This window comes from Bacteroides fluxus YIT 12057, assembly GCF_000195635.1.
Lineage (GTDB): Bacteria > Bacteroidota > Bacteroidia > Bacteroidales > Bacteroidaceae > Bacteroides > Bacteroides fluxus.
The window spans coordinates 5,909-47,648 of sequence record NZ_GL882676.1; the positions used below are offsets into that span (position 1 = coordinate 5,909).

The 41,740-nt window shown below is 44.8% G+C and carries 37 protein-coding genes and 1 tRNA gene; 26 read left to right on the forward strand and 12 right to left on the reverse strand.

Annotation, left to right across the window (positions count from 1 at the left end):
- From HMPREF9446_RS18915 to HMPREF9446_RS12735, 21 genes are all read left to right on the forward strand, one after another.
- Positions 1–549, forward strand: a 549-nt coding sequence (locus HMPREF9446_RS18915; protein WP_009126072.1) for a hypothetical protein, incomplete at its 5' end; no start/stop codon positions are given.
- Between the two features lie 39 nt (positions 550–588).
- Positions 589–1,914, forward strand: coding sequence for a hypothetical protein (locus tag HMPREF9446_RS12640; protein ID WP_009126073.1), 1,326 nt, complete (start codon positions 589–591; stop codon positions 1,912–1,914).
- 10 nt (positions 1,915–1,924) lie between these two features.
- The gene (locus HMPREF9446_RS12645; protein ID WP_009126074.1) at positions 1,925–3,166 is read left to right on the forward strand and encodes a glycosyltransferase family 4 protein; all 1,242 of its coding nucleotides are present in this window, start codon (positions 1,925–1,927) and stop codon (positions 3,164–3,166) included.
- Between the two features lie 9 nt (positions 3,167–3,175).
- Positions 3,176–4,306, forward strand: coding sequence for a UDP-galactopyranose mutase (glf, locus tag HMPREF9446_RS12650; RefSeq protein WP_009126075.1), 1,131 nt, complete (start codon positions 3,176–3,178; stop codon positions 4,304–4,306).
- Complete coding sequence (locus tag HMPREF9446_RS12655) at positions 4,303–5,214, forward strand: phosphotransferase (protein WP_009126076.1); 912 nt, start codon at positions 4,303–4,305, stop codon at positions 5,212–5,214. Before glf ends, HMPREF9446_RS12655 begins: the two co-directional genes overlap by 4 nt.
- Position 5,215: 1 nt before the next feature.
- Complete coding sequence (locus HMPREF9446_RS12660; RefSeq protein WP_009126077.1) at positions 5,216–6,325, forward strand: glycosyltransferase; 1,110 nt, start codon at positions 5,216–5,218, stop codon at positions 6,323–6,325.
- Positions 6,326–6,403: 78 nt separating this feature from the next.
- Positions 6,404–7,078 carry a hypothetical protein gene (locus tag HMPREF9446_RS12665; RefSeq protein WP_009126078.1) on the forward strand — a complete coding sequence of 225 codons (675 nt, stop codon included), beginning with the start codon at positions 6,404–6,406 and terminating at the stop codon, positions 7,076–7,078.
- A gap of 8 nt (positions 7,079–7,086) precedes the next feature.
- Positions 7,087–7,647 (forward strand): hypothetical protein, encoded by a 561-nt coding sequence (locus tag HMPREF9446_RS12670; protein WP_009126079.1) that lies wholly within the window; start codon positions 7,087–7,089, stop codon positions 7,645–7,647.
- The gene (locus HMPREF9446_RS17935) at positions 7,640–8,044 is read left to right on the forward strand and encodes a hypothetical protein (protein ID WP_009126080.1); all 405 of its coding nucleotides are present in this window, start codon (positions 7,640–7,642) and stop codon (positions 8,042–8,044) included. The genes HMPREF9446_RS12670 and HMPREF9446_RS17935 overlap by 8 nt, the downstream gene beginning before the upstream one ends.
- A 161-nt stretch (positions 8,045–8,205) precedes the next feature.
- Entirely contained in the window at positions 8,206–9,033 is an 828-nt protein-coding gene (locus tag HMPREF9446_RS12680) for a putative phage abortive infection protein (RefSeq protein ID WP_009126081.1), read from the forward strand.
- A 149-nt stretch (positions 9,034–9,182) separates the two neighbouring features.
- Positions 9,183–9,566, forward strand: coding sequence for a hypothetical protein (locus HMPREF9446_RS12685; RefSeq protein WP_216593946.1), 384 nt, complete (start codon positions 9,183–9,185; stop codon positions 9,564–9,566).
- A gap of 331 nt (positions 9,567–9,897) precedes the next feature.
- The gene (locus HMPREF9446_RS12690) at positions 9,898–10,614 is read left to right on the forward strand and encodes a WecB/TagA/CpsF family glycosyltransferase (protein ID WP_009126083.1); all 717 of its coding nucleotides are present in this window, start codon (positions 9,898–9,900) and stop codon (positions 10,612–10,614) included.
- Complete coding sequence (locus HMPREF9446_RS12695; RefSeq protein WP_009126084.1) at positions 10,611–11,312, forward strand: YjbH domain-containing protein; 702 nt, start codon at positions 10,611–10,613, stop codon at positions 11,310–11,312. The genes HMPREF9446_RS12690 and HMPREF9446_RS12695 overlap by 4 nt, the downstream gene beginning before the upstream one ends.
- An 86-nt stretch (positions 11,313–11,398) precedes the next feature.
- Positions 11,399–12,589: a YjbH domain-containing protein gene (locus HMPREF9446_RS12700; RefSeq protein WP_050797300.1), complete on the forward strand. Its 1,191-nt coding sequence runs from the start codon at positions 11,399–11,401 to the stop codon at positions 12,587–12,589.
- 40 nt (positions 12,590–12,629) lie between these two features.
- On the forward strand, positions 12,630–13,916 hold the full coding sequence (locus tag HMPREF9446_RS12705) for a carboxypeptidase-like regulatory domain-containing protein (RefSeq protein WP_148345824.1): 1,287 nt from the start codon (positions 12,630–12,632) through the stop codon (positions 13,914–13,916).
- Positions 13,917–13,938: 22 nt separating this feature from the next.
- Positions 13,939–15,021, forward strand: coding sequence for a GDP-mannose 4,6-dehydratase (gene gmd / locus HMPREF9446_RS12710; protein ID WP_009126087.1), 1,083 nt, complete (start codon positions 13,939–13,941; stop codon positions 15,019–15,021).
- 24 nt (positions 15,022–15,045) lie between these two features.
- Positions 15,046–15,630 (forward strand): hypothetical protein, encoded by a 585-nt coding sequence (locus tag HMPREF9446_RS12715; protein WP_009126088.1) that lies wholly within the window; start codon positions 15,046–15,048, stop codon positions 15,628–15,630.
- A gap of 84 nt (positions 15,631–15,714) precedes the next feature.
- Positions 15,715–16,248 carry a type IX secretion system motor protein PorL/GldL gene (gene porL, locus HMPREF9446_RS12720; protein ID WP_039969461.1) on the forward strand — a complete coding sequence of 178 codons (534 nt, stop codon included), beginning with the start codon at positions 15,715–15,717 and terminating at the stop codon, positions 16,246–16,248.
- A gap of 9 nt (positions 16,249–16,257) precedes the next feature.
- Positions 16,258–17,577: a type IX secretion system motor protein PorM/GldM gene (porM, locus tag HMPREF9446_RS12725; protein ID WP_009126090.1), complete on the forward strand. Its 1,320-nt coding sequence runs from the start codon at positions 16,258–16,260 to the stop codon at positions 17,575–17,577.
- Between the two features lie 16 nt (positions 17,578–17,593).
- Complete coding sequence (locus tag HMPREF9446_RS12730; RefSeq protein ID WP_009126091.1) at positions 17,594–18,679, forward strand: OmpA family protein; 1,086 nt, start codon at positions 17,594–17,596, stop codon at positions 18,677–18,679.
- 13 nt (positions 18,680–18,692) lie between these two features.
- Positions 18,693–19,175, forward strand: coding sequence for a BT0820 family HAD-type phosphatase (locus HMPREF9446_RS12735; RefSeq protein WP_009126092.1), 483 nt, complete (start codon positions 18,693–18,695; stop codon positions 19,173–19,175).
- 160 nt (positions 19,176–19,335) lie between these two features.
- Here HMPREF9446_RS12735 and HMPREF9446_RS12740 read toward each other — a convergent pair whose 3' ends face one another.
- From HMPREF9446_RS12740 to HMPREF9446_RS12760, 5 genes are all read right to left on the reverse strand, one after another.
- A complete protein-coding gene (locus HMPREF9446_RS12740; protein ID WP_009126093.1) occupies positions 19,336–20,214 on the reverse strand; it encodes a helix-turn-helix domain-containing protein in 879 nt (292 codons plus the stop codon).
- Between the two features lie 73 nt (positions 20,215–20,287).
- Positions 20,288–22,612, reverse strand: a complete 2,325-nt coding sequence (locus tag HMPREF9446_RS12745) for a TonB-dependent receptor (protein ID WP_009126094.1) — start codon at positions 22,610–22,612, stop codon at positions 20,288–20,290.
- Positions 22,613–22,735: 123 nt separating this feature from the next.
- Complete coding sequence (locus HMPREF9446_RS12750) at positions 22,736–23,074, reverse strand: hypothetical protein (protein WP_039969479.1); 339 nt, start codon at positions 23,072–23,074, stop codon at positions 22,736–22,738.
- A gap of 45 nt (positions 23,075–23,119) precedes the next feature.
- Positions 23,120–24,865: a bifunctional metallophosphatase/5'-nucleotidase gene (locus tag HMPREF9446_RS12755; RefSeq protein WP_039969482.1), complete on the reverse strand. Its 1,746-nt coding sequence runs from the start codon at positions 24,863–24,865 to the stop codon at positions 23,120–23,122.
- A gap of 13 nt (positions 24,866–24,878) precedes the next feature.
- Positions 24,879–26,795 (reverse strand): sensor histidine kinase, encoded by a 1,917-nt coding sequence (locus tag HMPREF9446_RS12760; RefSeq protein WP_009126097.1) that lies wholly within the window; start codon positions 26,793–26,795, stop codon positions 24,879–24,881.
- Between the two features lie 101 nt (positions 26,796–26,896).
- On the opposite strand from HMPREF9446_RS12760, the gene HMPREF9446_RS12765 reads away from it, so the two are divergent.
- Complete coding sequence (locus tag HMPREF9446_RS12765) at positions 26,897–29,032, forward strand: Tex family protein (protein WP_009126098.1); 2,136 nt, start codon at positions 26,897–26,899, stop codon at positions 29,030–29,032.
- A gap of 197 nt (positions 29,033–29,229) precedes the next feature.
- Here the strand turns inward: HMPREF9446_RS12765 and HMPREF9446_RS12770 are convergent, their stop codons facing one another.
- Positions 29,230–30,132 carry a CPBP family intramembrane glutamic endopeptidase gene (locus HMPREF9446_RS12770; RefSeq protein ID WP_039969484.1) on the reverse strand — a complete coding sequence of 301 codons (903 nt, stop codon included), beginning with the start codon at positions 30,130–30,132 and terminating at the stop codon, positions 29,230–29,232.
- Between the two features lie 112 nt (positions 30,133–30,244).
- Between HMPREF9446_RS12770 and HMPREF9446_RS12775 the strand changes: the two genes are divergently transcribed.
- A complete protein-coding gene (locus tag HMPREF9446_RS12775; protein ID WP_009126101.1) occupies positions 30,245–31,297 on the forward strand; it encodes a leucine-rich repeat protein in 1,053 nt (350 codons plus the stop codon).
- Between the two features lie 85 nt (positions 31,298–31,382).
- Here HMPREF9446_RS12775 and HMPREF9446_RS12780 read toward each other — a convergent pair whose 3' ends face one another.
- Positions 31,383–32,999 carry an ABC-F family ATP-binding cassette domain-containing protein gene (locus HMPREF9446_RS12780; protein ID WP_009126102.1) on the reverse strand — a complete coding sequence of 539 codons (1,617 nt, stop codon included), beginning with the start codon at positions 32,997–32,999 and terminating at the stop codon, positions 31,383–31,385.
- 244 nt (positions 33,000–33,243) lie between these two features.
- Between HMPREF9446_RS12780 and HMPREF9446_RS12785 the strand changes: the two genes are divergently transcribed.
- Together HMPREF9446_RS12785 and dnaJ are read left to right on the forward strand one after the other, a co-directional pair.
- Positions 33,244–33,876 carry a nucleotide exchange factor GrpE gene (locus HMPREF9446_RS12785; RefSeq protein ID WP_009126104.1) on the forward strand — a complete coding sequence of 211 codons (633 nt, stop codon included), beginning with the start codon at positions 33,244–33,246 and terminating at the stop codon, positions 33,874–33,876.
- Between the two features lie 11 nt (positions 33,877–33,887).
- Positions 33,888–35,057 (forward strand): molecular chaperone DnaJ, encoded by a 1,170-nt coding sequence (dnaJ, locus tag HMPREF9446_RS12790; protein WP_009126105.1) that lies wholly within the window; start codon positions 33,888–33,890, stop codon positions 35,055–35,057.
- Between the two features lie 66 nt (positions 35,058–35,123).
- Here the strand turns inward: dnaJ and HMPREF9446_RS12795 are convergent, their stop codons facing one another.
- The 5 genes from HMPREF9446_RS12795 to HMPREF9446_RS12815 all read right to left on the reverse strand — a co-directional run bounded on the left by HMPREF9446_RS12795 (position 35,124) and on the right by HMPREF9446_RS12815 (position 41,373).
- Positions 35,124–35,582 carry a WbuC family cupin fold metalloprotein gene (locus HMPREF9446_RS12795; RefSeq protein WP_039969486.1) on the reverse strand — a complete coding sequence of 153 codons (459 nt, stop codon included), beginning with the start codon at positions 35,580–35,582 and terminating at the stop codon, positions 35,124–35,126.
- Between the two features lie 2 nt (positions 35,583–35,584).
- On the reverse strand, positions 35,585–35,929 hold the full coding sequence (locus tag HMPREF9446_RS12800; RefSeq protein ID WP_009126107.1) for a UpxY family transcription antiterminator: 345 nt from the start codon (positions 35,927–35,929) through the stop codon (positions 35,585–35,587).
- Positions 35,908–37,017 (reverse strand): Wzz/FepE/Etk N-terminal domain-containing protein, encoded by a 1,110-nt coding sequence (locus tag HMPREF9446_RS12805; RefSeq protein WP_009126108.1) that lies wholly within the window; start codon positions 37,015–37,017, stop codon positions 35,908–35,910. Before HMPREF9446_RS12805 ends, HMPREF9446_RS12800 begins: the two co-directional genes overlap by 22 nt.
- 8 nt (positions 37,018–37,025) lie before the next feature.
- The gene (locus HMPREF9446_RS12810; protein ID WP_009126109.1) at positions 37,026–39,548 is read right to left on the reverse strand and encodes a polysaccharide biosynthesis/export family protein; all 2,523 of its coding nucleotides are present in this window, start codon (positions 39,546–39,548) and stop codon (positions 37,026–37,028) included.
- 121 nt (positions 39,549–39,669) lie between these two features.
- Positions 39,670–41,373 (reverse strand): SDR family NAD(P)-dependent oxidoreductase, encoded by a 1,704-nt coding sequence (locus HMPREF9446_RS12815; RefSeq protein WP_009126111.1) that lies wholly within the window; start codon positions 41,371–41,373, stop codon positions 39,670–39,672.
- Between the two features lie 203 nt (positions 41,374–41,576).
- Between HMPREF9446_RS12815 and HMPREF9446_RS12820 the strand changes: the two genes are divergently transcribed.
- A tRNA-Thr gene (locus HMPREF9446_RS12820) sits at positions 41,577–41,649 on the forward strand.
- Positions 41,650–41,740: the final 91 nt, after the last annotated feature.

Genomic DNA, 41,740 nt, shown 5'->3' on the forward strand with positions numbered 1-41,740 from the left:
GGGGGGGGGGGGGGGGTAATTGTAATGATTATTTCCACCACAGGGTACTATTGGAATGAATTGTCCCCCTACAGACTACCACTCTTTACAGACACCGCATTGACCAGTGTCGGTTTTGTCTATACAGGGCATTTGATAAAGATTTTTTTTGAGAACATAAAGTTCAAAACTTGTATTGCCACATTTATTATTGCACTAATCATGTTTGTATTAATGCATAGCCTTTATGGAGGAACATGGTCTATGCAAAGCAACAGCTATGGCATGAATATTCTGGCAGGGTATGGACAAGCCATTCTTGGTTCAACTGCACTTATAGCTCTATGCAGAATGTTTACTTTCTCAATTCCTTTGATAAATTTTGTGGGCAAAAATTCTTTAATAGTGCTGTGCTGGCACATGTATCTATTGATGGGAATGGGTCTTGTAGTAAAAACAATGAAAATAGACTTAACTATGGGAGCTATATTTATATTTGTAATGATATCAATACTCTTTTATCCTCTCATTTTTGTAATTAAAAAAGTATTCAAATTCATTTATAATTAGCTGATATACAATAAAACAACTTGTAAAAATAATAAAGCAATGATAACCAAACAGCAATTTCTTACCACCTTTTTTGACCAACTGAATGAAATAGGCGTGGACTATTTTGTGTACGGGGAGTACAGACAACTCCCAGTGGATACAGGGGGGAGCGACATAGATATGGTAGTGAACGGTAAGGACTTTGACAAAACAACAGCTTTGCTATTATCGCTCGCCCAAAAAAGCAAAGTGATTATAGCATCTAAATATGCCAATGCCAATGCCCATTTTTACAGATGCCTCTCACTTGATTGGGGTGTACAGGTGGACATATTACGAGACGGTCTTCACTTTAAGGGGGTATCCTATTACCCCCTCGCAAAACTCTGTAAACACGTCATAAGACATAATGGGATAAAAGTAGTAAATTGCGAATATGGTTTTTTTGTAGATTACTTCAAAGAAATCATCCACAAAGGAAAAGCTAAAGAGAAATATCGCACAGCCGTAATGGAAGCATTACAAAACCATGAAGAAGAATTAGATGAGGAGATAAAAGAAATATATGGTGACAAAGCGTTACAATTGATAAAATCTAACTTCACCATGGATGGGCTGAACCACATAGGTATTTCTCTACAACAAATCATACATAGAAATATCCTAAAAGGGAAAACCATTACCCAACTGCAAACAAAGCTAGTGCTTGCCCAGAGGTTATTTAGCAAAAAACCGGGATATGTAATTGCAGTTTTAGGAACGGACGGAAGCGGCAAAAGTACCATCATCAATGCCATCACGCCTTGGTTAAACCAAGGATTCCACCATGGAGTAATATACAACCACCTCCGTCCCAACGTCATACCTGATCTTGGAGTAATGTTTGGCAAAAAAAAGGCTATCGGCAAGGGTGAAGTTCCAACGGTATGCAGTGACCCACACGGACAGAAACCTTCAGGCTTTGTCGGTTCATTGGTAAGATGGGGCTATTACCTGTTGGACTACACATTCGGATATATGAAGAGTGTTTGGAAAACGATACACATTCATTCTAAGGTATTTATCTTTGATCGCTACTACTACGACTATTACATAGACCAACGCCGAAGCCGCACCTCACTGCCCCGTTGGATATTACGACTAGGAGAATGTATGGTGCCTACGCCAGACCTCATACTTTGCTTAGGCGGAGATCCACAAAAGATATATAACCGCAAGCCGGAGACAAGCCTTGAAGAAGTAACCCGACAAACACACGTACTGCAAGATTTCTGCCGTAACCGTAACAAAGCGGTGTGGATAGACACCACTACCACTCCACAAGAAAGCATCCGAGCGGCTCAATCAGCTATATTGAAAATGTTGTCTGTGAGATTTAATTAAAATAAAAGAAATGAATATATTAATATCTGCTTACGCATGTCAACCACTCAAAGGCAGCGAACCGGGGGTGGGTTGGAATCTTTCTTTAGCCCTGTCCCGGAAACATCATGTAACCGTAGTGACCAGACTGAAGAATAAGGAAGGCATCGAGAGTTACCTCAATAATCATCCTGAAATAAACATGGAATTCATTTACCATGACTTGCCCCAATGGATATTGAATCTGAAAGAAAAGATGGGTACGCAGCTATACTACATATTATGGAATCTTACACTGAAAAATAAAATAAAGAAATGGGTAAAAAAACACCCAATAGACATCATCCATCATCTTACCTTCAACCAGTATAGAACGCCATCTTTCGGTTTTTTGATTAACAAACCGTTTGTTTTTGGCCCCATTGGAGGAGCGGAACTCATCGATACGGCATTCGACCGAGATTTAGAACCCGCAACTTTGAAACGCGAAAATTATCGCAGAAGTGGAAAGGACTTTAAATTGCTGAGCTGGCTTACCAGACGTACTAAACAAAAAAAGATGATTCTTTTCTCAGCAACCGAAAACAAAACTCGTATGGGACAAGTGCTGCAATCGAAAACGACAATCTTAAAAGTGTTGCCATCCATCGCCATCTCACCCTCAGACTTTGACCTGCCCACTTCTCCAGAGGTCGAAGATGAATTTAATATGATATATGCCGGAAGAGCCATTGACTGGAAAGGCTTACTTTTCTTCCTTAGAGCATTTGGCGCCGCCAAAAAACAATTGTACAATGCAAAGCTCACATTGATTGGAATACGCAGCGAAGAAGAGCGAGCAACTGTAATGAATTGGATAGCCGAATGTGGACTAACTGACAAGGTGGAACTAATTAATTTTATGCCTCGCCCCGAACTGCTGAAAATGTTGACTCATGCCAATCTATTTATCTACCCCGCTTTCCGCGATTCGGGAAGTATGGCTGTACTAGAGGCTTGTGCGCTAGGATGTCCATCCATCTGCTTCGATGCCGGCGGACAGGACGCTTTTCCGGACAACACAATTGTGAAAGTAAAAGTAATACACGGTGACTATAGTCGTACGCTTACTGGCTTCAGTGAAAAATTGGTATGGGCTTACAATCATCAAGAAAAATTAAAAGAATACGGTACAAGAGCCAAACTGTTTGCACATAGAGAAATGGTGTGGGATAAAAAAGCGGAAGCAATTTCAGCTTGCTACGAAGAATTGATGAATGACTTAAAAATATAATAACAAGATATGAAACAATATGACTATCTGCTTGTAGGAGCAGGGCTATTCAACGCCGTCCTCGCCTACAGAGCCATGAAAATGGGGAAAAAGTGTATCGTGATAGACAAACGCAATCATTTAGGCGGCAATATCTACTGTGAGAATGTGGAAGGCATCCATGTGCACAAATATGGTGCTCATATCTTCCATACCAGTAACAAAACAGTTTGGAACTTTGTTAATTCTATCGTTGAGTTCAATCGTTATACTAACTCTCCAGTGGCTAATTATAAAGGGAAACTATATAACCTACCTTTCAATATGAATACCTTTTATCAGATATGGGGAGTAACTACTCCTGCGGAAGCCGCAGCCAAGATAGAAGAACAAAGACAAGAAGCTGCCGAAAAGATGAGAGCTGACGGTATAATAGAGCCACGTAATCTGGAAGAGCAAGCTCTATTGCTGATAGGAAAAGATATTTATCATAAACTAATAAAGGGATATACAGAAAAACAATGGGGACGCAAATGTACTGACTTGCCTGCTTTTATCATTAATCGATTGCCTGTACGATGGGTATTCGATAATAATTATTTCAATGACACTTACCAAGGAATTCCAATCGGAGGATATAATGTGCTAATAGATCGCCTCTTTGAAGGTGTCGACATACGGTTAGAGTGTAACTATTTCAACAGCAAAGAGAAACTAAACGAATTAGCCGATAAAGTGATTTACACCGGGCCTATAGATGAATATTATAACTACAAATTCGGGAAACTGGAATATCGTACCGTAACCTTTGAAACCGAAATAAAAGAGTGTGCTAACTGGCAAGGAAATGCGGTAGTGAATTATACAGAAGCCGAAGTACCTTACACCCGCATCATTGAGCACAAACATTTTGAAATGTTTGGCTCTGAAATAGAAAAATGCCCTAAAACAATTATCAGTCGGGAATACAGCAGCGAATGGAAAGAGGGCTGCGAACCTTATTATCCAGTAAACGACGAAAAGAACGTAAATTTGTATCAAAAATACCAATCGTTAGCTGAGACAGAAGCAAATGTAATATTTGGTGGCAGGCTAGCTGAATACAAGTATTACGATATGGATGACGTAGTTGACAAAGCATTAAAAGTAATAATATCATGACATATTACCGTTTCAAAACATTCACAACTTCCTACTATTTCCCAAAACTCAATACGGATCAACAATACATGTATGGTTTATATAGTGCCTACGGTGGAAAACTATCTAAACTTTACTGGAGTTGGTTCAAAAAATATAGCATAGTGAGAGCGTTAACAGCAGTAAATGAAGATAAACTCCCTTTCCACTACCAACAAATAAAAGAAGCAGACGGAACGGACTGTCTAATGTCTTTTAATATGGGTTCACCAGGAGTAGAACAAAAAATATCCATATTGGGATACGACAATCAAAATCATACTCCATTCTTTGCTAAGTTTTCACAAAAACCGATAGCTAAAAAACTGACAACAAATGAAATTGACATATACAAAACACTAAAAAGCACACAACTCACTCCAAAACTTCTGGACTATAAAATAAATGAGAACTATGTCTATTTAAAAGCTGAATATATAAAAGGAGAAAGACCTAAAAGCAAAAAAGTAACATCAGAGATTTTGACACTATGTCTAAAGCTAAAGAATTATCATTTGACAACAAAAAAAAATGATGAGAACGGTTTGCTGCTTGCACTATCACACGGAGATTTTTGTCCTTGGAATATATTAATGTACAAAAACCAGATGAAACTCATAGACTGGGAATTAGCAAAAGATCGTCCGTTAGGATTTGACCTATTTACTTATATCTGCCAAGTATCCCTATTATTTAATCCAGAATGCGAACTACTGCAAGTCATAAATGAGCACAATATACTAATAGAGCAATACTTCACAGACTGTGGAGTAAAAGATTATCTACCATACCTAAAAAGCTTTGCCACAGAAAAAGCAAACTATGAAAAAAATAAAGGTAACAGCAAAGCTTTTGAAAAATATCACCGACTAAAAAACATACTATCATAACATGTCCTCAAAACTAAATATTCTTTTCATAATGCATATGCCTCCACCTATACACGGTGCAGCTATGATGGGAAAATATATCTATGACAGTGAACTAATCAATACGACTTTTAACTGTCATTGTATTAATCTAACCACTGCTAAAAGGCTACAAGATATTGGCAAGGGGGGAATCGGTAAACTTTGGAAATTCATTTGCTTGCTAATCACAATTATCAAAGAAGTTAAAAGAATAAAACCACAATTAGTGTATGTCACACCCAACTCGTGCGGAGGTGCTTTCTATAAAGATTTTGTAGTAGTTCAGCTTCTGAAGATAATGAAGCAAAAAACAGTAATTCACTATCATAATAAAGGCGTAGCCATCTATCAAAACAAATGGTTGGATAATCTATTGTATCAGCATTTTTTTAAAGGAATAAAAGTTATATTACTTGCTGATGCCTTATACAAAGATATTGAAAAGTATGTAAGCAAGCAGAATGTTTATATCTGCCCTAATGGAATTCCCCAAACACTCTACACAAAATCAATAGCAGCAAAAAACAATCAAATTCCTCATCTGCTATTTCTTTCCAATCTTTTAATCAACAAAGGAGTATTTGTACTGCTGGATGCTTGCAAAATACTGAAAGAAAAAGGTTATTCTTTCATTTGTAAGTTTGTAGGAGGAGAAACGGCGGAGATAAATGCTGCATGCTTCAAAGAAGAAGTAAAAAAACGCAATTTAAGTAAAAATGTAATATATGAAGGGAAAAAATATGAAAAAGAAAAGCAAGACTATTTCGAAAAAGCAGATATTTTCATATTTCCTACACTCTATGAAACTTTTGGTCTAGTTCTATTGGAGGCTATGGAGTACTCACTTCCCTGTATTGGTACTAACGAAGGAGGAATACCCGCCATCATAGAGGATGGAAAGACCGGATATATTGTAGAAAAGCACTCACCGGAAGAGATTGCTAAAAAAATAGAATATCTGATAGACCATCCGGAAAAACGTATAGCCATGGGAAAAGCCGGAAAAGAGAAATTTTTGAAGGAGTTTACTTTAGACAAGTTCGAGAATCGAATGAAAGATATATTGGAAGATTGTATCTCTTCAAGATAAATATATGAAAAAACATAAAGCAGATTAGGATATCTACAAGAGAATTTGTTCCTTTGTAAGATTATAAATGAGAATAAGATGAAAGCAATAGAGATTCCACATAAGCAACGGGAACATTTCAAGAAGTCATTCCTGCACAACGTTTCATTAATGCTATATTTAGATAAAAACTTAAATATAGAGGCTTCTATGGAATTTATGAAAGATAGAAAATGGGAGTTATTGCCCCTGAAAGAACAGAGGATGAATATATTGCACAAGGAAAATCGTTCCATATCCATAATGTTTATGGGAAATATAGTTGTCATAGCAATTTCAGCACCTTCATACACAAGCTTTGATGACATAAACAATATTGCAACAGACATAACCACCATTTTAAAATCTGATAACATCAAAGTCATCAATAATATACACATATTGAAAGAAAATAGATATAGATTGAAACACGAGCAGAATAAGGGAAAAGAATGGTTAATAGAAACTCTCTTTTCGAAAGAGTTTGCCCAATCATATCCTGCAAATGATGAATCTTTAAGTTTCAACACACATGAATACATGAATACTATTCTTCTAAAACAAGACCAAGAGAATGACGGTATTGATTCATTGACTTTTAGAATTATGACATCGAACTATGAAGATGTGAATACAGAACATTGGCATGAAAAGATTAAAATGATGAATGAAAATCTTTATGATGTGTGGAGATGGGCTATTTCGGATAATGTAATAAAAATGATGACTAAATAGAAATTGTTATGAATAATGATATATTTTTCCCGGATACAAATAGCAACAATGTGATTCTTGACTGTCTCTCTGCTTTTTCCCATTGTTTCAGCAAAGAATTTGCCATGGCTTTAATTACCATATTACTATTCTGTCAACCAGTTAAAGCAGAACAAAGTACCTTTGAATACACAAATTTCCCAGTCATAGTAATGACCAGCAACGGAGATATGACTACTGTAAGCGAAAACAACGGACTGAGAATGTGGGACAGAATCAATGAATTATCGCAACTGAAAGCCGGATGGGACGGGGAAGGAAGTGAACCCATGAAAAAAGGAATAACTGATTTACTGCAAAATGTAATCTCAAAATGTGACGATAGTCTATTAAACAATTGGGTGTTATTTCCTGATTACCGAGGCTTTTTATACTTAGATTACACCAATAACAAAGATATTGCCGGAATAACTGTTACAGAAAATTCTTTCGTTTACTTTATAAAAAAGAATGGGAGATTAGAAAAAAAAGATGATAACATTTTAACAGAAGAGGCACTGATAAATATTCTGAAAAAAGTAAATGACTGATAAAAAGAAATCATTGGATTTTATTTTAGATGCAGAAAAGGTGGCCCGAATATTATTCTCCCCATCACACATTGCAGAAGGAAGGGTATCACCCAAAGCTTTCAGACTGGAAATACTACGGGGAGGTGCAGAAGACTACATTTCCGTACTGAGAGATGAAGAAGAGAAACTACAACAGGTTTCTGTCAACTTCAAACCACGTACGCAAGGGGATAAAATATATGGTTACACATTGCTGAAAGCGAACGAAATAAGAGAACTGGACACAGAATTGGAAAACAGGACTGTAACACTAACTCCCAAACCGAGCAAAAATCTACCATTACATGCAGGTATATCATTATATATAAATAATAAAAAAATCACAGCTAAAGATGTCTCTTCTGATATCGACTGATTTTTCAGTGAAATTGTTAAAGGGCGTAGAGATTATGAACATTTGTTACCCTTGACTATCGGACTGGAGCAATAACAAATATTAAAAATCAGGATCTTTTTTGACGTTAACTATATGAAGATAAAAAATCATAAGTCATTGATTCAAACGGTAAATAAACTATGAACAACAAAAAGAATTACACAGGAGCCATATTTGCTGCCAGTGTACTCATCATCGTCTTTATACTTCCTCCCCTGTTAACCAGAAACTGGTTCTTGGGAAACCTCTTTCATTTCGACACAACAGGACCTATAGGGGACACAATAGGAGGAATAATCAACCCTTTTATTGCCATCATCGCAGCATGGCTTACATACAAAGCTTTCATAATGCAGTATGACGCGAATCAAGAGTTAAGAAAAGATGCGGAGATCAATCGATTTGAAAACATTTTCTTCCAATTGCTGAATATGCAGCAGGGAATTATCAATGAACTCGTACTACGTGCAGAAGTGATAAATAAAGATGGCAAAGAGAACTTTCCAACCCAAAAAATCACTCTGCACGGAAGAGAGACATTCAGACATATTTATGAAGAAGGGACTTCATGCAAAATCCAATTAAAAGACGGATATGTAGTTTACGGTGGAATCAAACATAATATAAAAAATTTGGGATATAATTATATGGCTAAAAATGAAGATTTATCATTTTTAGACCACTACTTCAGACACTTATATAGAATCATAAAATACGTAGATGAATCGCCTGTCTTGAATAAAAAAGAGAAATACTCTTATATCTGTATATTAAGAGCACAACTATCCGAATATGAATTAGGACTTATCTTCTATTACTGTTTGTCCACTAATGGGAATGGGAACTTCAAACGCTTGACAGAAACCTATGCATTATTTAATGATATCAGAGACTATGTATTAAATGATCCCATAAAAGACAAAAAACGATATAAGGCAGGAGCATTCAATACAAAATACCCTGAGTGACATCACGAAGCAGGATAAATAAAAATCTATTATTAAATGACGATGGAGATATTGACCGAACGAAATATTCGGATCATCTTCCGTTGAAATTTTGTGTAAACATCTAAAGCAATATAGCTATGTGTAAAAATTTGTGGCCAGAAATAAAAATGGACTTTGAAGATTCACCGAAAGGAATCTTACTAAAGCAAATTGAATATTTAAACAACAATACTCAAGAACGAATCTGGGGAGAATTGGTCTTAACTAACGGCACAGATTATGAAACTAAAAAATCATTGAAAAATGATATTATTCCAAGCGTAGAAGATGTATGTTACAAATTGTACATTACAGCAAGAGCCAAAGGAAATGTCAGATTTCTGTTAGTCAGTGTACTACAAGAGCCTACAAAAACATATCCATGTCATTTGAAGGATGAAATCAATGACATTGAATACAAAGACATTGAGAATTCAACTGATTTTATTAAAAATTTGGAAACAGCCTTGAGAAGCGGAAAAGTTACAACATTATTAGCAAACCTCATATAGCAAATTACAGCAATATGATAAAAAAATTATATCTAAATAATTTCACATGCTTTGAAGAGTGCAGCCTCGCCTTCTGCAACGGTCAAATGTCAAAATAAGCACCAAAAGGAATGAACTGAGAACACGCCTTACATGGCTAACTTCAGACGTACAGATTTTGGATACACAAATTGATACATTTTTTAGTTTTTCCTTGGTTATTATATACAGAATCTTTACATTTGCCGCAGTTTTTACACACATCTTGATAGTCTGCTCAAAACACCTTTCCTTGTGGCAGGCGACAGCGTAGCGTACTCTGTAGAGACTTTATATTACTCCTTAATTATACATGTTGAAATTAAAAACCGTTTCACTTCTGGGACACAGAAGTGAACTTGACACGTTGCCGGAAGGCAAGCTGCTGGTCAATACAATCAATGCGCACTCCTACAACACGGCATTAAAGGATCCGCTTTTTGCCGAAGCCTTGCTGAAAGGAGACGCACTGATTCCGGACGGAGCAAGCATTGTACTGGCATTCAAATTCCTGAGAAACGAAAAGATAGAACGCATTGCCGGATGGGACTTATTCCTGCACGAAATGAACAAGCTGAACCGGAAAGGTGGAACCTGCTTCTTCTTGGGGAGCAACGAGGACACCTTGAGGAAAATAAAGGTGAAAGCCGTACGCTTATATCCCAACATCCGTGTGGAGACCTATTCCCCACCCTATAAACCCGAATTCACCCAAGAGGACAACCATGCCATGATAACCGCCGTGAACCGGGTACAGCCGGATGTGCTATGGATAGGAATGACTGCACCCAAACAGGAAAAATGGGCTTATAAGCATTTGGAGGAATTAGACGTGAACGGCCCTATAGGCACCATCGGGGCTGTGTTCGATTTCTTTGCCGAAAACATAGAACGGGCTCCCGTATGGTGGCAGGAACATGGGCTGGAATGGCTGTACCGGCTGATAAAGGAACCGAAAAGAATGTGGAGAAGATACATCATCGGAAATACGCTTTTCCTGTGGAACATCCTAAAAGAAAAATTCGCATGAGACTGAGAAAATGGTTTATCGCCTGCTGCCTGCTGTGCTGTGCCACCGGAATGCAAGCCCAATATTCCATGGGAAATACCGGACTGCTGAACATACCGACAGCGGATATGCAGGAAACGGGTACCTTCATGGGCGGGGGAAATTATCTTCCAGACGGCATGACACCGTTCAACTTCAATACCGGGAATTACTTCGTTAATGTAACATTTCTATCTATCCTGGAATTGAGTTACCGGTGCACGCTGCTGAAAACGACACGGTATGACGGGAAGAAGGGTTACTTCCAGCAAGACCGTTCCATGTCGGCACGCATACGCCCACTGAAAGAAGGAAGGTATTTTCCGGCAATAGTAATAGGTACCAATGACCCCTTTAAAGACACCGGTACCAATTACTTTGCCACCGTATATGGGGTACTGACCAAAGGTTTCAAGATAGCCGGAAACGACCGGCTGGCACTGACTGCCGGTTACTACATCCCGATGAACAGCCATAGCATACAGAAAGGACCGTTCGGAGGTATCAGCTACTCTCCTGCTTTCTGCAGGGAGGTAGCTTTCATGGCAGAATATGACTCGGAAGGGTTCAACGTGGGAGCCGCCGCCAGACTGTGGAAACATGTGTCCATACACGTGTTCACCAGGGAATTCAACTGCATATCGGGAGGAATACGGTATGAATGCAGACTGATGCACTGACGTAATTTATTAATTAGGAATGATGGAGTATGAACAGTGAATGGAGAGGAAAGGCAGGAACGGCGATAGCGGCATGTCTGTGGGTGATGTGCGGAACCGTGAACGCACAAGTGACGGAAGGCCTGAAGGCAATCGGCATGGAGAACATACAATGTGCGCAGACACCGGAAACAACCACCGTAAGTTTCGAGAACAATGTATATAGAAGTACATACAACGGTGTGGGCAAAGCCGTGGATGCCTGCCTGAAAAGCCATACGGAAGGAAACCTGCAGTTAGTGGTACTGGAAAACCGGATGCCGAGGCTTTGCGTCAGTCTGCCGGACACCTTGACAGAGGCATACCGGAACGGTGAAATCGGCCTGCAACAGGTCTATGAGAGAATGGGAATCAGTGTGGATACGGACAAGGCCATGGAGGCGTTGAAGGATGCCGGGAAGGAAGAGGCGTCGTCTGCCTGGAAAATGGATCTTGTGGTATATCCCGGCCTGTTTTTAGAGAACAATACGTTTGCGGAGTTGTACACGTATGCCGTCAACCTGAATCCTGCCGTGGAAATGGACTTATGGAAAGGCGGGAAGGTAACCGCTCAAGTGGTCTTTCCCATAGCAACCAACCTGGGCGGGGAAATGAAAAAGATAAGACCGGGCATCATCGCCTTGTCGCAGGATGTGCGTTTCAGGCATAACCTTTTCGGAAAAGTGACTGTAGGCAATTTTACCAATAACCGGATAGGCGCACAAGTGGAGATGAAATACCGGAGCGACAACGGACGCCTGGAATTAGGGGCTCTGCTGGGATCGACCGGATTCTCGGCTGTGACCGCAGAGGACGGGTGGTACATAGGTACCAGACAACGCTTCAACGCGGCTGTGACCGCATCACTCTATGAACCGCACACCAACATACAGTTTGACTTGAAAGCAAGCCGGTATGTATATGGAGATTACGGCGTGAGAGGGGACTGTACCCGGCACTTCGGCGAGTATGCCATAGGCCTGTACGGCATCTATACCAACGGAGAGATTAACGGGGGATTCCACTTTGCCATCCCCCTGCCCGGAAAGAAATGGAGCCGCAAGGGATTCCTGAGAGTGAAGCCCGCCGATTACTTTGCCTGGGCATACGGCATGGTGGCAGACGGAAAATACATAGAGGAGCAGATGGGAAGAACCTACAATACACGCCCCGACGACAACCGCAGCAGCGGATTCTACCAGCCGGACTATATACGCTATTTCCTTATCAAGGAACTGCAAAAAGAGAAATCAAAATAAGTATAACTCAAATAATTAGTTTTATTAAATGACGAAGTTTATGAAAAAGAGAAGTTTGTTTTTTGGAGGATTGTTACTATTGACAATGACCTTCGGTACCACCAGTTGCACGATTGGAGGGGATGACAAGAAAGATGAAATTGTAGTAAATCCGTTGGATAAGACACAATACTACATTGTAGGTACTGTAAGTGATGCCAACGGAGGTCTGGACGGTGTAGAAGTATCGGTTGGCAACGACAACAAGACTACGACCAAAGACGGAGGACAATACTCGCTGACCGTTACGTCCAGCAGCGCACAGGACGTATCCTTCAGCAAAGAGGGTATGATAAGCTATACTGCCAAGGCACAGTTTGCTTCAGACAACAACCACAGCCAAGCCGTGCTGAACGTGACACTGGCAAAATCTCCGGACCTGAGCAAAGGTGAAGAAGTGACCGCTACAGCAGAGGGAGCTACCATCGAGGCCCCGCACCAGGAGGATGAGTCTGCAGATCCTGCCGTCATCGAAATCCCCGCGGGAGGTGTTGACGAAGGAACCAAAGTAACTGCCGTGGCTTATGAAACTCCGGTTGACGTCAACGCGGAAGCCGCCGCTTTCAGCAATATCTACGTGGAAACTGACCCCGCCGACGCAAAAGCCGCCACCGAATACCAGATTACAGTGACCAACCCCGGAAGCGACGAGGAATACTTTGACGAATCAAGCATGGAAATGATCAAGGAGGATGCTCCCGCTACAAAAGCAGCAGGAGCGGAAGTTGAGTTCGACCAGAACGGCAACAGCTACCTGATTACCATGAAAGCCGGTACCAGACTTGCCGGAAGCTATTTCCTGAATCTGAAATTCGACAAGTCGGTAAGTAACAAAACCGGTGATTACAATCCTGTAATATATAACGGAAAGACATACAACAGCACCGTACAAATTGAAAATGCAGAATACAGTGCCATGCAGAATGTAAAACTTACCGTACAGGCCAAATATGGTTGGGAATATACCATCGAACCGAAAACGGCATTGGCCACTGCCGGTGCCACCGGACTGCTTGCCGAAACCATCAAGGAGCATATCAACAAGATTGAAGGCAAGCAGACTTATACCAGAAATGAAGAATATACCGCAAGCGTCAGCGGACATAAGGTACTGTACTTCTCAAGCCGGCAGAACGTAACGGAGAAAACTTATACGTTCAAAGTCAAGATAGGCCGCATTTCTAAATCAGTCGTGGTAAAACTGAACTGTTACAACGGACATACCGTGAACCACGAAGAAAAGGACCTCAGCGACCACTCCGGCGGTACTACAGGCGTTCAAAGCTAATATAGGCACAAAAATACCAGACATGAAAAAAGTAGCATTAATTTCCGGAATTACAGGTCAGGACGGTTCGTTCCTGGCCGAATTCCTGATTGAAAAAGGATATGAGGTGCACGGTATCCTGCGCCGTTCTTCTTCATTCAATACAGCACGTATAGAACATCTGTATTTAGATGAGTGGGTGCGTGACATGAAGAAAAGCCGCCTGGTAAACCTGCATTACGGAGACATGACGGACAGCAGTTCGCTGATACGCATCATACAGCAGGTGCAACCGGACGAGATCTACAACCTGGCCGCACAAAGCCATGTGAAAGTAAGCTTTGACGTTCCGGAATATACCGCCGAAGCAGACGCAGTAGGTACTTTGCGCATGCTGGAGGCCGTACGCATTCTGGGACTGGAACAGAAAACCCGCATTTACCAGGCTTCCACCTCGGAACTGTTCGGCAAGGTGCAGGAAGTGCCGCAGAAGGAAACGACTCCTTTCTATCCCCGCAGTCCGTACGGAGTAGCCAAGCAATACGGTTTCTGGATCACGAAGAATTACCGTGAAAGTTATGGCATGTATGCCGTGAACGGAATTCTCTTCAACCATGAAAGCGAACGGCGGGGCGAGACTTTCGTTACCCGGAAAATAACGCTTGCCGCTGCACGGATCGCGCAGGGTTTTCAGGACAAGCTGTATCTGGGAAACCTGGATTCGCTCCGCGACTGGGGATATGCCAAGGATTACGTGGAATGTATGTGGCTGATCCTGCAACACGAGACTCCGGAAGATTTCGTGATTGCCACAGGAGAAATGCATACGGTACGTGAATTTGCCACACTGGCTTTCAAGGAGGCAGGAATAGAACTGCGCTGGGAAGGGGAAGGCGTAAACGAGAAAGGCATTGACGTGAAAACGGGCAAGTCTCTGGTGGAAGTCGATCCCAAGTATTTCCGTCCTTGTGAAGTAGAGCAATTGTTAGGCGACCCGACCAAAGCAAAGACCCTGTTGGGCTGGAATCCCACAAAAACCAGTTTCCGGGAACTAGTCAGGATCATGGTGGCACACGATATGAGATTTGCCAAAAAACTCTATCTGAAAGCACACATGGAAGAATAAATCAACCTCAAAAATGATTAGAATATGTACAAGAAAGTAATTTATTTGTTGGTGGTTCTATTGGCAGCTGCCGGAAGCATCAGTGCACAGGGTGACGTGAAAAAGAACATGAATCCGGTAACGACCAGATGGTTTGTATCGGGAGGTGTAAACGGCTCGGCAGCACTGAACGGTTCGGCCGTCAACGAGCTCAACGCCAAGATTGCAGGTGGTTTGTGGTTCAACAAGATTATCGGCGCACGCGTCACCGTGAACGCCGGCAACAACTGGCTGAAGGGCGGATACAATGCATTCACCATGGGTGCAGGCGTTGACTTGCTTGCCAACCTGATGAAGCACTATGCCGACGAGGACAGCAGATTCCGCCTGTCGGGTGTAGTGGGCATCCACTTCGGCTACTACTCTTTCCCGGATGACTTCCCCAACCAGAAGCACGTGGGGACTGTCGCAGGAAACTTCGGCCTGCAAGCGGCTTGGAAACTGACGGAAAAACTGGAGTTCTACGTGGAACCGGGCGTCAAGCTCATGCCGAAATACTGGGAAACAGACGGCGAGGACGATCCTTTTACAGCAGGTACCCTTACTTTAGGAGTAACCTACAATTTCTAATTATTCATACCGGCAGGGGTGAATCAGCAGCTTGATTCACCCCTGCTTTTTATAAAGACACATAACCTCTTTACTTTTCAAAATATGAGTTTACAAAAATTTTTAGCCAGCCGCACAGGAAAACGCCTCTACAACTTTTGCTATTGTTGGGGAGCCTGTCTGGTAATCTTAGGTGCCGTTTCCAAAATAGCACACTTCCCTTACGACAACCTGTTCCTGATGATCGGTCTGATTACCGAGGTATTCATCTTCTTCATCTCCGGTTTTGACGAGCCTGCCAGAGAATATAAATGGGAAAGGGTGTTTCCGATACTGAACAACAAGAATGCCAACGTGGACCCCAAAATCACTGCCGTCAACTTCAACGTGCCGGAACTGGATACAACCGCAGGCGAGCATTACAAAAAGGAAATGGCACGGCTGGAAGAAAACATCAAGAAGCTGAACGAGGCATACGAGGCACAGCTGAAACAAGTGAACATGCAGGTAGAGAAACTGAACTGTGCCAAACAACCGGACTTGAACGCCGGTACCCGGCAAATGGCGGAATACATAGAATTGCTGAACAGGCAATACAAGCAGATGTTGGATGCATTGAACGTAAAAACCACAAAGTAAACCGGAACCATGTCGAAATATGTAATGCCGCCAAGGCAAAAAATGATCAACCTGATTTACGTTGTCCTGATAGCCATGCTGGGCATCAACATATCCAAAGATGCGCTGGAAGGATATGACCTGCTCAGCAATGATTATCATCCGCAGATTGCCCTCCTGCAGGCATACAATGCCAACCTGCTGACACGCCTTGAAGAGAAACGGCCCGACCAGCAGGCAGCAGGCAGCGAGATCAACGAGAAAACGGAAGCCATCAGACGGGAATTGAATGAGCTGAAAGAGAAAATAGCCCAAGCTGCAGACCGGGACAAGTATCAGAAGGGAAAACTGGCAAACAAAGATGAGCTGAACGCCGTATCGGACGTCATGCTGTCTGCCGGACGGGGGAAGTCTCTCAAAGAGAACATCCAATCTTATAAAGAACTGATTTCCGGTCTCATCGGCAACGAGGAACGGAAGAATCTGATAAGCAGCTACCTGGACGTGACTCCTGAAAAAAGCGGTTTCTCCTGGGAAAAAGAGACTTTCTCGTACCTGCCCGCCAATGCGGGAATCGCCGTATTGGACAAGATGGAACAAGAACTGCTGACTTGCCAGAAAGAGACGTTACAGGCCCTGATAGAAGGAGACGGCAAGCGTCCGGAGCCTCAACCGGGAATCACCGTCATAGGGGAAGACCAGATATTCATCAACGGCGAACCGACGGATGTACTGCCCAACGGAACCATCAAAGTGCCCATGGTGCAGATTACTCCGGAATTGACTTCCACCTTATACAAGGAGTGTGAAAACAGGCTGCACTTTATCAGCATCGGTGTACCCAAACAGAACCTTAAAGTAACCATGCAGCACGGAAAGGTCATCGAACGGAACGGACAGTATCTGGCCATACCCGACAACCGCGCGCAGGCAGCGAGCATCACCGTGAGCAACGGAAAGGAGACATTGGCACGCTATGACTACGCAGTAAAGGAGTTGCCCGACCCGATACCCTACGTGGTATATACGGACAAGGGGAAAAAGGAACTGTACAAAGGCAACGTCCCCCTGAGCCGGAGCAAGGCGCAAAGCATGAGCGAACTGATAGCCACCGCCCCGGAAGGGCCGCAGATAGACTACCGCATCCTGTCCTTTGAAACCGTATTCATAAAATCGGGCAGCAACAAGGTGATCACCCTGAAAAACAAAGGCAACAAGCTATCGGAGGAACAACGGAAAATCATCGGACAACTGCAGACCGGAGACAAGTTCTACATCACTTCCATCACCGTATCGGGAGGCAAGAAAAACAACGAGCAGATAGCTTCCATCAACATAGTACTGATCTAACAGAAAAGAAAAAACAATGAAACTGACATTTAAACCTATCGTACTTGCCACTGCGCTGTTGTGTGCCGGCAACCTTGCCGCACAAGAGACAGACGGCAAGAATCTTTTTGAGAAATACAACTGGTTCGTCTCCGGAACGCTGAACGGGGAATGGTTGTTCAAGACCCAAGGAAATACCTATGTAGGCGGAAAGATAGGCGGCGGTATCTATCTGGACCGATTCTCGGCCATACGCGCCAACCTGTTTGCCGGGAAAACCCGCATAGATTCAAAAGAAGCGGAACAATACGGCATCGGGCTGGACTATATGGTTACCCTGATAGGCAACAACGGCTACCGGCCTTTCAACCTGTCCGCCTCCCTGGGAGCCAGCTACAATTACTTCAGTACGGACCGCCTGGGAATCACGTCCAAAGATGTAAGTACCATCGGAGGGACATTCGCCATACAGGCATCCTACAATGTGAACAGGAAAGTGAGCCTGTTCATAGAGCCGTCCCTGTCCATCCTGCCCAAATACTACAAGGAGGAAAACAATGAGGACATGTACCTGCAGACGAATCTGGCCGTGGGCATCACCTACAGCTTCAAGGACAAATACAGAAGCGGAAAAAAACAGTTGCAGCCAACAGAGGCATTTCCTGTCAGCCGGGAAGACGTACAGGAAATAAAAGACAAAATGAACCGGATGCAGGAAGATATAAATGTCCTGAAGGAAGATGTACAGGAACGCCGCAGAATGGAAGAAGGCAAAAAGCTGGTCATCGAACCGGGACAGAAAGAAAGCGTAGCCATCGATATCCGTTTCGAAGAATTCAGTTCTTTCATCAGCCGGGAACAGGCTGCCAAGGTAGAGAGCATCGGGGAATGGATGAAGGAAAATCCGGCATCGATCAAAATTGTGGCTTTCAGCGATAATCTGAAAGATAAAGAAACGGAAGAGGAATTGAGGAAGAAACGCACTGAGGCCATCCGAAGCCTGCTGACCGAAAAATACCACATCGCCCCGGAAAGGATAGAGTCGGCAACACCCGAATCCATGGGATATGAAAACAAGACAGGCAGCAATGCCATGATCATCTACATCCCGGATAACCATTAAAATTCATTCACTCATGATTATAGCTGTTGATTTTGACGGTACGATAGTAAAACACCGTTATCCGGAAATCGGAGAAGAGATTCCTTTTGCAACCGAAGCGTTGAAGATGCTGATAAGGGACAGGCACAGGTTGATACTCTGGACCGTACGTGAGGGGAAATTACTGGAGGAAGCCGTGGAATGGTGCAGGGAACGCGGAGTGGAGTTCTATGCCGTGAACCGTGATTATCCGGAGGAAGAAACGGCCCACAACGGGTTCTCACGTAAGCTAAAGGCGGACCTTTTCATTGACGACCGGAATCTGGGAGGATTGCCCGATTGGGGAGAGATCTATCGCATGGTACGCGACAAACTGACCTACGAGGATGTGTTCAAAGAGGAAGTCCCGGTACAGCCTGCTCCCCCTCAAAAAAAATTCAATCGGCATGCTATTTTTGACTTATGTCAAATCCTGACTCGCAAGAACATTCTAACTTTGCGGCATCGAAAGAAATAATAGAGAACATTCGTTTTTATAAGAGCAAAGAGATTAGTTTTTAGGGTGCACTAAGAAAAAAGGCAATATCTGTCAACAGATATTGCCTTTTTTCTTTATCCAATTTATTTGGGGAGTATATCAATCCCTGCAAAACTAAACAATATTCCTACATGTTGCCCTATTGCCTGCGATATTCTTTAGGAGACATCCCCGTGTGATGCTTGAAATATTTGCCAAAGAATGACTGGTTGGCGAAATGCAGCTCGTCCGCTATCTCCTGGACACTCAGTTCCGAGGATTTCAACAGTGCCTTGGCCTCCAATATCACCAGGCTGTCAATCCACTCCCCTGCCGTTTTGCCGCTGACGTCCTTCACTACAGTGGAAAGATGCTTAGCGGTAAGGAACATCTTGTCCGCATAGTAGGAAACACTGCGGTTCTCCTTATAGGACTCGGAGATATAGCGAAGAAAACGTTCAAACAAGTCCTCCTTCCGGGTCTTCGGAATGCGTTCCTGAGTGGTATGCCCCTGGTAGATATGGTAAATCTCATAAAACAGAGACACCAGCAATCCCTGAGTGATCTCCTTGCGGAAAGGATTGTCTTTCAGCTTGACCCTGCTCCACAGGAAAGAATGATAATCCTTGAACGCCTGCTGCTCTTCCGGAGTGATATGGACACACGGGCGTTCCTTGATCAGGAAGAACAACGGGAACAGTTGCTGCATCGTAGGCAGCACACCATCAATAAAGCTTTTGGAAATCGCGATAAAGATACCCGAAAAATCATCCGAACGCCCTCCCTGCTGGACAATCTGGTCGGGAAGTATAATCCCCATCATGCCTTCGGACAATTCGTACTTTTGCAAGTTGATGTGCATCCTGCACCACCCTTTCAGGCAAACGCAAAAACAAGCCGCATTCAAACGGGTGGGATAAGGAGACAAAGGCATATCCTTTATATCATCAAAAATAGCAAAATCATTGCCGATGAAATCAATCATCGGCAAATGCTGTATCAAAGATATATCTACATTCCGTATGCTTTTAGTTTCCATCGTTTTCGCACTTTGCGGGCAAAAGTAAGGTTATCTCCCGGAATAATATTTTAAAAATAATTAAAAAGAGAGCCTAATTCATTATTTTGAAGCCGACAAAGAAAGTTCTGGGCTGCGTAGGCCCGTAGAAGTAGCCGGAATCACGCAATGTCCCTTTATCCAAATCTTTCTGGAAACTATTGAATATATTCTGTACACCTGTGTTCAACTGTAACTTGATATGGTCGTGAAGCACAAATGTATAATTCAACTTCAGGTTCAAGTCCATGAACTGGGGAGTATGTTCCATACGGTCTTTCTCGATATTGACAATGGCTCCCTCAAAGATCTCCTTAGGAGCATAATGAGGGACCACCATTTTGCCCGTATAGGTGCCGGATAAAGAGAAGTCGAAATTCTTCACCGGTGCAGACGAGAATGTAAAGTAGCCGTAATAGTCCGGAGTACGCGGCATACGTTTGGTCGTAAGGTTCTTGCCGTCAACTTTCGTCCACACCTCTGCTTGGGTATAACGGCTACGCTGCGCCGTAAAGCCCAGCTGAAACTGCGCCTCCTTGCCATGAGCAATCTTCGCATCCAGATTGGCACCATATACACGGGCGCCGTTACCGTTGCGCCGCTCTTTTATAACATCACCATATTGATTCTTGCCGATTTCCTCCAACACGAAAACATGACGCAAGTCCGTATAAAATCCTTCCACAAGAATATTCGCCTGCCAATGTCCCAAACGGGTAGTCCAATCTACAGAGCCGCTGTAACTATTGGAGCGCTCCTCGCTCAAGTTGTCCGCCAGCTTGATCTGTACCCCCTCGCCTCCTACGGCAGTCACATGCAAGTCTTCATCGTACGCCTGGGGAGCACGGAAGCCGGTAGAATAAGTCAGACGGGCCTGGAAATCTTCCGTAGGCTTATATAGAAGGTTGACACGCGGACTGAATATCAAGTTGTTGATGAGGTTGTGCTTATCCAGGCGGGCGCCTACCAGCATGGTCAGATAGTTCATCTTCCACTCGTTCTGGACAAAGGCGCTGGCTATGCGCACATCCTGCTCCATATCACGGTGATAGCCTGTCATGATATCATGCAGAGAATTGTTCTGGTACTCCAGCCCGCCGGTAAAAGTAGCAGGGGCGAAGAAACAATTGTCCATATTGCCCACATACATTCCGCCGGCTACCCAGGTCAGGTCTTTGGTCTTGCCGTATGCATTCATATCTTCCCGGGCGCCATAGTAGCTGTTACGGTCGGTGTGCTGGATAGAGCCGTAAACGGAAATCTTATGCTTGTACTCTTTCCAAAACAGGTCGTAACTCAGGCCTCCGCTATTGATAATGTGCTTGGTCTGCTCCGTGATGTCTGTTTCATGGGGCTGCAAATCGAACTTATTCCCACCGCGACGGAACTCGTTGGTGGTGTGATATTCCAGGTTAATACGGCTGAAATGGGTAGGACGGTAATAGGCACGGAAACCGAAAGTATTCATGTTCAGCTTGCCCAGCTCGGAGAACCCGTCCCCGTCGCGGTCGTATGGATTGCGGTTGCGGTAACTTTCATAGAGGGCTATGCCGTAAGAATTGTCTTTGGCCACCATGGACACGTTGCCTCCCATATATTGTTCCCAGGACTTTCCGTCCATATTGGAAAACATGCTGGATACCTGGAAAGAGTTGTTGATGGGATCTTTCGTGATGATATTGATAGTACCTCCCACGGCATTGGCACCGAACAGGGCAGAACCGCCACCGCGTACCACTTCTACCCGTTCAATCATATTCACCGGAATCTGCTCCAGACCATATACCCCGCTCAATGCACTGATGATGGGGCGGCTGTTGATCAAAATCTGTGAATAAGGACCTTCCAGACCATTGATACGTACTTGCGGGAAACCACAATTCTGGCAATTGTTCTCTACGCGCAAGCCGGACTGATAGTTCAGCGTCTTGGCCAGGTCGGTGGAGTTGACCATCTCAAAGAGTTTGGCACTCATTACGTTGACCACTACCGGGGCAGCCTTGCGGCTCACTTCGTTACGGTTGGCAGACACCACCACTTCATCCGTCATAAAACTTTCTTCGGCCATCTGGAAGTGTATGACCGCCGTGAAATCCTTGTTGACTTCCACTTCTTTCTCCTGGGTCTTGTAACCTACTGCGGATACCCGGAGCTTGTATTTCCCCGCAGGAAGTTTGCGGAACTCAAATTGTCCTTCTTCATTAGATACCGTCCCCTGGCCGGTTCCTACTATCAAAATCGTGGCATATGGTATATTCTCCTCTGTTCCCTTCTCGATCACGTGACCGGAAATCATGTTGCCTTCCTTTATAGGATTAACGGCATAGACTGCACTGATACCTGCCACTGCAAGTATCAACGCCAATATGTAATGCTTCATTAAATTAACGTGTGTTTTGGGACATAAGAACAGATTTTTTCTCTCTTTTGCCTTCTATCGCTGTTTTTATAAATAATACAATAGATTCTGAAAGGGAAATCTACCCTTTCCTATGAGCCGTATTTATAAAAAGAAAGCGGGAGGGGCACGGAGAGACAGGCTCCGGATGATCTCTCCCTTTACCGTAGGAGTTGCGGGAGCAGATTTGAGCACAGCCAGCAGGGTACGCATCGGATGCTGTACCTCATATACGTCCACTTCCGGTGAACAGAACGTTGACAGATGCCCGATAACGACAAGTGAAGTCTTGGAGTGCGAGTGGGTATCATGGAACGGGTGCGAATGGGTAACCAGCACTCCGTTCACATAATGGACGTGGGTAAAAGCCGTTATGCTTGTCTGGTACATTACAAACAATACCAGCAAGCATAATGCCCCTATGATTTTCTTCTTTTGCTTCACGTCCAAAAACTTGTTCCAATGAATTTGAGCCGCAAAGATAGGAATTTATTTTTTAATTTTACCAAACAGGGAGTCGTAATCACGCCGAGAAGCAGGCGCCACCCATTCCTCCGGAATAAACTTCCACTGATTCAGCGCACGCGGCTCAATCTTCTTCTTACGCTCGATATATTGCATCAGATAATAACGCAAATCCTTGTCGGTGGAACTGATGATGCGTTTCTTCAACTCATCCTGGGAAATCCCCGCCCCTTTCGTCAGCAACTCGCCTCCACCATTGCCACGGTATGAATTCAAGGCTACCTTATAGATTTTATCCATGTCAAACGGAGTTCCGTCCGCCATGCCGGCAATGCTCACCTTTTCACCCTCCGGCTTTGTGACATCCACCGTATAGATGATGCCGGCTGCCGAATCGAAATTAAAGCTGAAGTTCTTGAATGCAGCCCTGTCTTCGGCACCTTCACGACGATGCTCGCGGAAAAGCAGGAGGTGGTCTTCCGGCGATGTCATCCGGTTCGTCCACAAACCATAGGACATCTCCAAGGCATTGCGGATCTCCCTGCCGGAAAGGTTCATTGTGTAAAGCATGTTCTCATACTTATACAGATTGAACATATCGTTTACAAACACATCTCCTTCCTTGATTTCCGTATCATAGGACAACGGTGCGGCAAAGGATATATCGGCCCCGCTGATTTCCAGTTGCAGGCTATGAATCAAATCGACGAACGCCGAAGGACCGAAATAGGCAGGACGTGTAGAAACCGTTTCCGTGAAGTGGCCTATCTTCTTGGATACAAAATTCTGAATCGTCCGGTATTGCGGGGCGAAATGGCTGACAAATTCCTCACTGATACCGTAGTTCCCGGTATCGGACAATGTTCCGTCAATCTGCTTGTCCACCACCTTGCCGTCACGCAGTTTCAGGGTCACCTCCACATCACTCACCACAACGGCATTGCTGGCAGGATCCATGACCAGTACCGAATCACCGGCTATATTCGCTATCTTCCTGCATTCGCGGGCATGGTCGTGCCCCATCAGTACAACATCAAAACCGGGAACATTCCGGGCTACCTCCACGGAAGCATTCTCACGGTACAAGCCTGCCATCCACTGGGCAGCCTGTCCGGCATGAAACATACCGACAACCAAATCCGGACGCTCCTTCTCACGGATAATCTTCATCCACTTGCGGGCAGTCTCCTCCATATCCTCAAAACGCAATCCTTTCCACAAGTTCTCCGACAGCCACACCGGAATGGCGGGAGTAATCATCCCCATGACGGCAATCCTGACCCCGTCCCGTTCAAATACCTCATAGGGTTTGAAATGGGGCTGCCCGGTAGCGGTATCTATGATGTTGGCACCCAATATGGGAAACCGGCAGTCTCCCGCCCAACGGTCGAAAACAGCACGTCCCGTCTCCACATCATGGTTTCCCATGTTTCCTGCATCGTACCCCATAAAGTTCATCATCCCGGCAGTCACATGGGGAGCTACGGTATCTATATAATTGTAATAATACGCTGTGGGCTGTCCCTGCAGGATATCACCGTTATCCAATAAAATTAGGTTATCCTTATAGACCTCACGCTGCTTCCGCACCAATGCGTACACACGCGCCAGGCTTCCGGACGCCTCCCTTTCATGGATAAAATCATAAGGATAGTAATTGCCATGCACATCGCTGGTCTGAATGATTTTAAGTTTCACCTCCCTTTCTTGTGCAGGCAGCATGCCGGCCAGAAAGGAAATACAGACTAAGAAACAACTCATTTTTTTCATATCAAACATCTTCTTATAAATTCATGGGATGGGTAAACATGAATCTTGCACCGTCCGTGTAGCCAGGGTCTATCCAAACCTTTCCGCCCCACTTCTCAGTAATCAGCTTACAGATAGACAGCCCCAGTCCGGTACCCTGCACGTATTCATTCAGCTTTTCAAAACGCTCAAACACCAGTTTCTGCTTGTCCGAAGGAATGCCGCAGCCGGTATCTGTCACCGAGAACACGGCCATATTGCTGTCCCGGTCTATTTCTATTTTCAAAGTGATGGTACCGTCCACTGTAAATTTATTAGCATTGGAAAGCAAGTTGATCACCACCTGCTGCAAACGCTGTATATCCGTCCGCATCTCTACCGACTCATGCCCGCATTCAAACCGGAACTTATTATCGGACTTACGCGCCTGCTCCACCGTGGCCGTCACCTGCCGGCAAACCTGCACCACATCACACCTCTCCAGCGTGAACGAAACACGGTCCGCCTCCAAACGGGACACGTCGAGTATGTCATTGATCAGCCGGAGCAGCAAATCGGAATTGGTCTTGATGATTTCAAAATAAGTACGCTGTTCCTCTTCGGAACTTCCTCCTGCCGACAATACATCCGAGAATCCGACAATGGCATTCAGCGGCGTACGGATCTCATGGCTCACATTGGCAAGAAACGCACTCTTCAAGCGGCTTGACTCTTCCGCCCGGTCTTTCGCCTCCCGCAGGGCGCCTTCGGACTCTTCAAAATCATCTTTCAATTTCTTTGTGTGGTAATAAAAATACAAAGACACCAGCAACGCTATTACCAATACCACCAGTACAACCACCACGGTCCATATCTGATACTTATACTGTCCATAAAAAGAAGGAGCGACGTTCACGTATTTTACAGGTCCCGGAATGCTTGATATGTCAAGCTCCTTCTCCCTGACGACTTCATAGTCGAGAAGCGTTTCGCAAGGGATTATCTTCACGCCATCCTTCGTTTCCGACGCATGCGACAAGAGCCGGACAGCCTGCTGCGCCATTTCTTTGCCCAAAGGACGATACACCGGTACCACGCCGCCGATGGCCCAATACCCCAAGGCAACGGATGTCAGTGAAAAAGTGGGCAAATCGGGTGCCGCCTCCATCATGGCGTACGTGGCGTTGCGCATGAAATAGCCATCGTTCATATCCACTCTCCAGGTGCCCAGAAGAACAGCCGTATTCTCCGGCAATTCATGCAGCTGCTCGATAATGGTGTAGATGGTGTTTACACGCCCGTCCAAAAGAATCAGATTCAGTTCGGGGAACTTCTTCATCTCCTTCACGACGTATGCCTGCAAAGAAACGCCCCCGTAACTGTTGTCCGATATAAAAGCTATATTCTTCGTTTCCGGATACAGTTTCTTTATCATATGGATATTGGCCGCCACATCATACTGGAACATAAACCCGGCCTTGACGGGCGATTCAGGAAAATCATCAAAGAAATCGACCGACTCGGGCATCCAAGTCTTCAAAGTGTCTGTCCTGTCCGGCAACAGGATGGCATTCCTGCTGGACAACGCACTTAAAACCGGAATGTCACTCTCTATCGAGTCGCCCAAGGAAAGGTAGGCTGCCCAGGCTTCCTGGCCGATGAGCACAATTAAAGACGGACTCTCCGCCCCCTGGTATTTTGCCAACAATGCTTTCAGCCTCCGGGTCCACCGGGGAGATTCCGAGAAGCTCTTGCAGTTCATGTTCTCCAGCACAATGACATTCTTGCCTCCCAGCCGTTGGTATTCCTCCATAAAGTCCGAGATATTCCCCGATGTCTGGCGGGCATCCGGATTGTAAGAACTTATAATCAACACTGGGTGGTCGCCCGTCGCGGAAAAGACAGGCAGGGAAAGAAAGAAAAGCGCCAACAGGCATGACAATATTTTATATATGCTTTCAGATACGTCCATCTATCCATTGTTATTGCGGCAAATATACAATATAAAGTTGGAAGAATCCCGAAAAAACAACTATTTTTCGTACATTTGACACCCCATTAAAAAGAATTCAAATGATACAATTATTTCACCGTATGATATCCGACGCGCTCGGCATATCGGAAAAACAAATCAGTCAGACACTTGGACTGCTGAATGACGGAGCCACCATTCCTTTCATCAGCCGTTACCGCAAAGAGGTGACAGGAGGTTTGGACGAGGTGCAGATCGAAGCCATCCAAACACAATATGAAAAGCTGAATGAAACGGCGAAACGCAAGGAAACCATCCTCAATACCATCCAGGAACAGGGAAAGCTGACGGATGACCTCCGGGAACGCATAAGTGAGACTTGGGACAATACCACCCTGGAAGACATTTATCTTCCTTACAAGCCCAAACGCAAGACACGCGCCGAAGCAGCCCGTCAGAAAGGGCTGGAACCTCTTGCCACCCTGCTCATGCTGCAACGGGAGCCTCATCCGGAAAGCCGTGCGGCCGATTATGTGAAAGGGGATGTGAAAGATGTGGAAGATGCCTTGAAAGGTGCCCGGGACATCATTGCGGAACATGTCAGCGAAGACGAACGTGCCAGGAACAGCGTACGCAACTCCTTTGCACGGCAAGGCGTCCTGACCGCAAAGGTTGTCAAGGGCAAGGAAGAAGAGGCTGCCAAATACAGGGATTATTTCGATTGCTCGGAATCCTTGAAACGTTGCAGTTCCCACCGACTGCTTGCCATCCGCCGCGCCGAAGCGGAAGGTTTGTTGAAGGTCAGCATCAGCCCCGACGACGAAGAGTGCCTGGAACGTCTGGAACGCCAGTTCGTGCGCAGCGGCAACGCATGCGGGCAGCAAGTGCAGGAAGCCGTGCAGGATGCCTACAAGCGCCTGCTCAAGCCTTCCATCGAAACCGAATTCGCCGCTCTGAGCAAAGAGCGCGCCGATGAGGAAGCCATCAAGGTGTTTGCCGAAAACCTACGCCAGCTGCTGCTTGCTTCTCCATTGGGACAAAAGCGTGTGATGGGGATAGACCCGGGATTCAGAACCGGATGCAAAGTGGTATGTCTGGATGCGCAGGGCAACCTGTTGCACAACGAGAATATCTACCCGCACCCTCCGGTAAGCAAGGGCAAGGAGGCATTCTCCAAACTGCAGAAGATGATAGAAGCTTATAAAATAGACGCTATCGCCATCGGCAACGGGACGGCAAGCAGGGAAACGGAAGACTTCCTGAAGCGCCAGTCTTTCAACCGGGAAGTACAGGTGTTCATCGTCAGCGAACAGGGAGCGTCCATTTATTCGGCTTCCAAGATTGCACGGGATGAATTCCCCGAATACGACGTGACGGTACGTGGCGCAGTGTCCATAGGACGGCGTCTGATGGATCCCTTGGCCGAGCTGGTGAAGATTGACCCCAAGTCCATCGGTGTGGGGCAATACCAACATGACGTAGATCAAGGCAAACTGAAAAAATCGTTGGACCAGACCGTCGAGAACTGCGTCAACCAGGTAGGGGTAAACCTGAACACCGCAAGCAGCCACCTGCTGACTTATATCTCCGGATTAGGCCCGCAGCTGGCACAGAACATCGTGAACTACCGGGCCGAGAACGGAGCGTTCGCCTCCCGGAAGGAGCTGATGAAAGTTCCGCGCATGGGTGCCAAAGCCTTTGAACAGTGCGCCGGCTTCTTACGCATTCCCGATGCCAAGAATCCGTTGGACAATACAGCCGTACATCCCGAAAGCTACTGCATTGTAGAGCAAATGGCACAGGATCTGGGGTGTAGCGTGACCGAACTGACAAGCAACAAGGAACTGCGGCTGAAAATCAATCCGGAACGTTATCTCTCGCCTACCGTCGGCATGCCTACCCTGAAAGACATCCTGCAGGAACTGGACAAGCCCGGACGTGACCCGCGCGGTCCCATCAAGCTTTTTGAGTTTGACCAAAATGTACGTACCATCAACGACCTGCGTGAGGGCATGGAACTGCCGGGAATCGTAGGCAACATCACCAATTTCGGCGCCTTCGTCGATATAGGCATCAAAGAGAATGGCCTGATACACCTCTCCCAACTTGCCGACAGATTCATATCAGATCCCAACGAAGTAGTATCCATTCATCAGCAGCTGCGTGTCAAAGTACTCAGCATAGACATAGAGCGCAAGCGCATACAGCTGACACTGAAAGGAGTGGCACAGGATTAAGGAACTTTGTCCAAAGCTTGTGAATATGTATTCAAGCGGCTTGAATATATGTTCAAGCACTGCGAATATGTATTCACAGGCTTTGAACAGAGATTATTCCAGTCAAGGAAGAACTTTTCTCTTAACGTAAAGAAGGTTTTCTCCTAACTTAAAGAAACTTTTCCCTTAATTTCCCAAACCTGCCTTCTATATAAGCATTACCGGCCAAGCTTATCGGATGCATGTCTATTATAATATCCGATAATCAACGCAGTGCCAAGTACCAGCAGGCCAGAACAAAGAAGAGATCCCTCAAACCCGAAGGCACCTCCGTTTATCAGATTTTCTTCGGGAAGGCGAAGGGTTAGCAGGCTCTCGCCGCCCAATTCATTTCCACTGACTTTATATCCCAGGACAGGACCTTGAATCCAGTTCCAGAACCAGTGCAGGGCTATGGGAAAGCAGAGGTTGCGCGTATAGACATAGGAAGCTCCCAAGAAGAAACCGGCCAACACGATATTCAGGAACGGCACAAAGGCAAAGTCCGGATTGAGAACGTGCAGCAGCGAAAAAATCACTGACGACATAAACAGTGCCGCGAATTTATTGATGCCTCCATCCAACATGCGTCCCAGGATAAACCCGCGTACCATCAGCTCTTCCGTAATGGCAACCAAGAAGAAGAACAGAAGGCTCAACAACAGGGAAACGGGAGAAAACGCAACGTCCGCCACTTCGATCACCCCCGACAACAAGGATACCCCAAAACCGACAAGGTATAGCCCCGCAACAAACACGGCCCCCTTCAACAGGCTTTTCCAACAGCCTTGCAGAGACAATCCCAAACTTGACAGAGGACGGTGTCTGATTGTCAACACCAGCCATGCGGCGAAGAGCACGCCCGCCAGCATCACTCCCTCGTTCAGCATCAGGAAATAAATGTTCCTTCCACTCCCTTCTGACGCCAACTGGGGAAACACGAGCATGAAAGGAATGGTAAACAGAAACAGTAACACGAAAGTGAGTACAGTAAACAGTACGATATCAACTATCACCTGCCGGACGGCTCCGGCCTTACTTGCCGCAGCAAGCTCTCCGGCAACTTTTTCTTCTGTCTTCATCGGTTTCTTATAGATTAATATCCGACAAAAATAATAATAAAAAGAAAAAACGGCATCCATCCTTGACATATTCTTCTTATATTTGAAAATTCAAACCATCTGAATTGAAAGCATGAAACTAAAGAAAATACTCTTAATTACAGCCGGATTAGGTTTAATGCTGAATGCCTCGGCACAGAAAAGCAAGACATACTATGTGGCCAAACCGGGTACCCTGGTGGAATTAATGACTGAAGCGGAAGCCAATCAAATCACCCATCTGACCCTGCAAGGCAAACTGAACGCGACAGACTTCCGCCACCTGCGTGACGAATTCAAGAGCCTGGAGCTGCTGGATATATCAAACGCCTCCATCAGTATGTATGCCGGCAAAAACGGAACATATTCCGGCCACTTCTATATTTATCCGGCAAACAGCATTCCTGCCTACGCCTTCTGCAAACCCGTAAACGACAGCACTTTCATCGGCAAGGAATCTCTGACCAGGGTCATATTGTCCGACAAGACCAAAAATATAGAAGACGCAGCGTTTAAGAACTGCAATAATCTGAAGATTTGCCAGATACGCAAGAAAACGGCTCCCAATCTGATGACAGAAGCCTTGGCGGACAGCGTCACGGCCATATTTGTTCCTTTGGGAAGCAGCGACGCTTACCGGAACAAGAAGAAGTGGGAAACATTCGCTTTCATTGAAGGGGAGCCGTTAGGAGTTACCGTACAGATAGGGCTGATGGGAAGCCTCGCCAGCGAATTGCTCAGAGGGGGCATACAGCCCAAGGACGTGAATTTCCTGACCGTAGAGGGCAAGCTGGATGAAGCTGATTTCGTGCTGATACGCGATTATATGCCCAATCTGGTTTCCATTGATATGTCACAAAGCAATGCTACCGCAATCCCCGATTATACATTCACCCAAAAGAAGTATTTACTGAGCGCCGTTCTCCCCCGTGGGCTGAAAAGTATAGGACAACGGGCTTTCAGCGGTTGCGGACGCCTGTGCGGCACACTGACGCTGCCTTCCGGGGTAACCGCCATTGAATACGGCGCATTCATAGGATGTGACAACCTGCGCTACGTCATGGCTACCGGAAACAAGATCACGACATTGGGGGATAACCTCTTCGGGGAAGGCAAAGGCAAAATCATATATAAGGAGAAGCAGTAGCCTTATACTCATTATTCAACGTATCAACAAAAAAGGAGGTGTGTCAAAATAAAGATTTAGAACACACCTCCAAGAATATTTATCTTCAGGCACCGTACATGCGCGCTCTCAGTTCCTTGATATGGTCCGAGGTGATGTATTCATCATATTCCATCATCTTGTCGATAATGCCGTTCGGAGTCAGCTCGATAATACGGTTGGACACCGTCTCAATAAACTCATGGTCGTGTGACGAGAACAGAATATTACCCTTATAGGTCTTCAGGTTATTGTTGAACGCCTGGATAGACTCCAAATCAAGATGGTTGGTCGGGGTATCCAGAATCAGACAGTTGGCATTGCGCAACTGCATACGGGCAATCATACAACGCATCTTCTCGCCTCCGGACAAGACACTCGCCTTTTTCAGCACCTCTTCGCCGGAGAAAAGCATACGGCCCAAGAAGCCTTTCATATAGACCTCATTACCTTCACCGAACTGGCTCAGCCAATCTACCAGGTTCAAGTCCGTATTAAAGAAATCAGTGTTGTCCAGCGGCAGGTAAGCAGTAGTGATGGTAACGCCCCAATTATAGGTCCCTTCGTCCGGTTTCATGTTGCCGTTGATAATCTCGAACAGAGCCGTCATGGCACGCGGGTCATGAGAAAGGAACACGATCTTATCCCCCTTCTCCACATTGAAATTCACGTCACGGAACAATACGGTACCGTCTTCCAGGGTTTTGGTCAAGCCCGAAACCTCCAGAATCTGATTGCCCGGTTCGCGCTCGGGAGTAAAGATGATACCCGGATACTTGCGTGAAGAGGGCTTGATTTCCTCTACATTCAGTTTCTCCAGCATCTTCTTACGGCTGGTAGTCTGCTTGCTCTTCGCCACATTGGCGCTGAAACGGCGGATAAACTCTTCCAGTTCTTTCTTTTTCTCCTCAGCCTTGGCTTTCTGGTTCTGCTGCTGGCGAAGCGCCAACTGGCTGGACTCATACCAGAAGCTATAGTTGCCGGCAAACTGATTGATCTTTCCATAGTCAATATCTACCGTATGGGTACATACGGAATCGAGGAAGTGACGGTCGTGGCTTACCACCAGCACGGTATGTTCAAAATTCGAGAGGTATTCTTCCAACCAGGTAACGGTATCCATGTCCAAGTCATTGGTAGGCTCGTCCAGCAACAGGTTGTCCGGATTGCCATACAATGCCTGCGCTAACATGACACGCACCTTCTCTTTATTGTTCAGTTCGCCCATCAGCAGGTAATGCTTGTCTTCCTTGATGCCCAAACCACTCAACAGGGCGGCAGCATCACTCTCCGCATTCCAACCGTCCAACTCGGCGAATCTTTCTTCCAGTTCGGAGACCTTAAGCCCGTCTTCATCGGTAAAATCTTCCTTGGCATACAGTACCTCGCGTTGCTTCATGATGTCCCACAACACGCTATGGCCCATCATCACGGTATCCATTACCGTAAAAGCATCCCACTTAAAGTGGTCCTGGCTCAAAACAGACAGACGCTCGCCCGGTCCCAAGGTGATGGAACCGGTAGTCGGATCCAATTCTCCGGAAATAGTTTTCAGGAAAGTAGATTTTCCGGCACCGTTAGCACCGATAATACCGTAACAGTTACCACTTGTAAACTTTAAGTTTACATCATTAAACAACACTCTTTTACCAAACTGTACCGAGACATTAGAGACTGTAATCATCTGTAAATTTATGATTTATAATTTATGATATATTCTTGTCATTATGCAAATCCGGGTGCAAAGGTAGTCATAAATCATAAATTATAAATCATAAATCCCATTCATTTTTCCACGAATAGGAGGGAGAAGCGCTGTCAATGTGACATAAAAGTATTACCTTTGCACTGTTTTTAACCCCAAGAAACATTTTGGCAAACTTTTTGCTGACCTGTTCTTGACACATTAACTTAAACCCTTGGCAGTAATGAAAACAAAACCATTTTATAAGAATAATAAGCATAACAATATGAATCCGAAAGAAAAAGAAACCAACGAAGAAGAGTTGAAGAATCAAACTCCTCAAAAGGAGGAAACTGAAGAGACTACTGAAAAGGAAGCTCCGCAGGAAGAAAAGGAAACCCCTCTAAGTGAAGAAGAAAAACTCGCGCAAGAGTTAGAAAAGGCCAACGAGCAGATTGAAGAACAGAAAGACAAATATCTACGTTTGTCTGCCGAGTTCGACAACTATCGCAAACGCACCATGAAGGAAAAAGCGGAACTGATCTTGAATGGCGGCGAAAAGAGCATCAGCAGCATCCTCCCCATTGTGGACGATTTTGAACGCGCCCTCAAGAACATGGAAACAGCAACCGACGTGGCTGCCGTCAAAGAAGGGGTAGAACTTATCTACAACAAGTTTATGTCCGTATTGGGACAGAACGGCGTAAAAGTGATCGAAACAAAGGAAAAACCGCTGGACACAGACTACCACGAGGCCATCGCCGTTATTCCGGCACCCGCTGAAGAACTGAAAGGGAAAATTCTGGACTGTGTACAAACCGGTTACATGCTAAACGACAAAGTGATCCGTCATGCCAAGGTGGTAGTCGGAGAATAACATAAGACTGTATGGAAAAAAGAGATTACTACGAAGTATTGGAAGTTGAAAAGACAGCAACGGTAGAAGAAATAAAGAAAGCTTATCGTAAAAAGGCCATCCAATACCATCCGGACAAAAACCCGGGCGACAAAACAGCGGAAGAGAAATTCAAGGAAGCGGCAGAAGCGTATGACGTGCTGAGCAATCCTGACAAGCGTGCCCGTTACGACCAATTCGGCCATGCCGGACTGGGTGGCGCCGCCGGTAACGGAGGCCCGTTCGGCGGTTTCAGCGGAGGCATGTCCATGGATGATATCTTCTCCATGTTTGGCGACATCTTTGGCGGACACAGTGGCGGCTTCAGTGGCTTCGGAGGCTTTGGCGGAGGCGGTGGCGCACAACAAAGACGCTATCGCGGTTCGGACCTGCGCGTCAAAGTGAAACTGAACCTGAAAGAAATTTCTACGGGAGTAGAAAAGAAATTCAAACTGAAGAAGTACGTTCCTTGTACCCATTGTCACGGCACCGGCGCAGAAGGCGACGGTGGAGCAGAGACTTGTCCGACCTGTAAAGGAAGCGGTACAGTCATCCGTAACCAGCAGACTATTCTCGGTACGATGCAGACCCGCGCCACTTGTCCTACTTGCAACGGTGAAGGCAAAATCATCAAGCACAAGTGTAAAGCATGTGCCGGTGAAGGTATCGTATATGGAGAGGAAGTAGTGACCGTAAAAATACCGAAAGGTGTGGCAGAAGGCATGCAGCTTTCCATGGGAGGAAAGGGAAATGCCGGCAAGCATAACGGTGTGGCAGGTGATCTCTTGATTCTTGTGGAGGAAGAACAAGATCCGAACTTGATACGCGACGAAAACGACTTAATCTACAACCTTCTCCTTAGCTTCCCTACAGCTGCATTAGGCGGTGCGGTAGAAATACCGACCATTGACGGCAAAGTGAAAGTGAAAATCGAACCGGGTACGCAGCCGGGCAAGGTACTCCGCCTTCGCGGTAAAGGTCTGCCCAGCGTAAACGGATACGGAACCGGAGATTTGCTGGTAAATGTCAGTGTGTATGTGCCGGAAACTCTCAGTAAGGACGAGAAGAAAGCTTTGGAAGATATGGAAGACTCGGACAACTTCCAACCGAATACTTCCATCAAGGAGAAAATATTCAAGAAGTTCAAAAGTTTGTTTGACTAAGACTTCCCATATAAAACTTGAATGCCGCATATATTTATCTCTATATGCGGCATTTTTATTCATAAATTAGAATTCTGACATACGTTTCATAAAGGCTTCTACCCCCTCCCCATCAGAAGGCAAGGGAGCCCATGGAGCAAGATCTTCAGGAGGGAGCGGTTGATAAGGCCCTTTCTTTATTTCAAAAATAACAGTTCCCGACTCTAAAGCAATAATGCTGTGCCAAGTGCAAGGAGGTATCTCTAAACCGTATTTGCCTTCCGAAGGATTCAGACGTACCTTTTCTGTCACATTTCCCTCTTCATCATAAAAGAAAGCCAACAAGCTGCCACGCAAAACCAAATAAGTTTCTTCTTTATCCGTATGACGATGCGGAGGCAGATAAGTACCGGGCTCCAAAGCATTCAAGAGGCGATGGATAGGAGCATCCATTGTTGCATGAAAATTATGGTTCATACGCAAACGGGGATTCTCCTTGGCTTGGGCTGTAACCATGTCCAACAGCTCCTCTGTTATCAACTTCATCATTATTCCAATAATCGGGCAAACTTTGCTGAAAGTTCAGTCTTGTCAGCTTCAATAGACAAACTCTTCCCTTCTCTATCGACCAACAACGCTGCTTTTTGCGAAGAAACCAAAGAGGTTATTTCCGAAGCATCGCCTGCTACAAACAAACAACCCGAGAAAAGAGGGACAATCACTTCTTTTGCCTGTCCTTTCCACTTTACAAACATAGCCTGCATCGGGCAGAATGTAGTATATCCGGCAGCATTCAAACGCTGCATCAACTTATGTTCTGACTTAGGCGCTGTATGCAACGCATGCCAGCACACTCTATTATTATTCGTTATCATATCGTTTGCTTTTTCCATCCCTTTAATAAATCTTTCACAAATAAGATCCAACCTACACTACCTACACCCGCCAAAAATACAAAACCTATCAAAATCATTATTTTATTAGGCTTTGCCGGTTGCAACGGCACCGTAGCCGGCTGAACAACCGTATATACCGGAGTAATCTCTTGTACTTTAGCCCTTGCCATCTGCAACTGCTGGGATACTTGGGTATATACCTGATATGCCAAATTCATTTCGTTCTGTAAACGTTCTTGCTCCGCACGATAACTCAACAGAATTATATTCTGGTTAGCATCTACAAAATTAGCATATTTTTTCTGCGCTTCTGTATAAGCAGCTTTTGCTTCTGCATAAAGTTTTTCCGTAAAAGCCAGGTCATGACGAGCTTTGTTGGTTCTATAATCAGTGATATAATTTTGTAAACAATGCATCACCGTATCCGTAAGTGCGGCAGAAATCAGCGGATCCTGCATCGTGACAGCCAGAGTGGTCACTCCCGTCTTCTTGTCTGCAGATATGGAAATACGCTTACTCAAAGCCCCGGCAATTCCTGCCTCATCCAGAGTCAGATGAAAAGGATCGAGTTTAGCGTCGCCATCTTCCTCCGGCTTGTCCTTAAACAAGGATATCGTCCAGCCTAAAGCCTTAAAAGGAGCAGACATAACTGCGCTCCACCAAGGACCGCGCTGGTAATCTTTAAGATAGGCATACAACGTAGTATCTATCTTTCCCTCCTGGTCTTTCACTTTTACATTGAAAAGTTCAACCAGAAATGGCGTAGAACTGACAATATCAGGATACAATTCAGGAGATAAGGCATCTTCACCGGAAGAACTTCCCAAGTTGATGCCAGCCATAGCCGCAAGTGCCCCCATACTTCCACCTCCGGACTTACCCCCGCTTTCCGGAGCCAACGTCACACTGGTGGAGTATTCTTTAGGAATACTGAACGCCACTACCAATCCTACAAGGACTGCAATTCCACATGCCTTGAAAACCAACTTACGACCGGCCCAAACTTTTTGAGCAAGCTCAATCAAATCAATCTCCTGTTCCTCCGGATGCTGAGGAGTTGTATTTTGTATTCTTTCTTCACTCATGATCCCAATTACTTAAAGAGGTTAACCATAGTCGCAATCATAGTCGCCAAAGAAGCAGCAGATGTACCCATGCCGATAACCTCAGCGGCACTCATCTTTTTCTTCGGGTCTTTGCTTGGAACAATTATTTCACATCCTGGTTCAATAGCCTTCGTGTTTCCCGACTTCAAGCGGGATACAGTACCATTCATATAAACAACATAGGCCTTGCGTTTTTTCGCATCATTACCAAAACCACCAGCCTGGTTTATATAGTAGCGCAGATTTTCACCTTTCTTATATAGAACCGTATTCGGATACATCACAGCGCCATTTATTTTTACTGTACTTACGTACTCCGGTACAAACAGCATATCGCCCTCACGCAATACCATATCGTAATCCGAACCCGGATTCTGCAATGCCTTTTCCAAACTGATACCCACTGAATAAGTATCGGACAAATCCAATTTCTTCAAAGAGATAGAGTCTCCGGAACTCATCTGCGCCTGTGTCATACGCAATACATTTTCTTTACGGCGAAGCTCCTCTTCAGTCATCTTACGTATCAAACGGGCTCCTTTCACATAAGCGTCTGGAGTTATTCCACCAGCTTTAGCAATCAAATCGCTTAAGCGTTCGTTCTTCTTGGACAGAGCATAACTCCCGCTGAACAATACTTCACCTCCTACTACCACATTCTGTTGCTGATGATAGGCAGGACTTTTACGGATATACACTTCATCAAACGGTTCAAGATGGAAATCCTCACTCCCCTCACCTACCAACAAGCCATCTTTCAAGTCAAAAGAGAAGTTTTTGCCAACTGTTGTACTAAAAGCCGTACTCGTCGGTTCTTTCACACGACGGGCAACTTCAATCTTGGTAGTGGCAGCATCCTCCAACAAGCCACCTGCCTGTATAACCAAATCTTCCACCGTCATTTTATCTGAATAAAGATAGGTGCCCGGATTAGCCACTTCACCATGAATCGTCAATGTAGCCTCTTCCTTCAAATCATGGATGCTGGGAATATATAAAACATCATTCTTCTGCAAAGGAATGTCGGCTATAGTGCCATTCAACAACCCTTTGACATCAACTTGAATAATCTCATGCGACAAGTCCTCCCGCTCTCGGTCTATAATTGCGCGGTTCAAGAATGCGTCTCCACGTACCCCTTCGGCTTTCTTTATCAACTGTTTTACCGTATTAATGGTCCCGTTCAGCTGATACAACCCTTCACGATACACAGCACCACGGATTTCCACCCGATTTTCAAAACGCTGCAATACAGAATCCACCGTTATCACATCGCCATCTTCAACACGGAATACGGAATAATCCATTTCATCCACATTGTATATCTGATGTTCACGGCCGCTCTTACGTACTACACGAATAGCCTTCTTATAGGCATCACCTGTGAAATTACCGGCATATTTCAATAAAGTAGCCACCGTCTCCGTAGGCTTCATCTCATAAAACATCGGACGTTTTACCTTACCCAATATCTGTACCAAGGACTGATAAGGATCTACAAGAACAACATCACCATCCTGCAAGCGAACATCATCCTTCATCTTGCCGTTCATCAAAAGCCCATAAATGTCCAAGTCCGCAATGACGTTGCCATTACGTACAACCTTTATACTACGTAAACTACCGATTTTATTAACACCACCAGCACTATACAAAGCATGGAATACTGAAGCAAAAGAAGACAGGGTATAGGTGCCGGGGACGACAACCTCTCCCATGACATTGACTTGGATGGAGCGAATCTCTCCTAATGTCAGTTTCACTTGGGTAGAAGGCACATTACCAGTCACACCCGAATAGATTTTGGCAAACTCTTGTTTCAAATAATTATTCGCCTCTTTGACCGTCTTGCCGCTTAAATAAACCGGCCCCAGATTATTGACTAAAATACTTCCTTCGGGAGATATAGTCTGACGAATGGTTGTCTCAGAAGCTCCCCAAACATCAATAATAACTTCATCACCCGGGCCCAGACGATAATTAACCGGAGTCGCCACATTCAGGTTCGGCTCAAAAGTAAGATTCTCATTAGTAAAAATATTGTGACCGAATATTTGCCGCGCAGGGTCTTCCCCCTCCCCATACGTATATCCGCCGTCTATCCACAAAGAATCTTCCGGCATTCCCATCTGGCCGCCTTGCTGCCCTCTTGTAGATACACGCAGACCTCTTGTAGCACGTTGTTGAGTATTATTACGCTGACCTGCCTTTGATTTTGAATTCACATTTCTTTCAGAAGACTGCTGTCCGCGTTGACGGGAACGGTTTCCATCCCGACTATAGTCTTGTGAATTTCCGGACTTGGCATCTTCATACTTTTGCTGTATTCTCTCAACTTGCTCTTTAGTCACACCTCTCCGCATCAATTCAGTAGTAATCTGCTTCTGGTTCTTACCCATCTGTTGAGCACTTTTTACATACTGAATGACTTGATCATCCGACATCTGCTGGGCGAGAGCCACTCCTGACAAAGTAAATATCAAGAAGAATAATGTTATTAATCTACGCATAAGATATTCCGATTAATCTTTTTAATCTTTTGAGTTTTGTAATAAATATAAATCGGGGACAAAGGTAACATATTATTTTCATAATATATATCTATTCGACCTCTAAGTTTCCGAAAAAGCATTAAAAAGTTTTCTTGTGCATATCTTCCGATATAATAGGAAAAACGGCTAAATCTGGCATTATTTTTTTTATTTCACTTAATAAAATCGCCGTTTTTTCAGCATAGCTACGTTTTATTATTGCAGACAGTAATGTATGTATCCGTTCATAATCATAAACAGATGACAATTCCCGTTTTATCTTCTCATGACAAGTTGGTACCGAAAGCACCTTACCTGTTTCTTCAAAAATATATACCTCCCCGGTATCTCCCGTCATTCCGGCCTCCAATATCAACATGCATGCCTCGGGCAAGGTCATCAGGCTATGAGGATCTTCCGGATAAACATCACCAAAACGTACGACCATCAATTGACTTCCACCTGTCTCTTCGGCCTGCACTTTTTGCCCCAATGACTGTACATAGATTTCCGAAAGACGCTTGCTATATTCCACGGCCCGGACCGGATGGGCAGCTTTATCTGTAGAAATCAATATCATGCGCCCGGCTTTATACTGCAAGGCCAAATCCGCCACATTTATAGTTCCCAGCAGATTGGTCTGCAGAGCTTCGGACACATAATCTTCCATTAATTGCGGCTGTTTATAGGCAGCAGCATGAAACACGACCTGAGGCTGAGTTTCTCTAAATATGGCTTCCATACGTGTGCGGTTCGCAACATCAGCCACCAACACACGCACATCTAAATTCTTCCAATGATCGGAGAGTTCCAGCTGCACATCATATAAAGGAGATTCCGCCTGATCAACCAGAATCAATCTATAGGGATTCAACGCAGCCAGCTGACGGACAATCCCCCGCCCTATGGTACCGGCAGCACCTGTAACCATAATCCTTTGTCCTTCTATATGAGAAGCTATTCTCCGGATATCGATTTGTACCGGCTCTCTTCGGAGCCAGTCCTCTATCTGAATATCTTTAATCAGGCCATCATCCATACAATCGCTTAAAGGAGGGACCGTCATCACTTGAATAGCATGGGCAAGCCATTTGTCCAAGACACCGGAATCTTCCAAACCTGCCACTTTATCGGGAGACACAATCACAGTATGTACATTTTTCTTCTTTAAATGAAAGAACAGTTCATCATCATTGGCATACACTCTGCAACCCATCGTATGCTTTCCAATCATATCCGGCTCGTCAGAAATAAAACCACATAAACGAAAATGATTGTTACGGCTGACTCTCAATGATTTCGCCACATTCACGCCGGTACCATGAGAGCCATAAATAAACACATTCACAGAATGCCGGGCATCAAAGGCAATTGCTTCATAAAGCATTTTCACTGCAATCCGCAAACACACCATTAAAGAGAATGTAAAAATATAAGCAATAAAAAGGATCGTATTGGGCAAAGTTTCCCCCAATCCCCAAACAGACCAACAGAAATTTCCGACACCCGACACCCCATAACTTAAAGTCAAGCATAGGAATACCCGATAAATATCTACAAAAGAAGAAAAACGGATGATACCCACATATGTACGGAGAAGATGAAAGAAAAAGACATTACTTAATAAGACAAGAGCCAGCAGCCATACATACAGGGAAGTTTTGTAAACAACGGATGAAATCTGAAATTGCAGTATATATGCGAAAAGCATAGCAGCCACAACAATAATTACATCTACCAGCAAGACAGCCCATTTAGACGCAATACGAGATGAAAGATATTTATAATATATTCTTAAATTCATAAATAGTATCAGACTTATATTCCCCACAAAGTTATTCTACAAAGATGCCTCTTTTCATTTGATTATCCAATTTTTCTATGAAAAAATAACGCAGTGCCCAAACAGAAATATCATCACCTAAAATTATTTTCAAAAATTCAAGAGAATCTTTTTGCAAATTCAAATAAAAATGTACCTTTGCACCCCGTAAACAAGAGCCTATTGCCGCTATAGCTCAGTTGGTAGAGCAACGCATTCGTAACGCGTAGGTCGCCAGTTCAAGTCTGGCTAGCGGCTCTCCCCTTTCCATTTTTCAGGAAACTGGTATTCTTTGAATAGAATATCAGTTTTTTTTCTTTCCACCCTAACATCTACAAGCCGCTAAAAC

Excerpts from the sequence above, each read along its gene's own strand:
- HMPREF9446_RS12640 (WP_009126073.1), top strand. The coding sequence starts at position 589 with ATGATAACCAAACAGCAATTTCTTACCACCTTTTTTGACCAACTGAAT.
- HMPREF9446_RS12645 (WP_009126074.1), top strand. The coding sequence starts at position 1,925 with ATGAATATATTAATATCTGCTTACGCATGTCAACCACTCAAAGGCAGC.
- glf (WP_009126075.1), top strand. The coding sequence starts at position 3,176 with ATGAAACAATATGACTATCTGCTTGTAGGAGCAGGGCTATTCAACGCC.
- HMPREF9446_RS12655 (WP_009126076.1), top strand. The coding sequence starts at position 4,303 with ATGACATATTACCGTTTCAAAACATTCACAACTTCCTACTATTTCCCA.
- HMPREF9446_RS12660 (WP_009126077.1), top strand. The coding sequence starts at position 5,216 with ATGTCCTCAAAACTAAATATTCTTTTCATAATGCATATGCCTCCACCT.
- HMPREF9446_RS12665 (WP_009126078.1), top strand. The coding sequence starts at position 6,404 with ATGAAAGCAATAGAGATTCCACATAAGCAACGGGAACATTTCAAGAAG.
- HMPREF9446_RS12670 (WP_009126079.1), top strand. The coding sequence starts at position 7,087 with ATGAATAATGATATATTTTTCCCGGATACAAATAGCAACAATGTGATT.
- HMPREF9446_RS17935 (WP_009126080.1), top strand. The coding sequence starts at position 7,640 with ATGACTGATAAAAAGAAATCATTGGATTTTATTTTAGATGCAGAAAAG.
- HMPREF9446_RS12680 (WP_009126081.1), top strand. The coding sequence starts at position 8,206 with ATGAACAACAAAAAGAATTACACAGGAGCCATATTTGCTGCCAGTGTA.
- HMPREF9446_RS12685 (WP_216593946.1), top strand. The coding sequence starts at position 9,183 with ATGGACTTTGAAGATTCACCGAAAGGAATCTTACTAAAGCAAATTGAA.
- HMPREF9446_RS12690 (WP_009126083.1), top strand. The coding sequence starts at position 9,898 with ATGTTGAAATTAAAAACCGTTTCACTTCTGGGACACAGAAGTGAACTT.
- HMPREF9446_RS12695 (WP_009126084.1), top strand. The coding sequence starts at position 10,611 with ATGAGACTGAGAAAATGGTTTATCGCCTGCTGCCTGCTGTGCTGTGCC.
- HMPREF9446_RS12700 (WP_050797300.1), top strand. The coding sequence starts at position 11,399 with ATGTGCGGAACCGTGAACGCACAAGTGACGGAAGGCCTGAAGGCAATC.
- HMPREF9446_RS12705 (WP_148345824.1), top strand. The coding sequence starts at position 12,630 with ATGAAAAAGAGAAGTTTGTTTTTTGGAGGATTGTTACTATTGACAATG.
- gmd (WP_009126087.1), top strand. The coding sequence starts at position 13,939 with ATGAAAAAAGTAGCATTAATTTCCGGAATTACAGGTCAGGACGGTTCG.
- HMPREF9446_RS12715 (WP_009126088.1), top strand. The coding sequence starts at position 15,046 with ATGTACAAGAAAGTAATTTATTTGTTGGTGGTTCTATTGGCAGCTGCC.
- porL (WP_039969461.1), top strand. The coding sequence starts at position 15,715 with ATGAGTTTACAAAAATTTTTAGCCAGCCGCACAGGAAAACGCCTCTAC.
- porM (WP_009126090.1), top strand. The coding sequence starts at position 16,258 with ATGTCGAAATATGTAATGCCGCCAAGGCAAAAAATGATCAACCTGATT.
- HMPREF9446_RS12730 (WP_009126091.1), top strand. The coding sequence starts at position 17,594 with ATGAAACTGACATTTAAACCTATCGTACTTGCCACTGCGCTGTTGTGT.
- HMPREF9446_RS12735 (WP_009126092.1), top strand. The coding sequence starts at position 18,693 with ATGATTATAGCTGTTGATTTTGACGGTACGATAGTAAAACACCGTTAT.
- HMPREF9446_RS12740 (WP_009126093.1), bottom strand. The coding sequence starts at position 20,214 with ATGGAAACTAAAAGCATACGGAATGTAGATATATCTTTGATACAGCAT.
- HMPREF9446_RS12745 (WP_009126094.1), bottom strand. The coding sequence starts at position 22,612 with ATGAAGCATTACATATTGGCGTTGATACTTGCAGTGGCAGGTATCAGT.
- HMPREF9446_RS12755 (WP_039969482.1), bottom strand. The coding sequence starts at position 24,865 with ATGAAAAAAATGAGTTGTTTCTTAGTCTGTATTTCCTTTCTGGCCGGC.
- HMPREF9446_RS12760 (WP_009126097.1), bottom strand. The coding sequence starts at position 26,795 with ATGGACGTATCTGAAAGCATATATAAAATATTGTCATGCCTGTTGGCG.
- HMPREF9446_RS12765 (WP_009126098.1), top strand. The coding sequence starts at position 26,897 with ATGATACAATTATTTCACCGTATGATATCCGACGCGCTCGGCATATCG.
- HMPREF9446_RS12770 (WP_039969484.1), bottom strand. The coding sequence starts at position 30,132 with ATGAAGACAGAAGAAAAAGTTGCCGGAGAGCTTGCTGCGGCAAGTAAG.
- HMPREF9446_RS12775 (WP_009126101.1), top strand. The coding sequence starts at position 30,245 with ATGAAACTAAAGAAAATACTCTTAATTACAGCCGGATTAGGTTTAATG.
- HMPREF9446_RS12780 (WP_009126102.1), bottom strand. The coding sequence starts at position 32,999 with ATGATTACAGTCTCTAATGTCTCGGTACAGTTTGGTAAAAGAGTGTTG.
- HMPREF9446_RS12785 (WP_009126104.1), top strand. The coding sequence starts at position 33,244 with ATGAAAACAAAACCATTTTATAAGAATAATAAGCATAACAATATGAAT.
- dnaJ (WP_009126105.1), top strand. The coding sequence starts at position 33,888 with ATGGAAAAAAGAGATTACTACGAAGTATTGGAAGTTGAAAAGACAGCA.
- HMPREF9446_RS12795 (WP_039969486.1), bottom strand. The coding sequence starts at position 35,582 with ATGAAGTTGATAACAGAGGAGCTGTTGGACATGGTTACAGCCCAAGCC.
- HMPREF9446_RS12800 (WP_009126107.1), bottom strand. The coding sequence starts at position 35,929 with ATGGAAAAAGCAAACGATATGATAACGAATAATAATAGAGTGTGCTGG.
- HMPREF9446_RS12805 (WP_009126108.1), bottom strand. The coding sequence starts at position 37,017 with ATGAGTGAAGAAAGAATACAAAATACAACTCCTCAGCATCCGGAGGAA.
- HMPREF9446_RS12810 (WP_009126109.1), bottom strand. The coding sequence starts at position 39,548 with ATGCGTAGATTAATAACATTATTCTTCTTGATATTTACTTTGTCAGGA.
- HMPREF9446_RS12815 (WP_009126111.1), bottom strand. The coding sequence starts at position 41,373 with ATGAATTTAAGAATATATTATAAATATCTTTCATCTCGTATTGCGTCT.